This window comes from Streptomyces himalayensis subsp. himalayensis, assembly GCF_013778455.1.
In the GTDB taxonomy this organism is placed as follows: domain Bacteria; phylum Actinomycetota; class Actinomycetes; order Streptomycetales; family Streptomycetaceae; genus Streptomyces; species Streptomyces himalayensis.
Genome location: NZ_JACEHE010000017.1, coordinates 57,197 through 114,867 on the forward strand (window position 1 = coordinate 57,197; position 57,671 = coordinate 114,867).

A 57,671-nucleotide genomic window follows, 5' to 3' on the forward strand; every position below is an offset into this window, starting at 1 on the left:
GGCTCGCCGCGGGCGTCGTCTGCTCGTACGCGGTCGCCTGGAAGTTCCGCTTCGACTACGACGACTCGCTGGACGTGGTCGGAGTGCACTTCGTCGGCGGAGTCGTCGGCACGCTGCTCATCGGCCTGTTCGCGACGGCCTCGATGACGGGCGGCAAGGAGGGCCTCTTCTACGGCGGCGGTCTCGGGCAGCTCGGCAGGCAGGCCGTGGCCGTGGTGGTCGTGGCGGCGTACACGTTCCTCGTGACGTACGGGATCGGCAAGGCCATCGACAAGGTGATGGGCTTCCGCGCCTCGGCGGAGGACGAGTTGACGGGTCTGGACCAGACAGTGCATGCGGAGAGCGCCTACGATCACGGCGTTCTGGGCCACGCTGCCCCGCAGACCGCGGCCCTGGCGGGCTCGGCGCACGTGCCGACGCCTCTTTCGAAGGACAGGAGCCCCTCCGCATGAAGCTCATCACCGCGATCGTCAAGCCGTACCGCCTCGACGAGGTGAAGACCGCGCTCCAGGAGCTCGGCGTACACGGCCTGACCGTCACGGAGGCCAGCGGCTACGGCCGCCAGCGCGGCCACACCGAGGTCTACCGGGGCGCCGAGTACCAGGTAGACCTCGTCCCCAAGGTCCGCATCGAGGTGGTCGTGGAGGACGCGGACGCGGACCCGGTCATCGACGCCGTACTCCGAGCAGCCCGCACCGGCAAGATCGGCGACGGCAAGGTCTGGGCGGTACCGGTGGACACAGTGGTCCGGGTCCGAACGGGGGAACGGGGCCCGGACGCGCTGTAGCGAAACCGCTGTGGGCAGCGGTTCCGCCCCCGCTTTGGGCGCAAGTGCCTACCCGCTGTGGGCAATCGTTCCGCACGGCTGGGGGCACCTCCCAGCGGTAGCTGGGGGAGGGTGGGCACAGCCCACGACGCACGGCGCCCTGGCGCAGTGGCTGTACCGGGTTTCCGGGAGTGCCCGGGGTACCGGAGGTGCCGGAGGCACCAGGGCGGCGGAGCCGCCGACCGGTGCCTCAGCCGGCGCTGACAGTGGCCCGGACCGTCCCGTCGGTCCCGGCCACCAGCACCGGCGTCCCGGCCCCGCCAAGATCGCGGACGGCCGCGAGGTCGGCATCCGAGGCGGACTCCGCCTCGGTAACGACCGCCGCGGCCTCCAACGACTTCGCCCCGGACGCCACGGCCATGGCGACAGCCGTCTGCAGCGCACTCAGCTGCAGCGATTCAAGCGAAACGGTCCCGGCGACATACGTACGCCCGGTCTCGTCACGCACGGCCGCCCCCTCGGGCACACCGTTGCGAGCCCGTGCGGAACGGGCCAGGGTGACGATCTTGCGGTCCTCGGGGTCAAGCGCAGTGCTCTCGGTCATGTGGCGAGCATACGAAGCGCTCCGCGGGCGCGGGCCAACGGGCCACCGGACGTGGGCACCATAGGGGTGCCTGCGCCGCTACGGCCGGTCCAGCCGGAGGCGTTCCGCCCGCGGCAGACCCGCGACCACCAGGTCGTAGGAGTCCTCGATGAGGTCACGGACCAGACGGTCGGGCAGGGCCCCGACCGTCACCGTGTTCCAGTGGCGCTTGTTCATGTGCCAGCCCGGCACGATCCGCCCGGGATGATCGGCGCGCAGCCGCAGCGCGTCCTCCGGGTCGCACTTGAGGTTGACGGTCAGCGGCCGGCCGCTCAGGTCGCTCAGCGCGAACATCTTGCCGCACACCTTGAAGACGGAAGTGTCCGGATTGAACGGAAACTCCTCGACCGCCGCGTTGAAGGCAAGGCAGAAGGCGCGCAGCTCGTCCGGGCTCACGCTGGGGGCACCTCCCGGGCCCTTGAGTCGCTGGGGGAGTCGTCCTCCTCGGGGGCGGCCGGATTCACCGGCTCCACGAGGACCGTCACGATCTTGTTCCGGCGGCCCGCGGCGGCCTCGGCCGTGAGCCGCAGCTCGCGGCCGTCGGGCAGCTCGACGAGCGCGGAGGCGCCGGCGATGGGGACGCGCCCGAGCGCCTTGGCGAGCAGTCCGCCGACGGTCTCGACGTCCTCGTCGTCGTAGGACTCCAGGTCGTACAGCTCGCCGAGGTCGCCGATGTCGAGCCGGGCCGTGACCCGGTACCGGCTCTCGCCGAGCTCCTCGACGGGCGGCAGCTCGCGGTCGTACTCGTCGGTGATCTCGCCGACGATCTCCTCGAGGATGTCCTCGATGGTGACGATGCCGGCCGTGCCGCCGTACTCGTCGATGACGACGGCGACGTGGTTGCGCTCCTGCTGCATCTCGCGCAGCAGGTCGCCGGCGTTCTTGGTGTCGGGCACGAACGTCGCGGGCCGCATCGCGGTCGACACCAGCTCCGACTCGGCGTCGCGGCTGATGTGCGTCTTGCGGGCCAGGTCCTTCAGATACACGATGCCGACGATGTCGTCCTCGCTCTCCCCGGTCACCGGGATGCGCGAGAAGCCGGAACGCAGCGCCAGCGTCAGGGCCTGCCGGATCGTCTTGAAGCGCTCGATGACGACGAGGTCCGTGCGCGGCACCATGACCTCGCGTACGAGGGTGTCGCCCAGCTCGAAGACGGAGTGCACCATGCGGCGCTCGTCGTCCTCGATCAGCGACTCCTGCTCGGCGAGGTCGACCAGCGCGCGCAGCTCTGCCTCGGAGGCGAACGGGCCGCGGCGGAAGCCCTTGCCGGGCGTGAGCGCGTTGCCGATGAGGATCAGCAGATACGGGATGGGGCCCATGATGCGGGCCAGCGGGACCAGTACGTACGCCGCCGCGGTCGCGGTGTTCAGCGGGTGCTGGCGGCCGATGGTGCGCGGCGAGACGCCGACGGCGACATACGAGACGAGCACCATCACCGCGATGGCGAGGGTGAGCGCCTCCCAGGTCTCGTCGAACTGCGTCAGGCACGCGTACGTGACGATGGCGGCCGCCGCCATCTCGCAGGCCACGCGCACGAGCAGCGCGACGTTGAGATAGCGGGTGGGGTCGGACGCGACCTGGGCGAGCTTGGCGGCGCCGCGCCGTCCGCTGCGGACCGCCTCCGCCGCGCGGAAGCTGGAGACGCGCGCGATGCCCGCCTCCGCGCAGGCGGCGAGCCAGGCGACGACGACCAGCAGGACCGCGCCGATGATCAGTTGACCGCTCACGGCACTATGAGACGGTCGGGGCCGGGGACGGGCCGGTCAGGCCCTTCTCCGCCCGCCAGCCGTCGACGATCGCCGCCTGCAGGCCGAACATCTCGGCCTTCTCGTCGGGCTGCTCGTGGTCGTAACCGAGCAGATGTAGCACTCCGTGGACGGTGAGCAGCTGGAGCTCCTCGTCCATGGAGTGCTGCGTCTCGGCCTCCTCGCCCTGCTTGGCGGCGACCTCGGGGCAGAGCACGATGTCGCCGAGCAGGCCCTGCGGGGGCTCCTCGTCGTCCTTCGACGGCGGGCGCAGCTCGTCCATCGGGAAGGACATGACATCCGTCGGCCCCGGCAGGTCCATCCACTGGATGTGCAGCTGCTCCATGGCGTCGGCGTCCACGACGATCACCGAGAGCTCGGAGAGCGGGTGGATGCGCATCCGCGTGAGGGCGTAGCGGGCGATGTCGAGGATCGCCTGCTCGTCGACCTCGGTGCCGGACTCGTTGTTGACGTCGATCGACATGGTCGTGCTGGTCTCCTGCTGGTGGATGTCACCGACCCCGTCACTGCCCCCGGGAGGCGCGGCCCTGGTGGGGGCCGTGGGGGCCATGGGGACCGTGGTCGGTGCCGTTGAGGCGGTCGTACTTCTCGTAGGCGTCGACGATACGGCCCACCAGCTTGTGCCGTACGACGTCCGTCGAGGTGAGCATGGAGAAGTGGACGTCATCGACGCCCTCTAGGATCTCCCGGACCTGCCGCAGACCGCTCTTGGTGCCGCCGGGCAGGTCGATCTGCGTCACGTCACCCGTGATCACGATCTTCGAGTCGAAGCCGAGGCGGGTGAGGAACATCTTCATCTGCTCGGGGTTCGTGTTCTGCGCCTCGTCGAGGATGATGAACGCGTCGTTGAGCGTTCGGCCTCGCATGTACGCCAGCGGCGCGACCTCGATCGTGCCCGCGGCCATCAGCCTGGGGATCGAGTCCGGGTCGAGCATGTCGTGCAGCGCGTCGTACAACGGGCGCAGATACGGGTCGATCTTCTCGTAGAGCGTGCCGGGCAGGAAGCCCAGGCGCTCGCCGGCCTCGACGGCCGGGCGGGTCAGGATGATCCGGTTGACCTGCTTGGACTGCAGGGCCTGGACCGCCTTTGCCATGGCGAGATAGGTCTTGCCCGTACCGGCGGGGCCGATGCCGAAGACGACCGTGTGCTTGTCGATCGCGTCGACGTACCGCTTCTGGTTGAGCGTCTTGGGGCGGATCGTGCGGCCGCGCGAGGACAGGATGTTCTGCGTGAGGACCTCGGAAGGGGTCTCCTGGCCGCCGCTCTCGCTGTTGTCGCTCGCGCGGAGCATGGCGATCGAGCGTTCCACTGCGTCCTCCGTCATCGGCTGTCCGGTGCGGAGCACCAGCATCATTTCGTCGAACAGGCGCTGGATGAGGGCGACCTCGTGGGCGTCGCCGACGGCGCTGATCTCATTGCCCCGGACATGGATGTCGGTCTCCGGGAAGGCCTTCTCGATCACGCGCAGGAGGGAATCTCCGGAACCCAGCACGGTGACCATCGGGTGCTTGGCCGGGACGGTGAAGTGCGCTCGTGCCTGCCCCTGCGCGGGGGTGTGAGCTGTGGGTGTCTGAGTCATGGGCCGGCTCTGAATGCCTGCTCATCCTCCTCAATGCGGGACGCCTGCCTGCCGCTTCGGCAGCCTGTGCACTGCCCAGGGTACGACGGTCCACGGACATGGCCGTAGAACTTTTCGTACCGCTCCAGGTACCGCTGGGGGCAGTCGCGCCGCGCCGCTGTGGGCGAGCGTTCCGCAGGGCTGTCCCAGCGGTAGCTGGGGGCGGTGCACAGCCCACGACGCACAGTGCCGCTACCAATACGGCAACGAACGACTACCGGCCCGCGCGAAAGCCAATCGTCGGCACGGCCCGCCGCAAGGGCCAGGGCCGGGCAACATCAGGAAGCAACGCCTCCAGAAAGGCGTACCGCCGCAACGCCGCAGGATCCTGATCGTCATACGCCCCCACCCGCCGCCACCACGCAGCGATCTCTGCCCACCCGGGCGCCGAAAGCGACCCCCCGAACTCCTGCACGGAGAGCGCCGCGGTCAGCCCCGCGAAGGCGATCCGGTCGGCCAGCGGCCACCCGGCCAGCGTCCCGGTGACGAACCCGGCGACGAAGACGTCCCCGGCCCCTGTCGGGTCGAGCGCCTCGACCTCGATCGCGGGCACCTCGGCGGTCTCACCCGTGCGCCGGTCCACGGCGTACGCACCCTCGGCACCGAGGGTCACCACGGCGAGCGGAACGTACTCGGTGAGGGCGTGGGCGGCGGCGCGCGGGCAGTCGGTACGGGTGTACCGCATGGCCTCCTCGGCGTTCGGCAGGAACGCCTCGCAGTGCTCCAGGTCCGCCAGCCCGGCCAGGTCCCAGCGGCCGGTGTCGTCCCAGCCGACGTCTGCGAAGATCAGGGTCCCTTCGCTCGCGACGTCGGCGATCCACGGTGCGCGTCTGCCGGGCGTGAGCGAGGCGATGGCGGCACGCGCGCGTGGCGGGCATTCCGGAGCGGGCTCCTCCGGTGGCGGCTCGTGCCCGTGGGACACCATGGCGCGTTCGCCTTCGTACGCCATGGAGACCGTCACCGGCGAGTGCCAGCCCGCCACCCTGCGTGACGCCGAGAGGTCGATGCCCTCGCCCTGGTCCAGGGCGTCCCAGCAGTACTCGCCGTAGTGGTCGTCGCCGAAGGCCGCGGCCAGCGAGGTGCGCAGCCCGAGCCGGGCGAGCGCGGTCGCCATGTTGGCCACGCCGCCCGGGCTGGAGCCCATCCCCCGCGCCCAGGACTCGGTTCCGCGCTCGGGTGCGGAGTCGAGTCCGGTGAAGACGATGTCGAGGAAGACGGTGCCGGTGAGATAGACGTCCCAGGGCGGGTCGTCGGTGGTACGCAGCCCGGCAAGCGGGTCCACATGGGCTCCGTGGTACGCCCCTTGCGGCTCTCCGTCGTACGCGCTCACGACACGCTCCCTGAATGGTGCTGGTGAGCCAAGTGTGCCGGAACCCGGGGCCGACGACCCGTACCCGTCATGCAGCCGTCACGAGACCCGCATCCGGCACCTGGCACACGGCACCCGCCACCCGGCACCGGAGGTGCGCTGGTGCGCTACCAGCGCGGCATGGCCGGCTCCGTCCACTCCGGGTCGGCGACACGCATCGCCGCCGCGTCGTCGCGGTCGCGCATCGTGCCGTCGTCGTCGAGCCACCGCTGGTGCAGGAACGCCAGCTTCTCCCTGTCGAGTTCGACGCCGAGGCCGGGGGTGTCGGTGACCTTCACGGTGCCGCCCTCGAAGGTGATGCGCTCGGTGAGTACGTCCTCGGACTGCCAGGGGTAGTGGGAGTCGCAGGCGTGGTGGAGGCCCAGGACGGTCGACGCGACATGGGTCATCGCCGCGAGGCTGATCCCGAGATGGGTGTTGGAGTGCATGGAGACGCCGACGCCGAAGCTGCGGCAGATGGCGGCCAGTTCACGGGTGTTGCGCAGCCCGCCCCAGTAGTGGTGGTCGGAGAGCACCACCTGCACGGCGTCGCGCGTGAACGCCTCCTTGATCTCCGCGAAGGTGGTCACGCACATGTTGGTGGCGAGCGGGACGGATGTCCGCGAGGAGACCTCGGCCATGGCGTCGGTGCCGAGGGCCGGGTCCTCCAGGTATTCGAGCACGTCGCCGAGTGCGGCGGCGACCTTCAGCGAGGTCTCCACGGACCAGGCGCCGTTGGGGTCGAGCCGCAGCGGGTGGCCGGGGAAGGCCTCGGCGAGCGCGCGGATCGCGGCGATCTCCTCGTCCGGCGGGAAGACACCGCCCTTGAGCTTGAAGGACGTGAAGCCGTAGCGCTCGGTGAACCTGCGGGCCTGCTCGACGATCCCGGCGGGGTCGACGGCCTCGCCCCAGTCGTCCTTCTCGCTCGTCACGCCCGCGGGGTGGTCGGCCCACTTGTAGAAGAGGTAGGCGCTGTACTCGACGGCGTCGCGCACCTTGCCGCCGAGCAGCGCGTGCACGGGCAGGCCGAGGGCCTTGCCGAGCGCGTCGAGGCAGGCCACCTCGAAGCCGGACACGACGGACAGCCGCAGCTTGTCGGCGGTCTGGATGCCGCGCAGGCCGCCGACGTCGACGGCCTTCTCGACGCGGGCGGCGTCCACGGCGACCTCGTCGGCGAGGGTGAGCAGCCCGTTGAGGTCCGAGACCTGGCGCCCGACGAGCCGGTCGGCGTAGGGCCGGGCCAGCTCCAGGTACTTGGCGTCGCCGTACGTCTCGCCGACGCCTGTGATCCCGTCGGCGGTCACGACCTCCACGATCAGGCGGGGCGTGTAGGGCTGGTGGACACCCTGGGTGTTCAGCAGCGGCGGGTCCGCGACGAGGACCGGCGTGAGCAGCACCTCGCTGATGGTCAGATCACGGTTCGCGGAGGGGTTCACTGGACGGGCTGGAGGGGTCACAGGGCGGCTCCTACGAGGTCGAATGCGGTGGCGAGGCCATCTCCATATGTAGATGACGATCGCACATGAGAATGGAGCCCACCAGTCGGATCAGCGATCCGTAGTGATCCTTTGGCAGCCTGTCACGTGCACGCCCGGCGCCCAGGCGACGTCGGGCACCCTCCTCGGTCAGGTCATACGGCCTGACCGACCAGCGTCCGGAGGGACGTGCCACGAGGGCTGACGGCACCTGCCGCTCAGCACCAGGGCACGAAGGCGATTGGCTCGCACCCTGCGCAACACTCAGGGTCACTAAGCCGATCAAAGACGCTAGATAGGCGAACGGGGCCCGTCAACGGGGTCGAGCGGACGCGGAGTGCAGGGCGCCTGCGACAACGGGCGCAGTCGCCTGACGGCCCCGACCACGCCTGCGCCCGTCCTCGTCCGGCCGCCCGCCACTACGATCGACGCATGTCGGAAGGAGTCCGCCGGCCAGCCGGCTCAGTCGCCGGACCGGAAGCGCGCACCGGGGCCGGGACAGACGCCGGACCGGAAGCAGGCACCGGGGCCGGGACAGACGCCCGACCGGAAGCACGCACCGGGGCCGGGACAGACGCCCGACCGGAAGCACGCACCGGGGCCGGGACAGACGCCCGACCGGAAGCACGCACCGGGGCCGGGACAGACGCCCGACCGGAAGCACGCACCGGGGCCGGGACAGGCGCCGGACCGGATGCGCGGACGGGAACCGGGCCGGGAACCGGGCCGGGAGCCGGGCCGCGAGCCCCTTCCCGGGTCGGCTCGCGCGGCTCGGATGCCGCGTCGGCGTCCGAAACCGCCCGCGGCGTCCGCGAGGTGAAGTCCGCCGCTCGCACGGTGGAGTTGCTGGAACTGCTGGCCGCGCGCGGAGACCGGCCGGCGCGGCTGCAGGAGCTCGCCGACGAGCTCCGCGTACCGCGCAGCTCGATGTACGCCCTGCTGCAGACGCTGATCAGCCGCGGCTGGGTCCGTACGGACATCACCGGCTCCCTCTACGGCATCGGCATCCACGCCCTGTTCACCGGCACGACCTACCTGGACTCCGACCCGCGCGTGCGCCTCGTGCGTCCCTACCTCGACGAGGCGTCCGACGCGTTGGGCGAGACCATCCACATGGGCCGGCTCGACGGGGCGGACGTGGCGTATCTGGCCACCCGCGAGTCGCACGAGTACCTGCGCACGATCAGCCGGGTGGGCCGACGGCTGCCCGCGCACATGGGCGCGCTCGGCAAGGCGCTGCTCGCCGAACGCCCGGACACCGAACTGCCCGACGGCCCCTACGAACGCGCCACCCCGAACACCCGTACCGACCGCGCCTCACTCGCCGCCGACCTGGCCGCGACCCGCGAACGCGGCTACTCCACCGACCGCGAGGAGGGCGTCCTCGGCATCGTCGGCTTCGGCTTCGCACTGCGCTACGACGCGCCCGCACCCGCCCAGGACGCGATCTCCTGCTCCGTACCGCTGGCACGGCTCACGGACGAGCACGAGCGGCAGATCATCGCCGTGATGCAGGAGATCCGCGCCAAGATCGAGGCGACGGCACCCTCGGCGAACGGCGCGCCGGACTGGCGCTGAGCCGGACCCTGGCCCAGCACCCACAAGTCCCCGATCACGACACCCGGCCACAAGGCCAACGGCGACGCGGAGCGCCACTGCTACCCGGGTCTTTGATTCCGCAAACCCACTGTGCTGCAGATCACGCCGCCCCGGCTTCTGCGCAGCTCTACGTGCTTGATACAAATTGGCGCGCGTTCCTGTCCGTCGACAGCCGCTCCACCCCTCTCCACCCCCCGTCTGTCGTTTTCGCATGCCCTGGGAACGCCCGTGTCGCCGCGCCACAACTCCTGGCCGTCCGCTGCCTCCTGGCCGCTCGTAGCCCTCTTCACGGCGGGCTACCTCGCCGCTTATCTCCTGCCCACCGTGGTGGGCCGGCTCGGCGCCGGCCTCGCACTCGGCCCCGCTCAGGCCGGGGCCGTCGGCAGCGCCCTGCTGCTGTGCTCGGCCTCCGCGGGATTCGTCCTCGCCTCCCGTGTGGAGCTCCTCGGGCCGCGACGCGTGTCCCGGGCCGGGCTGCTGCTGGCGGCCACCGGTTACGGCTGCGCCGCGCTGTCCTCGTCCGTACCGCTCGTCGTGGCAGGCGCGGCGGCGGGCGGCTTCGGATCCGGTACGGCGACGACGGTCGCCGCGGCGGGGATCGCGGGCCGACGCGACCCACACCGGACCTCGACGCTCGGGCTGCTCGGCGTGTCGGCGCTGGCCGGTGCGCTGTATCTGACGATCCCTCACCTCGGTGGCGGGCACGGCCTGCCGTTCGCCGCACTCGCGCTCACGGCGCTGCTGGTGTGGCCCGCGACGGGCCGGCTGGCCGGGCCGAGCGTCGCGGCCGGGCACACGGCGGCACCAGGCGCCCCTCTCCCCCACCGCCGTTCGGGCCTCGTCCTCGCGGGCGCCATGCTGTGCTGGTCGCTGGCCCAGAACGCGCTGTGGGGCGTCAGCAGCCGTATCGGCACCAGCCAGGCGGGGCTCGGCGAGGTCACCGTGGGCGCGGTCTTCGCGGCGGCACTGGGCGCCGCGCTCCTCGGCGTCATCGGTGCGGGGGCGCTGGGCGCGCGGCTGGGGCGTGCGCTGCCGATCGGCGCGGGCACCGTACTCATCGCGTGCTGCATCGCGGTCAGCGCATCCGCCGACGACCTGGCATCCTTCGCGACCGGCGAGATCGCCTGGAACACCGTCTACCCGGTGGTCCTGTCGTACCTCATCGGCCTCGCCGCATCGCTCGACCAGCGCGGCCGTTGGGCCGTCCTGGTGGGGTCGGCCTCCTCCCTGGGAACGGCCTGCGGCCCGCTGGCCGGCAGCCTGCTGTCGGCGTGGGCCGGCTACCCGGCGATGGGCGCCCTCCTGGGTGCCGGGCTACTGGTCCTTGCGGCACCGCTGACGGCGGTCGCCCTGCACACCGGCGGCCGCCCGCTCGTACCCGGTGCCATCCGCCGCCGGGGCGGCGCCCCCGCGGCGGTACTCGCCGCCAAGACCGGCACCCCGACGGGCCCGCTTCCCCAGATCGGCACTCCGGAGCAGCCGGTCGTGGAGATCACGGTACGGAGCTGGCGACGGCCCCTGGCCCAACGAGCCTTCGGACCCGCGGGCCCAGAGACACCCACGCGCGCGGAGGCCTCGACGGCAGCCCGCTGAACGGCCTGCGCCGGCGGCGGGGGCCTGCCCCCGGCGGCGGGGGCGGCGGGGGCCTGCCCACGGCGGCGGGGTTCGCCTCGCCATCGCCGGAGGCGGAGCAGTGGCCCGCCGCGGAGAGGCGCAGCAGCCCGCAGCGGGGCCTGTCCCCCGCAGCGGCGCCTGCCCCTGGCAGCGGGGGCAGGCCACCGCCGGGAGCGGAGCGGTAGCCCCGCTGCGGAGAGGCGCAGCACTCCGCAGCAAAGCGACACGCGCCCACCGCGGAGCAGGGCGGCACCGCCGCGAAGCGGCGTGACGGGGCCGCGGAGCGGCCAGAACCAGGGCCCGCAGGGCCAAAGGGGCGGGCGGGCGGGAAACCGCCGCGGAGCGGCGAAGAAACAGGCCGCGGAGCGGGCATGATCCAGGGGCCGCGGAGCGGCGAAGAACCTGTCGCGGAGCGGCAGGCACAGCCCCGCCGCGGAGCGGCACAGCCCCCGCCGCGGAGCGGCGCAAAGCCCCCCAGCGGCGCAAAGCCCCCCAAACGGCGTCACCCGGCGCCGAACTCGTACGCCTCCACCTCCGCCAGATACCGCCCCCGCCGCTCCTCGTCATGCTCGAGGAACGCCGCCTCGAAGGAGTTCCGCGCAAGCGTCCGCATCTGCTCCAGCTCAAGGCCGAGCGCATCGCGAACCGCGTGGAAGTTGTCGCCGACGTAGCCGCCGAAGTACGCGGGATCGTCGGAGTTGACGGTGCACAGGAGCCCGGCGGCCAGCATCCGCGCCAGCGGGTGCTGCTCGAGGACGTCCACGGCGCGCAGCCGTACGTTCGACAGCGGGCACAGCGTGAGCGGCACGCGCTCCCGCACCAGCCGCTCCACCAGCTCCGGGTCCTCCATGGCCCGCAGCCCGTGGTCCACGCGCTCGACGCCGAGTACGTCGAGGGCCTCCCAGATGTACGCGGGCGGTCCCTCCTCCCCCGCGTGCGCGACCCGCCGCAGCCCGAGCGCGGCAGCCGCCTCGTACACCTCGCGGAACTTCACCGGCGGGTGCCCCACCTCAGCCGAGTCGAGCCCCACGCCCACGATCCGGTTCAGGTACGGCTTCGCGGCCTCGAGGGTCTCCATCGCGGACTCGGAGGACTGGTCGCGCAGGAAGCACATGATCAGCTGGGTGGAGACGCCGTGCCGCTCCTCGGACCGGTCCAGTGCCCGCGCCAGGCCCTGGATCACCGTGCCGATGCCGACACCGCGCGCGATGTGCGCCTGGGGATCGAAGAAGATCTCCGCGTGCCGCACGCCCTGCGCGGCGGCCCGCTCGAGATACGCGTCCGCGAGTTCCTCGAAGTCCTGCTCGGTACGGAGCACGGCCATCAGCTCGTAGTACAGGTCGAGGAACGACTGCAGGTCACTGAACTGGTACGCCTTGCGCAGCTCTTCGGTGTCCGCATACGGCAGCTCCACACCGTTGCGCGCGGCGAGCGCGAAGGCGAGCTCGGGTTCGAGCGTGCCTTCGATGTGGAGGTGGAGTTCGGCTTTGGGGAGGGGCACGGGCGCGCCTTACGTCGAGTCGTGGGGTGCGTGCCATGTGACGGCACGAGATCTTCATCGTACGAGGAGCGCCACACAGCGGAGAAAACAGGCCAGACTCGGACGAGCCGCACGGCCGGGACGAGCGAAATGCAGGAGTACGCGCGCACACTCACCCGGTGCCCGCGCCCGCACCGCGCTTCGGCAGCGGCACCCGCATCAGATCCGCCGCCACCGTCAGCTCCCCGTCGAACCCGGCGACGCGCGCCTCGCGCTCGAACTCCTCCCCGGGCCCGGCTCCCGAAGCGCCGCCGCGCTCGTTGTAGCGCTGGCTGAAGTGCGTCAGTACGAGATGCCGTACGCCCGCATCCCTGGCGACCCGTCCCGCCTGAACAGCGGTCAAGTGACCGTGCTCCACAGCCAGCTGCTCGTCCTCGTGGAGGAACGTCGACTCGATGACGAGCATGTCGCAGCCCTCGGCGAGGGCGTGCACGTTCTCGCACAGCCGGGTGTCCATGACGAACGCGAACCGCTGGCCGCGCCGCACCTCACTGACGTCCTCGAGGGTCACGCCGTTCAGGACGCCCTCGCGCTGGATGCGGCCCACGTCCGGCCCCTTGATGCCGTGCGCGGCGAGCCGCTCGGGCAGCATGCGGCGGCCGTCCGGTTCGACGAGCCGGTAGCCGTAGGACTCGACGGGGTGGGAGAGCTTCCGTGCCTCGAGCGTGTACGAGGGCGTGACGGCGACGACCCCGTCGGCGGCGACCGGCGCCTCGGTCAGGCCCACCGTCTCGCGGTACGCCGTCGCGTACCGCAGCCGGTCGAAGAACCGCTTCCCCGACCGCGGGTAGTGCGCGGTGATCTCGTGCGGCACCCGGTCGAGGTTGATCCGCTGGATCACCCCGGCGAGACCGAGCGAGTGGTCGCCGTGGAAGTGCGTGACGCACAACCGGTTCAGGTCGTGGGCGGCGACCCCTGCGCGCAGCATCTGCCGCTGGGTGCCCTCGCCCGGGTCGAAGAGGATGCCCTCGCCGTCCCAGCGCAGCAGATAGCCGTTGTGGTTGCGGTGCCGCGTAGGGACCTGGCTGGCGGTGCCGAGCACCACCAATTCACGTACGGACACAGGCTGTTACCCGGGGGGCCACTGGAGGCCGCGGCCGCCCAGCACGTGCAGGTGCGCGTGGAAGACGGTCTGGCCCGCGCCGGTACCGGTGTTGAAGACGACCCGGTAGCCCCTGTCCTCGACCTTGTCCCCGGCGGCGACCTCGCGGGACTCACGCAGTATGTCGGCGATGATCGTCGGCTCGGCGGCGGCGAGCGTGGCGGCGTCCGGGTAGTGCACCTTGGGGATGATCAGCACGTGGGTCGGTGCCTGGGGATTGATGTCGCGGAAGGCGACGGTGGTCTCGGTCTCCCGTACGACGGTTGCCGGGACCTCGCCTGCGACGATCTTGCAGAACAGGCAGTCGGCCTGCGGTTCGCCCGCCATGTGCGGCCTCCTCACGACGCTGATCATTACGACGGCATCGTATCCATCACGTACACCGCCCGGGCCTCCCCCGCCGTGACCGGCGCCGCCGCCGGCTCAGTCCAGCGGCGGCAACCCCGGCGCCACCTTCGCCGGGTTCTCCGCCAGCGCCGCCAGTGCGATCCGTATCGCCTCGTCGAGCTGCGGATCCCGCCCCGCCGCATGGTCCTGCGGCGCCTGGACCACCTCGACGTCCGGATCGACGCCGTGGTTCTCGACGCCCCACCCGTACCCCTCAAGCCAGAAGGCGTACTTGGGCTGGGTGACGAGCGTGCCGTCGACGAGCCGGTAGCGGCTGTCGATGCCGATGACGCCGCCCCAGGTGCGTACGCCGACGACGGGCCCGATGCCCAGCGCCTTGATCGCGGCGTTGACGATGTCGCCGTCCGAGCCGGAGAACTCGTTGGCGACGGCGACGACGGGCCCGCGGGGCGCGTCCAGCGGATAGCTGGACGGCTGCATTCCGCGCGGCAGGTCCCAGCCGACGATCCGTCGGGCGAGCTTCTCGATGACGAGCTGCGAGGTGTGGCCGCCGCGGTTCTCGCGGACGTCCACCACCAGGCCGTCGCGGGCGACCTCGACGCGCAGGTCACGATGGATCTGCGCCCAGCCGGGCGCCTGCATGTCGGGAACGTGCAGATAGCCGAGCCGTCCGCCGGACTTCTCATGGACGTACGCCCGCCGGTCGGCGACCCATGCGTGGTACCGCAGCGGCTCCTCGTCGTCGATCGGTACGACCACCGGATGGCGCAGGTCTCCCCCGCCGGCCGGTGAGATCGTCAGTTCGACGGGCTTGCCCGCCGTACCGACGAGCAGCGGCCCCGGCCCGGTCACCGGGTCGACGGGCTGCCCGCCGACCGCGACGATCGCGTCCCCGGCGCGCACCGCGACGCCGGGCGCTGCGAGTGGCGAGTGCGCGTCGGGGTCGGACGTCTCCGACGGCAGGACGCGGTCGATGCGCCACGTGCCGTCGTCGTGCCGGGAGATGTCGGCGCCGAGCAGCCCCTGCCGGGTGCCGGAGCCGCCCCAGCCGCCGCGCGGTGTGACGTACGCGTGGGAGGTACCGAGCTCGCCCTGGACCTCCCACAGCAGGTCGACGAGGTCGTCGTGGGTGGCGACGCGCTCCAGGACGGGCCGGTAGCGGTCGAGGACGCCGTCCCAGTCGACGCCGCCGAGGTCGGGCCGCCAGAAGTTGTCCCGCATGAGCCGGCCGGTCTCGTCGAACATCTGACGCCATTCGGCGGCGGGGTCGACGGTCCCCCGGATGCGTGACAGATCCACGGTGATGTTGGTGTCGCTGTCCTCGTCGTTCGAGGCGCGCCGGTCGCTCGGCACCACCTTGAGCCGTTCCCCGGTCCACAGCAGAACGCGCTTGCCGTCGCCGCTGACCGCGAAGTGGTCGGCGTCCGACGCCAGTTCCTCGATGCGCTGCTGTACGAGGTCGTAGCGCTCCAGCTCCGTCTTCGGGTCCGGGTCGGAGGGCGTGGCGCGGGAGGCGCCGAGCACGCCCTGCACCGGGTGGCGCAGCCACAGCACACCGTCCTTGGCGGCGCGCAGCGTCGTGTAACGGGCGGCCTCGACGGGGAACGGCACGATGCGGTCGGCGAGTCCGTCGAGGTCGATACGGGTGACGGCGGCGCCCTCGCTGTCGGGCGTCTCGTCCTTGTCGGGTGCGTCGAAGGGCCTGCCGTGCCGCTGCGGTCCGAAGGGCGACGGCGTCGTGGCGGCCAGGGTGATCAGATGCGGCCGCGAGCCGCCCACGAACGCCAGGTCGAAGACGTGCTCGTCGTAGACCGGGTCGAAGGACCGTGCCGACAGGAACGCCAGGTGCTTGCCGTCCAGGGTGAACGCGGGCGAGTAGTCGCGGAACCGCAGCGGGGTCGCCTCGGTGACCGACAGGTCGGCGGTGTTGGCGAGTTTCAGCTGGCGCAGCGGTTCGGGGCCCGCGTGGGACCAGGCGAGCCATGCCGAGTCGGGCGAGAAGACCAGCCCGCTCGCGTCGCCGTGTTCGCTGCGGTCGACCTCCCGTACCTCCCCGCTCTCCCGCTCGACGAGCAGCACCCGCCCGTCGTGCGAGGCGACGGCGGCCCGGCTGCCGTCCGGTGCCATGGCGAGCGCCAGGACGCGTCCGAGCTGCCCGGCAGCGAGCCGCCGCGGTGTCGCGCCGGGTGCCAGGCCGGTGGCCGGGGCGAACTCCAGCGCGTCGTCGCCTTCGGCGTCGGTCACCCACACCACGTGCTCCTCGCCGTCCACCCGGAAGGTGCGGGGCAGCCGGGCCCGTACGCCGTGTGTGGCGGCGAGCGCGCGGGCGGGGCCCTCGCGGTGGGTGATCCAGTGGACGGCGCCACGGACGGAGACGGCGCTGCCGCGCGCGGTGTGGTCGGGCGCGGCGGCACCGAACCAGCGGGCGGCGCTGACAGGGTGCGACTGGAGATCGGCGCGCTGCCCGCCGAGGCGCAGATCGAGGCGGCGGGGTTCGGCGCCGTCGAGGTCGTCGAGGAGCCACAGTTCGCCGGCGGAGGCGTAGACGACACGGGTGCCGTCGGTCGACGCGTGCCGTGCGTAGAAGCCCGTCTCGGTGTCCACCGGAGTGTGCCGCCGCAGGTCGGAGCCGTCGGCGAGGGACGAGTAGACCGCGCCCACACCTTCGTGGTCGGAGAGGAACGCGACCCTCCCCCGAGTTCTCGGCTCCGCTCGAACAGGGGGGACCCCCACCCCGACCCACATCGGGTACTCGATGTTCCCGTCGAGCCCCTCATGCAGCCGGACGAACTCCCCTGCGCCCTCGCGGTCGATCCACAGCTTGCCCGCGGTGCCGCCCCGGTAGCGCTTCCACCAGGCAGCCTCGCGGCCCATCGGCGCGGACAGCAGGACGACTTGGGAGTCCGGGCCGTACGCGACGGCGCCCACGGGCCCGTACGGGAGGGTGGCCGCAGGACCGCCGTCGAGCGGCACGGCCCGCGCCCAGCTGCGGCGCAGCGAGGCCTGGCCGTGCGTGGTGAGCGCGAGCACGTGCCCGTCCGGGGTCCAGCCGCGGACGGTCGTGCGCTGGCTGCCCCAGTACGTCAGCCTCCGGGACGGTCCACCGTCGACGGGCGCGACATGCACCTCGGGCGCCCCGTCGCGGGTGGAGGTCCAGGCAACGGTGGTGCCGTCCGGGGAGATCCGGGGGTGGTTCACGGGGACGTTGTCGGCGCTGACCCGCCAGGCGCGGCCGCCGTCGAGGGGCGCGACCCAGACGTCGTCCTCAGCGGTGAAGGCGACCAACTCGCCGTGAAGATGCGGGAAGCGAAGGTACGCAGGCTGTGTCACCCGATCACAGTAAGCAGCAACCGCCGCCTCGGACAGCCTTTTCGATCAGTTCGGGGACCAGTTCGGGCCCCGGACCTGCGCGGTCACCTGCCCTGTCGCGCGGGCCACGCCCGGGGCACCGCGCCGCCCGGGGCCGTCAGCCGCGCATCAGCAGCCACTCCTGGAGCTCCACGAGATTGCCCTCGGGGTCCTTGAGGTGGGCGACGCGCATACGGTCCGTCATGGCTGCGGGTCCGTGCTCCAGGATCGCTCCGCGGCCGACGAGTTCGGCGCAGTACGCGTCGAGGTTGTCGACGCGCAGGACCACCAGGGAGCGGTGCCCGTTCACGGAGTCGGCCAGTTCCCCGAGGACCTCGGCCATCATGGCGCGGTCCTGCAGCGCGATGCCCGCCGAGCCGACGGCCGGGCTGAACTTCTCGTACGGGCCGTTCTCCGCCCCCGACTGGGGCTTCAGCCCGAGCACATCGGCGTAGAAGCGGTAGCAGGCCGCGAAGTCCGAGACGAGCAGCCTCACCTGTGCGAGTTCCAACGCGGCCTCCTTCGTGGGGCGGGACGCCCGGACGCTTCAGGACCAGCGGCCGGTGCGGCCGAGCAGCAGCGCGACGGCCGCCGTCCCCGCGGTCGACGTACGCAGCACGGTACGCCCCAGCCGGTACGTCCGGGCGCCTGCCGCCGCGAAGACCTGCAGCTCTTCGGGTGACACTCCCCCTTCGGGCCCCACGACGAGCACGATCTCGCCCGTGGTGGGGAGTCCGGTGGTGGCCAGCGGCTCGCTGTCGTAGTCCCGTTCCTCGTGCAGGACGGCCGCGAGGTCGGCTTCGGCCAGAAGTGCCGCCACCTGTTTGGTCGTCATCGCGTCCGCCACCTCGGGGAAGCGCACGCGGCGCGACTGCTTGCCCGCCTCGCGCGCCGTCGCCCGCCACTTGCCGAGCGCCTTGAGACCCCGGTCGCCCTTCCACTGGGTGATGCAGCGGGATGCCGACCACGGCACGATCGCGTCGACGCCCGTCTCGGTCATGGTCTCCACGGCGAGTTCGCCCCGGTCGCCCTTGGGGAGGGCCTGCACGACGGTGATACGGGGCGTGGGCGGCGGCTCCTCCTGGACGGCCGTCAGGTCCGTCACGACGAGCCGGTCCTTGCCCTCGGCCGCCTTCACGACGCCTTCCGTCCAGCGCCCGCGCCCGTCGCTGAGGACGACGTCCTCTCCCGGCCGCAGCCGCTTCACGGAGACGGCGTGCCGCCCCTCGGGCCCGTCCAGGACGTACTCGGGGCCGACCGGGACCTCGTCCACCACGAACACCGGCGCGGTCATGAGCCGGCCTCCGCCGACAACGCCGCCTTCGCCGCAGCCAGTTCGGCGGCCAGCACCTCGACGAGCTGCCCGGCCGGAAGATCCCGCGCCAGCCGGTGCCCCTGTCCCGCCCACAGTGCCATGCCCTGCGGGTCACCTGCCGCCGCGGCCGCCTTGCGCAGGCCGGAGGTGAGGTGGTGGATCTGGGGGTAGGCGGCCGGGGCGTACGGGCCGTGCTCCCGCATGAAGCGGTTGACGAGACCGCGGGCCGGGCGCCCGGAGAAGGCGCGCGTCAGTTCTGTGCGGGTGAAGAGAGGGTTGGTCATCGCGTCCTTGTGCAGGGCGTTGGCGCCCGACTCGGGCGTGACGAGGAACGCCGTGCCCAGCTGCGCCGCCTGGGCGCCCGCCGCGAGCGCCCCGGCGATCTGTACGCCGCGCATCATCCCGCCGGCCGCCACGATCGGCAGCTCGACGCTCTCGCGCACCTGTGTGATCAGCGACAGCAGCCCGATGCCCGCGGCGTCGTTCTCGGGGTTGTCGCGGTGCGTGCCCTGGTGGCCACCCGCCTCGACACCCTGTACGACCACGGCGTCCGCGCCGGCCCGCTGCACGGCCTGGGCCTCCTCGACCGTGGTGGCGGTGACCATGGTGAGCGTGCCCGCGCGCGAGAACGACTCGAGCACCTCGGGCGTCGGACAGCCGAAGTGGAAGGAGACCAGCGGCACCGGGTCGTCGAGGAGGATCGCCAGCTTGGCGTCGTAGCCGTCGTCGCGGCCGCTGTCGGGATCACCGAGCTCGGTGCCGTACCAGGCGGCCTCACCGGCGAGCTGGCAACGGTAGACATCGACGGCCGCCGAGTCCGCATAGTCCGGTTGCGGCATGAAGAGATTGACGCCGAACGGCCGGCCCGTCAGCGAGCGCAGCTGTTTGATCTCCTGGTACATCCCGTCGGCGGTTTTGTACCCGGCCGCGAGAAAACCGAGCCCACCGGCCTCCGAGACGGCAGCGGCGAGCTGCGGCCGCGACACGCCACCCGCCATGGGGGCCTGCACGATCGGAACGGGAAGGAGACCGCTCAGTACGCTGACCATGCCCGCATGGTGCCACGTCGCCCAGACAAGACCGAATCCACCCTTCCGCATAACGCCGACACGCTGGTAGCGCAGTGGGCAGCCGCGCCGCTAGCGCTGTGGGCAGTCGTTCCGCAGGGCTGGGGGAGGGTGGGCACAGCCCACGACGCAGGGCACCGCAAAAGTACGGCGCCCCCGCGCAACGGGAAATCCCAGAGCGCGGGGGCACCCGAAAAGGCGTCACCGCCCGTTGAACGCATCCTTGAGCCGAGAGAACAAACCCTGCTGCCCCGGCTGGAACTGCCCCAGGGGCCGCTCCTCTCCCCGAAGCTGCGCCAGCTCCCGAAGCAACCGCTCCTGATCGGGATCGAGCTTCGACGGCGTCTGCACCTCGACGTGCACGACGAGATCGCCGCGGCCCCCGCCCCGCAGATGCGTGATGCCGCGCCCGTGCAGCGGAATCGACTGCCCGGACTGCGTACCGGGCCGGATGTCGACCTCCTCCAGCCCGTCCAGCGTCTCCAGCGGCACCTTCGTGCCGAGCGCGGCGGCCGTCATCGGGATCGTGACCGTGCAGTGCAGATCGTCGCCGCGCCGCTGGAAGACCGCGTGCGGCAGCTCGTGGATCTCGACGTACAGATCACCGGCCGGCCCGCCGCCGGGCCCGACCTCGCCCTCACCGGCGAGCTGGATCCGCGTGCCGTTGTCGACACCGGCGGGGATCTTCACGGTCAGGGTCCGCCGCGACCGCACACGCCCGTCGCCCGCGCACTCGGGGCAGGGGGTGGGCACGACCGTGCCGAAGCCCTGGCACTGCGGGCACGGCCGCGAGGTCATGACCTGGCCGAGGAAGGACCGCGTGACCTGAGACACCTCACCGCGGCCGCGGCACATGTCACACGTCTGCGCCGAGGTCCCCGGCGCGGCACCCTCGCCGTTGCAGGTGTTGCACACCACGGCCGTGTCGACCTGGATGTCCTTGGTGGTGCCGAACGCCGCCTCGTCCAGCTCGACCTCGAGCCGGATCATCGCGTCCTGGCCGCGCCGCGTACGCGACCGCGGGCCCCGCTGGGACGCCGTACCGAAGAAGGCGTCCATGATGTCCGAGAAGTTGCCGAAGCCACCGGCCCCGAAGCCGCCCGCGCCCGCGCCGCCGCTCGCCGAGAGCGGGTCGCCGCCGAGGTCGTAGACCTGCTTCTTCTGCGGGTCCGACAACACCTCGTAGGCGGCGTTGATCTCCTTGAAGCGCTCCTGCGTCTTCGGGTCCGGGTTGACGTCCGGGTGCAGCTCGCGGGCGAGCCTCCGGAAGGCCTTCTTGATCTCGTCCTGGGAGGCGTCGCGGCGCACGCCGAGTACGGCGTAGTAGTCCGTGGCCACTTACGACTCCGCCAGGATCTGTCCGACGTAACGTGCCACTGCGCGTACTGCTCCCATCGTTCCCGGGTAGTCCATGCGGGTCGGGCCGACCACGCCGAGCTTGGCGACTGCCTCGCCGCCCGAACCGTAGCCCACCGACACCACAGACGTGGAGTTGAGCCCCTCATGGGCGATCTCGTGACCGATCCGTACGGTCATGCCCGGATCCTTGGCCTCGCCGAGCAGCTTGAGGAGCACGACCTGCTCCTCCAGCGCCTCGAGCACCGGCCGGATCGTAAGGGGGAAGTCATGTGCGAAGCGGGTGAGATTGGCGGTTCCGCCGATCATCAGCCGCTCCTCGGTCTCCTCGACCAGGGTCTCGAGCAATGTCGAGAGCACGGTCGAGACGGTGCCGCGGTCCTCGTTCTCGAAGGCCTCCGGCAGATCCTGCACCAACTGCGGGACGTCGGTGAAGCGCCGGCCGACGACCCGGCTGTTGAGCCGCGCCCGCAGATCGGCGAGCGAGGTCTCACCGAAGGGGGCGGGGCAGTCGACCATGCGCTGCTCGACACGGCCGGTGTCCGTGATCAGTACGAGCATCAGCCGGGCCGGAGCCATGGACAGCAGCTCCACATGGCGCACCGTCGACCGTGTGAGCGACGGATACTGCACCACCGCGACCTGCCGGGTCAGCTGCGCGAGCAGCCGCACCGTGCGTGCCACGACGTCGTCGAGGTCGACGGCGCCGTCGAGGAAGTTCTGGATGGCCCGGCGCTCGGGCGGGGTCATCGGCTTGACGCCCGCGAGCTTGTCGACGAAGAGGCGGTACCCCTTGTCCGTGGGGATGCGCCCGGCACTGGTGTGCGGCTGGGCGATATAGCCCTCCTCCTCCAGCACCGCCATGTCGTTGCGCACTGTCGCCGGGGAGACGCCGAGGCTGTGCCGCTCGGTGAGCGCCTTGGAGCCGACCGGCTCCTCGGTGCCGACATAGTCCTGGACGATGGCGCGCAGCACTTCCAGCCTGCGTTCACTGAGCATCCGCGCACACCTCCAGTCCAGCTTGTGTCGTCCCGCGTCGTCCCTGCGGCCTCTCGCCTGGCACTCACTGTGCGCGAGTGCCAGCCTTCCCGGGCCAAGTGTACGGCCGGTAGGTATGGCCCCGGCAAGGGCGGTCACACGTCAGCGCCGCCGATATGTGCGGTCTGGGCTGCGGTGTCGTGCCGCGCCGGGCCGCGGGCACTAGCGTCGCCGGTAGGAAACGGACTGCGGATGTGACTGCCCGGTCATGGGGATCATGGCGGACGTGACATGGGGGACGTGATGAACGTGACGTGGGGACATGAGGGACGTGGCCTGGGGCAGATGATGGACGTGGCGTGGGGGACCTGATGGACGTGGCGTGGGGAACACAGGGCTGGGAGAAGTTGTCGCCCCGGGTGGGCCGGCGCCGGCTGCCGGTGTGGGACTGCACGGTCGGCCTGGTCGTGGGCGAGGGGGCGGCGCTCATGGTCGACGCCGGGTCGAGCCTGCGGGAGGGCGCCGAGTTGCGCCGGGAGGCGCAGCAGCTCCTGGGCGGCGATGACCGGCGCGTGACGCATCTCGCGCTGACGCACCCGCACTTCGACCATGTGCTGGGCGCGGCGGCGTTCGCGGGCGTCGAGGTGTACGGCCCGGTGGGGCTCGACTGGGTCTTCGCGGCGGGCCGGAAGGATCTGCTGGCCGACGCGGTACGGCACGGGCTCGACCCGGCGGACGCGGCGGAGGCCGCGGATCTTCTCGTCGCGCCGCGTCACCGGGTGAGCGGCGAGTGGACGCTCGACCTGGGCGGCGGCCACCAGGTGCTGCTGGCGAATGTGGGCCCGGGCCACACAGGGCACGACATGGCGGTCCTCGTCCCCGCCACCGCCACGACCCCCGAGATCGTCTTCTGCGGAGACCTCGTCGAGGAGTCCGGCGAGCCCCAGGCGGGTCCGGACGCGGTGCCGTCCCACTGGCCCGCCGCCCTGGACCGGCTGCTCAGCCTGGGCGGCGAGGACGCGGTTTACGTACCCGGCCATGGAGCAGCGGTGAATGCGGCGTTTGTCCGGGCGCAACGCGATCAGCTGGCGGCCCGGTTCGGCGTGTCGTAGTCACGACCCGCGCCTTCTCCCTATCGTCATTCGAATGCGCCAGTACACTCCGGACCTCACCCCACCCTGGAAGAAGCCGAAGGCGGCACCGGAAGTCCCGGCGGAACCGGGACTGGTCGTCGAGGAGCCGGGGACCGGCTTCTGCGGCGCGGTGATCCGCTGCGAGGCGGGCACGGTCACGCTGGAGGACCGCTTCGGCAAGCACCGGGTGTTCCCGCTGGAGCCCCGCGGGTTCCTGCTGGAGGGCAAGGTGGTGACCCTCGTCCGCCCCTCCGGAGCGACGCCGGTGCGTCCCACTCGTACGGCCTCCGGTTCGGTCGCGGTGCCGGGCGCGCGGGCCCGGGTGGCGCGTGCCGGGCGGATCTACGTCGAGGGCCGCCACGACGCCGAACTGGTCGAGAAGGTGTGGGGCGACGACCTGCGCATCGAGGGCGTGGTCGTCGAGTACCTGGAGGGCGTCGACGACCTCCCGTCGATCGTCGCGGACTTCTCCCCCGGCCCGGACGCCCGCCTTGGCGTCCTCGTGGACCACCTGGTCCCGGGCTCGAAGGAGTCCCGCATCGCCGAGTCGGTGACGAGCGAGTACGCGCTGGTGGTCGGCCACCCGTTCATCGACATCTGGGAGGCGGTGAAGCCGTCGGCGGTCGGCATCCGCGCATGGCCGACGGTGCCGCGGGGCCAGGACTGGAAGACGGGGGTCTGCAGGGCACTGGGCTGGCCGGAGAACACGGGCGCGGCATGGCAGCACATCCTGTCCAGGGTCCACTCGTACAAGGACCTGGAACCTGCGTTGCTGGGCAAGGTGGAGGAGTTGATCGACTTCGTGACGTCGTAGCTACGCAGCTGCGGGCAATCGTGCCTCCCCCAGGCCCTTAAGGCAATGGGGGAGGGTGGGCGCAGCGGCACCCAGCGAGCGCCGGTAAGCGACCCCCGCCCCTGCCCAGCCCAGCTCCGGGCGCCTCAGTCCACCAGGTCCCGCACCACCGCATCCGCAAGCAACCGCCCCCGCAGCGTGAGAACGGCAAGCCCGTCCCCGTACGGACCGCTCTGGAGAAGCCCCTCGGACAGCGCCCGCCTGGACGCGGCGAGACCGTCCGGGCGGAGGAGGGACAACGGGCACCCCTCCCGAAGCCGCAGCTCCAGCAGAATCCGCTCCACACGCCGGTCCTCATCGGAGAGGACCTCGCGCCCGGCCCCCGGCGACCGTCCCGCCGCCAGGGCCCCCGCATACGCCCCCGGATGCTTGACGTTCCACCACCGCACCCCGCCCACATGGCTGTGCGCCCCGGGCCCGGCGCCCCACCAGTCGGCGCCGCGCCAGTACAGCTCGTTGTGGAGGCACCGCCCGGCCTCCGAGGTGGCCCAGTTGGAGACCTCGTACCACTCGAAGCCGGCCCCGGACAGTGCCTCCTCCGCGATCAGATAGCGGTCCGCGTGCACGTCGTCGTCGGTCATCGGGATCTCGCCACGGCGGATCCGGCGGGCGAGCTGGGTGCCCTCCTCGACGATCAGCGCGTACGCCGAGACGTGGTCCGGACCGGCGCCGATGGCCGCGTCGAGGGAGGCGCGCCAGTCGTCGTCCGACTCCCCCGGCGTGCCGTAGATCAGGTCGAGGTTGACGTGCTCGAAGCCCGCCGCGCGCGCCTCGGCGACGCAGGCCTCGGGCCGCCCGGGGGTGTGCGTGCGGTCCAGGATCTTCAGGACGTGCTGCCGGGCGCTCTGCATGCCGAAGGAGATCCGGTTGAAGCCGCCCTCGCGCAGGGCCGCCAGGTACGCCGGGTCGACGGACTCCGGGTTCGCCTCCGTGGTGATCTCCGCGTCGTCCGCGAGCCCGAACTCGTCACGGATCGCCGCCAGCATGCGTACGAGATCGTCCGCGGCCAGCAGGGTCGGCGTACCGCCCCCGACGAAGACCGTCCGCACCTGCCGCGGGTCGTCGCCCAGCACCTTGCGGGCGAGGCGGATCTCGTCGGTCAGGGTCGCCGCGTAGTTGTCGCGGGACGCGAGCACGCCGCCGGTGCCGCGCAGCTCGGTCGCGGTGTACGTGTTGAAGTCGCAGTAGCCGCAGCGGGTCGCGCAGTACGGGACGTGCAGATAGAACCCGAGGGGGCGGTCGGCGGCGCCGGCAAGGGCGTGCGCGGGCAGCGCGCCGTCCTCGGGCACGGGCTCGCCGTCGGGGAGTGCGGAAGGCATGCGTTCCATTGTCCCGTACCGGAGGAATACGCCGGACCGTACCGACAAGCGGACCACCGCCAAGGCTGCTCACTGCGCCTGGAGCACCAGCAGCGCAAGATCGTCCTCCGGAGGCCCGTCCGCGAACTCGTGGACCAGCCGCCGGATCCGCTCGGCCACGAGGGGCGCGCTCAGCCCGGCGCAGTCGGACAGCGCGACCGCGAGCCCGTCGCCGTCGTCGAACTGGCGCCGCCCGGAGCGACGCTCCGTCACCCCGTCCGTGACGCACAGCAGCGTGTCGCCGGCACGCAGCTCGAAGGTCTCACTCTGGTACGTCACGTCCTCGACCACCCCCAGCAGCACCTGGGGCCCGGCCGCGGCCCGTACGTCACCGTCGGGCCGCAACAGCAGCGGCAGCGGGTGCCCGGCGGAGGCGAGGGTGCAGCGCATCCCTTCGCCGGTGGGGACCAGCTCGCCGTAGAGGACGGAGAGGAAGCGGGGCATGGAGCCCTCGGGCGGCACCTCCGGGCCGCCCACGGCGGCGATGGCGCGCGCGGCCGCGTCCGCCGCCTCCGTGGCGTCGTCGAGCAGCAGCTGGTTGAGGCGGTCGAGGACCTCGGAGACCTGGTAGCCCTCGCGGGCCAGCAGCCGCAGCCACGGCCGGGCGAGACCGATGACGACGGCGGCCTCGGGCCCCTTGCCCTGGACGTCGCCGAGCGCGAAGCACCAGCGTCCGTCGCCGGCGGGGAACACGTCGTAGAAGTCGCCGCCCGGACCGCCCTTGTCCCGCGGCTCGTAGACGAGGGCGGACTCGACGCCCGGGATCTTCGCGACCGCCGTGGGCAGCAGTCCGCGCTGGAGGACGCGGCTGATGGTGGCCTGGCGGGCGTACTGCCGGGCCGCGCCGATGGCGAGCGAGACGCGGCGGCTGAAGTCCTCGACGAGCCCGGTGATCTCGTCGGGGAAACGAGCGAGACCGGCCCTGCCGATGACCAGAGTGCCGAGCGGCCGTCCGCCCGCGATCAGCCGGTACGCGAGGGCCGTGCCTGTCACCTCGGACGAGCCGTCCGACGCGCCGTCCGACGAGCCGGGCCACGGCACCGGGACGGCCCCGGAACGCAGCGTCTCGCGGAGGATCGGCGGCTCTTTCTCCAGGATGCGGCGGAGCTCCTCGATGCGGTTCTCGCTGACGTGCCAGACGCGGGCGAGCCGCGGCCAGGCGGACGGTCCCGCCCCGGCGCCGCCGTGCCGGCCGCCTGTTCTGCCGTCCGTGCCCCAGCCCGCCCTGCCGTCCTCGTCGTTCAGCCATACGGCGCACCAGTCGGCGAACCGCGGCACCAGGAGCTGTCCGGCGAGGGCCGCGACGAGGTCCTCGTCGAGCTGCCCGGCCAGCAGGTCGGACGCCTCGGCCAGAAAAGAGAGGGCGCCGCGGTTGACCCAGTCGTGATCCCGGGGGATGCGCCCGTGCGACGGGGACGGGACGTCGGCCTCGCTGAGCCCGCGCTGCAGGATGCTCTCACCTGCGTACGCCTCGAGCTGCAGGATGCTCTCACCTGCGTACGCCTCGATCTCCTGCGCGGCCGGCATGCCGGTGATCGGCAGCCGCGCCCAGACGGTCTTGGTGCCGGGGCGGTAGGTGACCCCCCAGGACGTGCAGAGCGCGGAGACGAGCTGCAGTCCGCGGCCGAACTCGGGGATGCCCTGCGCCATCGGGAGGTCGTCACCGCGCACCGCGCGTGCGGGGTGGTGGTCGGAGACCTCGATGAGGAGGGAACCGGTGGCCTCGGCGTCGGCGGGGTGGTCGGCGGTGCCGGTGGTGCGACGGTCCGGGGAGTACGCACCAGACTCGGTGGTCCGCTCGTCCGGTGCGTACTCGGCACCTTCCGAGGCGTGACCGTCCGGCGGGTAGGCATCGGGCTCCGCGCCCAGGCTGTGGCTGTACGTGCCGTACGCGACGGCCTCCGCGAACCGGCTGTCCGGGGCGTACGCGGGGGCCTCCGCTGCCTGGCCGTCCCGCGTGTACACGCCGGGTTCGGCGGCCTGGCGATCCAGGACATACCCGTCGGGCTCAGCCTGGCCGTCCAGCGTGTACGCGTACGGCTCAGCGGCCGCGACCCGGCCGCCCGAGGCATACGCGGCAAGCTCGGCGACCCGGCCGGCCGTGACGTACGAGCCGGGAGGCTCGGGCTGCTCGGGCGGTTCCAGTCGGCACAGCAGCTCCACGTCGGTGCCCGCGTGCACGACGGCGTTGGTGACGAGCTCGCTCACGAGGACCAACGCGTCGTCGATGAGACGTTCGGCGACGGACGCCGCGAGAACGGAGTGCGGGGCCCACTCATCCGCGGCCACGGCCTCGGCGGCAACGACATCCCCAGCGATGGGGTCGGCGGGCGCGCAGCCCGCCGGCACAGCATCCGTAGCCACGGCAGCACCCGTCGCGGCGGTATCCGTAGCCACGGCGGCATCCGTCGCGGCGGCATCCGTAGCCACGGCGGCACCCGTCGCGGCGGCATCGGCGGACCCGCAGCCCCCCGGCACGCCCGCCACCGGCACGCCCTCCGCCGCCCCGGCATTCGTCGCCCCCGCCCACTCCTCCAGCACCGCACGCACGAAGCGGCGTGCGGCGGCCGGTGCGAGCGGGTTGCCGGGCAGTGACGTACGCGCGACCGGCAGCGGTCCAGGCCGGTGCTCCGGTGACTCGGCGGCACGGAACGCGGTCTTCCGTTGCCTTGGGATGGGCCCCACTGTGCGGCTCCTGAGCAGTTCGGCGAATAGGCCTCAGGCGACTCGGACAGAGTGACAGACTGACCACGCCCATAAGCACCGAGTTACCGAAGTGGCCGGTCATGAGTGAGAACAGTGCTTTGCGCATGCTCGAAAAGAGACAGATTCCGCCCTCGGATCTGCGTTCTCTGCTCGCCGCCATGACGGCTCTGCGCAACGGTGACTTGCGTGTGCGGGCCACCGAGGGAGCCGACGGGTCACGGCTGAACTGACCGCCGTCTTCAGCCAGATCGCCGACCGAGAGCAGCATTCTCCTGGAAGGCAGGCCGCGCCGGCCGGGTGCTCGCGGGACGCCGGGAGCGTACCCAAGCCCGTGAACGTGGACCGGCTGCTGACGGTCGTCTGCGCCCTCCTCGATCCCGAGGGCGGCGGGCCCGACGGGGCAGAGGGCGACGGCACCGTGGGCGAGGGCGCCGAGGGCGGCGGCCCGAGGGCGAGGGCGCCGAGGGCGGCGGCCCGAGGGCGAGGGCGCCGAGGGGCACGACGTCACGGGCCGTATCGCCGAGGTCCCCGACGCCGAGGCACGCCGCCATGCGTGATGAATCCGTTGTTCCGGGACGGCCGGGCGCTCAGAGCGATTCTCTGAGCCCGCCGTCCCGCCGCCGACCGAGTGAGGCACCTGGCTATGCCGAAGAACCATGTCCGCCACATGGAGACCCCGGTGAGGGAGATGCGCGGCGAGACCGGCTAGCCGACGGCAATGCGGTGGGCGGACCGCAGCGCGTCCCGCCCACCGCACGCGTCACGCCTCGCGCGCCCCCGCGTACATCTCCTCGATGAGGTGCTGGTACTCCCGCTCGACCACGGGCCGCTTCAGCTTCAGGCTGGGCGTCAGCTCCCCGTGCTCGACGTCCAGGTCGCGCGGCAGCAGCTTGAACTTCTTGATGGTCTGCCAGCGCTGCAGGCCCTCGTTCATCTTCTGGACGTAGCCGTCGATGAGCTCGACCGTCTCCGGCGCGGCGACCACCTCGGCGTACGACTTGCCGCCCAGGCCGTTCTCCGCGGCCCAGCCGAGGATCGCGGCCTCGTCGAGCGCGATCAGCGCACTGCAGAAGTTACGGTCGGCGCCGAGCACCACGATGTTGGAGGTGTACGGGCACACCGCCTTGAACTGGCCCTCGATCTCTGTCGGCGCGATGTACTTGCCGCCGGACGTCTTGAAGAGGTCCTTCTTGCGGTCGGTGATCTTCAGGTACCCGTCCGGGGACAGCTCACCGATGTCGCCGGTGTGGAACCAGCCGTCCGGCTCGAGGACCTCGGCGGTCTTCTCCGGCAGCCCGTGGTAGCCCTCCATGATGCCCGGGCCGCGCAGCAGGATCTCGCCGTCCTCAGCGATGCGCACCTCGCAGCCGGGCAGCGGCTTGCCGACCGTGCCGGTGCGGTACGCCTCACCGGGGTTCACGAAGGACGCGGCGCTGGACTCGGTCAGGCCGTAGCCCTCCAGGATGTGGATGCCCGCGCCGGAGAAGAAGTAGCCGATCTCGGGCGCCAGCGCGACCGAGCCGGAGACACAGGCGCGCAGTCGGCCGCCGAACGCCTCCCGCAGCTTGGAGTAGACGAGCGCGTCGGCGATCTTGTGCTTGGCGGACAGCCCGAAGGGCGCCGACGCGGTGCCGGTACGGCGGAAGTTGTCCTGGGTGACCTTGGCGTACTCGCGGGCGACCTCGGACGCCCACTGGAAGATCTTGTACTTGGCCGGGCCGCCCGCACGGGCCTTGGCGGCGACGCCGTTGTAGACCTTCTCGAAGATGCGCGGCACAGCGGCCATGTACGTCGGCTGCACGACCGGCAGATTCTCGATGATCTTGTCGATCCGGCCGTCGACGGCGGTGACATGGCCGACCTCGATCTGGCCGCTGGTCAGCACCTTGCCGAAGACGTGTGCGAGCGGCAGCCAGAGGTACTGCACGTCGTCGGCCGCCACCAGGCCGGTCGCAGCGATGGCCTTGGCCATGTACGACCAGTTGTCCTGCGGCAGCCGCACGCCCTTGGGGCGGCCGGTGGTGCCCGAGGTGTAGATCAGGGTCGCAAGCTGGTCGGCGGTGATCGCCGAGACCTTCTTCTTGATCAGGTCCGGGTTCTTCTCCAGATACGCGGCGCCGCGCACCTCCAGCTCGGCGAGCGTGAGAACCCAGCCCTCGGGCTCGTCGGCGGCGGCCTCGACGCCCTTCGGGTCGATCACCACGACATGAGTGAGGCCCGGCAGCTCGGCACGCTTCTCACGCGCCTTGGCGAGCTGCGCCGCATCCTCGGCGATCAGAACCCGGCTGTCCGAGTCGGACAGGATGAACGCGGACTCCTCGGCATTGGTCTGCGGATAGACGGTCGTCGTCGCCGCGCCCGCGCAGAGGATGCCGAGGTCGGAGAGGATCCACTCGACCCGGGTCGAGGAGGCGAGGGCCACCCGCTCCTCGGGCTGCACGCCCAGCTCGATCAGCCCGGCCGCGATGGCGTAGACCCGCTCGGCCGCCTGCGCCCAGCTCAGCGACTTCCACTCGTCCGGCCCCTCGCCGGAGGACGACGGCACCGGATAGCGATAGGCCTCAGCGTCCGGTGTGGCCGCCACGCGCTCCAAGAAGAGAGTCGCCACGGACGGCGGTCGGTTCTCGATCAGGGTCTGTGTGTCGCTCACGACATCCTCCGGGCCCGCGACAGTGCGTTCCACTGACTCACAGTGCCTGCGACTGACTAGTGCGGCTGGTGTTGTTTAACTCACGAGTAACCATCGAGCAGTGATCAGGGTAAAGGTGAGATGCCCTGCACGTAAGAGGCCGCGGCCTGTCACTTCCTACAGAGACGGGGCGTTTCCCGCAGGCACGGTGCGCGGCGGGAGCCGCGCACCGGCGCACATGCGACACAGGGCACATACAGCACAGCGCACATACGGCACACATATGGAAGGGCCCGCCGCGCCGTGGTGGCGCGCCGGGCCCTCCCCCAGTGCATTGAGGGCCTGGGACGTACCCCCACTCGTCCTGTCCTGATTCCCTTGCCATGGGCCGGAGCTGCTTCCCGCCCTCGGCGCCCGGCCTACTTCTTGCTCTTGGACTGGCCGCCGTCGTCGCTGGACAGCACCGCGATGAAGGCCTCCTGCGGCACCTCCACGGAGCCGACCATCTTCATCCGCTTCTTGCCTTCCTTCTGCTTCTCCAGCAGCTTCCGCTTACGGGAGATGTCACCGCCGTAGCACTTGGCGAGGACGTCCTTGCGGATGGCGCGGATGGTCTCGCGGGCGATGACCCGGGAGCCGATGGCCGCCTGGATGGGCACCTCGAAGGCCTGCCGCGGGATGAGCTCCCGGAGTTTGGCGACCAGCCGCACGCCGTACGCGTAGGCCGCGTCCTTGTGCGTGATCGCGGAGAACGCGTCGACCTTGTCGCCGTGCAGCAGGATGTCGACCTTGACCAGGCTGGAGGTCTGCTCGCCCGTGGGCTCGTAGTCGAGGGAGGCGTAGCCGCGGGTCTTGGACTTCAGCTGGTCGAAGAAGTCGAAGACGATCTCGGCGAGCGGCAGGGTGTAGCGGATCTCGACGCGGTCCTCGGAGAGGTAGTCCATGCCGAGCATCACGCCGCGCCGGTTCTGGCACAGCTCCATGATCGAGCCGATGAACTCGGACGGCGCAAGGATCGTCGCCCGTACGACCGGCTCGTACACCTCTCCGATCTTGCCCTCGGGGAACTCGCTCGGGTTGGTGACGATGTGCTCGCTGCCGTCCTCCATGATCACGCGGTAGACCACGTTGGGCGCGGTGGCGATCAGGTCGAGCCCGAACTCGCGCTCCAGGCGCTCACGGATCACGTCCAGGTGGAGCAGGCCCAGGAAGCCGACGCGGAAGCCGAAGCCGAGCGCGGCCGACGTCTCCGGCTCGTACACGAGGGCGGCGTCGTTGAGCTGCAGCTTGTCGAGGGCGTCGCGCAGCTCGGGGTAGTCCGAGCCGTCCAGCGGATAGAGGCCGGAGAACACCATCGGCTTGGGGTCCTTGTAGCCGCCGAGAGCTTCGGTGGCCCCCTTGGACTGCTGGGTGATGGTGTCACCCACCTTGGACTGGCGGACGTCCTTCACGCCGGTGATCAGATAGCCCACCTCGCCGACGCCGAGGCCGTCGGCCGGCAGCATCTCGGGCGAGTTCGTCCCGATCTCGAGGAGCTCGTGGGTCGCGCCCGTGGACATCATCCGGATCCGCTCACGCTTGTTGAGCTGCCCGTCGACGACTCGTACATACGTCACGACGCCGCGGTAGGAGTCGTACACCGAGTCGAAGATCATCGCGCGCGCGGGGGCGTCGGCGACACCGACCGGGGCCGGGATCTCGGCGACGACCTTGTCAAGGAGCGCCTCCACACCCAGGCCGGTCTTGGCCGAGACCTTCAGCACGTCCTCGGGCTCGCAGCCGACCAGGTTGGCGAGCTCCTCGGAGAACTTCTCCGGCTGCGCGGCCGGCAGGTCGATCTTGTTGAGGACCGGGATGATCGTGAGGTCGTTCTCCATCGCCAGATACAGGTTGGCGAGGGTCTGCGCCTCGATGCCCTGGGCCGCGTCGACCAGCAGGACCGTGCCCTCACAGGCCGCGAGGGACCGGGACACCTCATACGTGAAGTCGACGTGCCCGGGGGTGTCGATCATGTTGAGGATGTGGGTTCGGCCCTGGCCGTCGCCCGTGGTGGGCGCCCAGGGCAGCCGTACAGCCTGGGACTTGATCGTGATGCCGCGCTCGCGCTCGATATCCATACGGTCGAGGTACTGAGCGCGCATCTGCCGCTGCTCGACCACACCGGTCAGCTGGAGCATCCGGTCGGCGAGAGTGGACTTGCCGTGGTCGATGTGCGCGATGATGCAGAAATTGCGGATCAGAGCCGGGTCTGTACGGCTCGGCTCGGGCACATGGTCAGTGATCGCGGGCACGCAGGGTCCTGTCTCTTGAGGCGCCTGTCGCCTCGGGTCGGATCAAGTCGGATCAATACGCAGGTTCCATGGTCCCACGGGCCGGGGGGTGCGACTGGTTTGGGCCGCCAGGGGAGCCGCTGGTAACCTGGGCAGCTGTGTCTCATGCCCTCTCAGCGCGAGGCACGAAGCAAGACTAGGAAGAGAAATCACCGGTACGGGACCTGCACGGCCCCGTGCCTGAACCTGAGAAGGCTCATTCGTGGCGAACATCAAGTCCCAGATCAAGCGGATCAAGACCAACGAGAAGGCCCGGCTGCGCAACAAGGCCGTCAAGTCCTCCCTGAAGACCGCGATCCGCAAGGCCCGCGAGGCCGCTGCCGCGGGTGACGTCGAGAAGGCCACCGAGTACACGCGCGAGGCTTCGCGCAAGCTCGACAAGGCTGTATCGAAGGGCGTCATCCACAAGAACCAGGCCGCCAACAAGAAGTCGGCGCTGGCTTCCAAGGTCGCTTCCCTCAAGGGCTGAGTCGGCTGGGCCCTCGTGGCCCATCCCCTGACTTGACCGCCGGAAGGACCCAGAGCGGGCCCTCTCTCATCCGCTCCCGACCGGCACCCGGCACCGCACGCGGCCTGCGTTCGCCACGCGGGTGCGGCGCCACAGTTGCTTGACTCGAAGGCCCCGGCCTCCGCCCCTCCCCCGGGCGGTGGCCGGGGCCTTCGGCGTACGGCCACGGCACACACCCGCCGACGTGGGGTGCGCCCAACCGCACCTTGCCAAATGAGGGCGGGACCCACACAGAAGGACCCACACAGAAGGGTGGAGACCGACGGGCGTAGTCCGCCCGAGGCAGCCACCGCCTCCCAGGGCCGCGCCGCGCGGAGCGCTTGGACCGACCGGCAATTGGAGGGTGGGAGAAGGAGCGGGGTCTGGTGCGTGCAGCTGCAAGGCGGAGGAGGGAGTGATGGCGGAGCCATCGCGACCCACGACAACGCGGCTGGGGGCACCTCCCACGCCCTCAAGGCAGTGGGGGAGTGCGTGCCAGACCCCGCGACGCCGCCCTCCAATTGCCGGTCGGTCTTAGCCCCGCCGGGCCCTCGCGGCCCGAGCGATCGTGACGACCGCCTTCTCCAGGGCGTACTCGGGATCGTCACCCCCGCCCTTGACGCCGGCGTCCGCCTCCGCAACCGCCCGAAGGGCAGCCGCAACCCCGTCCGGCGTCCACCCCCGCATCTGCTGCCGCACCCGATCGATCTTCCACGGCGGCATGCCCAGCTCTCGCGCGAGATCCGCCGGGCGGCCGCCGCGCGCGGACGACAGCTTTCCGATGGCCCGCACTCCCTGCGCCAGCGCACTCGTGATCATGACGGGCGCTACCCCGGTGGCGAGCGACCAGCGCAGTGCCTCGAGCGCCTCGGCCGCCCGCCCCTCCACCGCACGGTCGGCCACCGTGAAGCTGGAGGCCTCGGCCCGGCCCGTGTAGTAACGCCCGACCACGGCTTCGTCGATCGCGCCCTCGACATCCGCGACCAGCTGCGACACGGCGGAGGCAAGCTCCCGCAGATCACTGCCTATCGCGTCGACCAGCGCCTGGCACGCCTCGGGCGTCGCCGAGCGCCCCACTGTCCGGAACTCGCTCCGCACGAACGACAGCCGGTCCGCGGGCTTGGTCATCTTGGGGCAGGCGACCTCCCGCGCGCCCGCCTTGCGCGCGGCGTCCAGCAGACCCTTCCCCTTGGCGCCACCCGCATGCAGCAGCACCAGCGTGATCTCCTCGGCCGGGGCAGCGAGATACGCCTTCACGTCCTTGACCGTGTCGGCCGACAGGTCCTGCGCATTGCGCACGACCACGACCTTGCGCTCGGCGAAGAGCGAGGGGCTCGTCAGCTCGGCGAGCGTGCCGGGCACCAGCTGATCCGGGGTGAGGTCACGCACGTCCGTGTCGGCGTCGGCGGCCCGGGCCGCCGCCACGACCTGCTGCACGGCACGGTCGAGCAGCAGATCCTCCTGCCCCACGGCAAGCGTGACGGGCGCGAGCGGATCTGCCTGACCGGCGGTTTCAGTCTTCCTTGCCATCGCGCCCAAGCATCCCACGCCCCACTGACAACGGGCTCCGGTCATGTGCCGCCCGGAACCGCGCCGGCAGTCCGGGAGGCCACGAGACGAAAGACCGCATTCGCGGAAGGCCGCACCCGGACTACGGCCTCCCGGGACGCCATGTCACGGCTCCTCGCGCCAGCCGTCCCACTCGGCCGCGAACTCGTCCAGCGCCGCGGGCGCGAGCCGGTCCTCCGGGTCCTCGACGACCAAGAGCCACTGCGCGTCCTCGGCGTCGTCCTCGCCGGCGAGAGAGTCCCTGACGAGCTGCGGCTCCTCATCCACGCCGAACCGTTCGCCGAGCGCCTCGGCGGCCTCCTCCGCGGCATCCCGGTCGGGCAGCACCAGCACATGTCTCACATCACTCACGCACACAGTTTCCGGTACCGCCGAGGGTCCGATCCGTCGGGCCCTTGCCTTCAGACCTTGGGAACGACCTGCACGTCCAAGTCGATCTTGATGCTGGGTCCCACCACCGCGATGCCGCGCGCGAGCATCGTCTGCCAGCTGATCGTGAAGTCGTCGCGGTGCAGCTCGGTGGTGGCGCGGCAGGCAGCGCGCGTCTCGCCCTCCATACCGGTGCCGACGCCGAGGTACTCGGTGTCGAGCGTGACCGTGCGGGTCACGCCGTGCAGCGTGAGCGCACCGGTGATCGCCCACCGGCTGCCGCCCCTGTGTACGAACCGGTCGCTGTAGAACTCGAGCACCGGGAACCGGTCCACATCGAGGAAGTCCGCGGACCGCAGGTGGTCGTCGCGCATCTTGACATTGGTGTCGATGGAGGAGGCATCGATGACCACATGCATCGCCGAGTGCTCGACGCGCTCGGCGATGCGTATGACGCCCGCGAACGTGTTGAACCGGCCGTGGATGCGAGCGAGCCCGATGTGCCGCGCCGTGAAGCCGATCGAGGAGTGCGTCGGCTCGATCTCCCAGTCCCCGGGCTGCGGCAGCGCCGGAAGCTGGGCGACGTGCAGCGTGACATCGCCGAGCGACGCGTGCGCGCTCTCACCCACCGAGGCGTTCGTGTGGTACGGCGTGAAGCCCTCCGCCAAGACCGCCAGGCGGTAGTCGCCGGCGGGTACGGTCGCGACGAAGGAGCCGAAGGGGTCAGTGCTGCCGCTGACCACCGTGCGCCCCATCTCGTCGTTGAGGGCGAACTCGGCGTTCCGCACCGGCTCGTTCACCGGGTCGAGCACCCGGCAACTGACCAGGCCGGCCGAGTGCGGCACCGGCACCGCGGAGAATGGACCCGAGCGCAGAGCCCGACTTGTGTGATTTCCCCGCCGACGGCCGAACATGCGCAACATCCCCCTGTGCGACGTGCCTCACTATTTTCGATGATGCATTCGACCACCGATGTGGCATTCGAGGCAACTCACGCTCACATTGCGGGAATGCTGCGGAAGTAATGCGAGCTGGCACGAGTAATCCGAATTCGTCAGTGGAGATGGCGTTCGTCAGGTGAAATGAGGTTTCTGTGGGTAACACCCACGACGACACCTCAACCACGGCCACGACGAGCCTCAGTCCTCTCTGCCAAGCCCTTGTCCCGGCGGCGCGCGGGCGGCCTCACGGCCTGTCGTCGGCCCTGCGTCAGCGGCCGCCCACAGCAGTCCCTCTTCCGCCGCGCCCATGACGGCCAAGGCCCCGTCCCTGTCCGTACGGAGCACCGTGGCGCCCCCGCTCTGCAGCGCCGCGACGGTGCTGGGCGAGGGGTGCCCGTACGGGTTGTCCTCGCCGCATGAGATCAGAGCCAGACGGGGAGCGGCGCGGCGCAGCAGCTCGGGATCCTGGTAGGCCGAACCGTGATGGGCCACCTTCAGCACATCAACGCGTGCCAGTCGCGCCCCCGCTGGGGTCCGCAGCAGCTCCCGCTGCGCGGGCGGTTCGAGATCTCCGAGGAACAGCATGGTCAGCCCGGCGGTGCGTACGAGCAGCGTGACGCTGGCGTCGTTCGGCCCCTCCGGCACGGGCGCCGGGCGCGGTGGTGGCCACAGCACCTGCCATTCGAGGGGCCCTGCGCGCCGCAGCTCCCCCGCCACGGCCCGGGTCACCTGGATGCGCCGTGCGGCCGCTTGTCTGCGGACGAACTCGGCTTGGTCGAGCGGCTCCTGAAAACCGGTCGTCTCGATCGCCCCGACCGACCGCCCACGCAACACCCCAGGCAGTCCCGCCACATGGTCGGCATGGAAGTGGGTCAGCAGTACCAGCGGGATACGAGTGATACCGAGCGAGCGCAGACAGCGGTCGGCCAGCACCGGGTCGGGCCCCGCATCGACGACCACTGCGCTGCCGCCCCCTGTAGAGAGCACGGCGGCGTCGCCCTGGCCCACGTCGCACATCACCAGGCGCCAGCCGGGCGGCGGCCATCCGGTGATCACCCTGGTCAGTGACGGCGGTTGCATCACCACGATCAGGAGCAGCAGGGCGCATGCCGTGCTCCACCAGGGGTGCCGCACCATACGCCGGCCCACCAGCACAACCACGCCCGTGGCGAGGGCGAGCAGAAACCCCCCGCTCCAGCCGCCCGGCCAGTCCACCCCGTTGCCGGGCAGTGCCGCCCCGGTACGGGCGATCGTCGCGATCCACCCCGTGGGCCAACTCGCGCACCAGGCCAGTGCCTTGGCGAGAGGCATCGCCACAGGTGCCGTCGCCAGCGCGGCGAAACCCAGCACCGTGGCCGGTGCCACCGCGAACTCAGCCAGCAGATTGCAGGGCACCGCCACCAGACTCACCCGCGCAGCCAGCACTGCCACGACGGGCGCGCAGACGGCTTGGGCGGCGGCCGCGGCGGCCAATGCCTCGGCCAGCCGCGGCGGCACACCGCGGCTCCTGAGTGCCGCGCTCCACCGGGGCGCGATGGTGAGCAGGGCGCCGGTGGCCAGTACGGAGAGCAGGAAGCCGTAACTGCGCGACAGCCACGGGTCGTACAGCACGAGCAGCAGCACCGCCGCGGCCAGCGCGGGGATCAGGGAACGGCGGCGTCCGGTGCCGATCGCCAGCAGTGCGATGCCTCCGCAGGCAGCTGCCCGCAGCACGCTCGGGTCGGGTCTGCACACGATGACGAAACCGAGGGCCAGGGTCCCGCCGAGGAGCGCGGTCGCCCGCAGGGGAATCCCGAGGCGCGGGGCGAGACCTCCCCGCTCCGCCCTGTGGGCCCTCCCGGGCGGTCCGATGAGCAGGGCCAGCAGGATCGTGAAATTGGCCCCGCTGACGGCGAGCAGATGCGTCAGATCAGTCGCCCTGAACGCGTCATGCAGGACTGCCGGTACGCGAGAGGTGTCGCCCACCACGAGCCCGGGCAGCAGCGCCCGCGCGTCCGGCGGCAGCCCGTCCGTGGCCTCGCGCAGCCCGGCGCGCAGCTCTCCCGCGAAGCGTTGCAGCCCGGACGGTGCTCCCACCACGTGGGGGGCTGCACCTCGGCTCACCCGCAGGACCGCAGCGATCTGTCCGCTGTCGGCCAGCGGCGGGGCGAGCCGCGCCTGCACACGCAGCCGTGTCGAGGGAAGCAGCGCCTGCCAGGGGGAGCCCGTTCCAGAGCCCGGAGCCGGCCCGTCGGGTTCCCGTGAGGTGGGCGGGATCGCATCGGCGATCAGGAGGACCGGTGTGCGGGTCGAGGTTTCCGTTCCGCCCGCCGTCGTGACACGGAGCACCCGGGCGTCGATGACCACACTGGTCGGTGCCACATGATCCCCTGTGACGCGCGGTCGCGTGAGGCGTGGATCCGAGCTCACCTCCAGCTCCGCCGTCACCTCGGCGTATCGCGCCGCCAGCGCAGGGACGGGACCGCGGCGTACGTCCGCCCCGTGCAGAACCGCCGAGGCGGTTGATGCGCCCGCGCAGAGAAGAACAGCGGCCACGGACAGGCGTCCCCACGCGTGCCCTGATCCAGCGAGGTGCGCCTGCCTCCTCGCTCTCCCCATCGCCCCTGGCAGCACCAACATCCCGGCCGCTGCCACGCAGAGCGCCACTGCAAATGCCGCCCAGCTCGGCGGTGCACCCAGCGCGAGGGCTGCCGCAGCCCAGGCTGCGAGCGCGGGCGGCACCAGGCGGAGATCGGCAGGCCCTTCCTGACGCGGGTGTGCCGCACCGAGCCGGTTCCCGGACGCGGCGTGCACAGCCGCCCGCGGCGGCGGGAGTGCCGTGCCCGGCCGGGTGTCAGTCATCGGGGGCCGCACCCCTGGGGAGGCCGGGGAGTCACCTCTCCTCGCCTCCACCGCCTCCACCGCCTCCGCCGCCTCCGCCGCCTCCGCCGAGGGGACCCGCGCCCTCGACCCCGGCGAGGGCACGGGTCCTCGCGTGCCGGGTGCGCGAACCTCCCGCCGCCTCATGGCCGGACGAGATTCTGCAGATCGGCGAAGCGTCGGTCGCCGATGCCGTTGACCTCGCGGAGCTCGTCGACCGAGCGGAAACCACCGTGTTGTGTGCGGTAGTCGATGATGTGCTGTGCCAGCACGGGACCGACGCCCGGAAGGGTGTCCAGCTGTTCCGCCGTGGCCGTGTTGAGGCTGACGGGCCCGGCGGCGGCCGCGCCGGAGCCGGCCCCTGCTGCACCCGGCACGGCAGGCCCTCCTCCGGCGGCGCCCGGGGGCCCGCCGACGACGACCTGCTCGCCGTCCATGAGAAGACGCGCCCGGTTGAGCCCGCTGATGTCCGTGCCGGGGCGGACACCGCCTGCCGCGCGCAGCGCATCCGCCACCCTGGAGCCGGCGGGAAGTCGATGGATTCCGGGCTTGCCCACCTTCCCACTGACGTCGACGACGATCTGTCCGCCGCCTCCGGCCGGGAGGGCACCTGCCGCTGTCCCTGCCACCACCCCGGCGGAGGCGTCCGGCGCCGCTTCCTCCCCAGCGGCTGCCGGAGACTCTGCGCGCACGACGTCAGGCGCGCGCACCGGCTGGGTCCGCCCCGTCCAGAAATGCTGAACCGCGAAGACCGCCGCGGCGATGAGAACCACCGCGAGTGCAGTCACGCTGCGCCGCTCGAGCCCGCACCTCAACTGCAGCCACAGCGGAAGCCGTTCCCGTACGGCCAGTGCCGCCCGCCCACGCCACGACGGCTCCATCCGTTCCGCGGGCCCCGTGGCCGCAGACTCCGCAGCCGACCCGGCCTCCGCGGGCTCCGCCGCACGCGGTTCGGTCGCCACGGTGCCCTCCGCCGTGCCCGTACGACCCGCCTCACGGCTCGGGACGGCGGTCGGCCGAGTGCCCGTATCGCCGTCCGCCCCGGGCGGCGGACCATGCTCCGACTCCCTCCGCCGCCCTACCTGATCCGCATCCGCGAACAGTGCCTCCGCCCGCAAGCGCAACGCCTCAGCCGAGGCACGTCGGCGGCCGGCGCGCCCCCGCCCGTACCCGTACCCATAGCCGTAGCCGTAGCCGTAGCCGCGGTCGTGCCCGTAGCCATAACCGTGACCGTGCCGTCGGCCAAGACGTCGACGCGCCCGGACGTCGGAGGCGGGCCCGCGCCCCGGCCCGCTCGTGACGACAGCGGCCCTGTGACTGGAAGGTGATCGAAGTCCCATGGACGCGAAGCTATGCCGCGCAAAAGCAACCCGCTGATCTTGCTCAAATCCGGTGGATTACCCAGCAGTTGTGGATAACTCCGTCACCCACAAGGGGGTGCGCCCACGCCGACCAAGCCCGCGCCCACGCCGACCAAGCCCACGCCCAAGCCCAAGCCCACGGCCTCACGCTCACCGAGGCGAGACAACAACCCCCAGCAACCCGGGCCCCGTATGGGCCCCGATCACCGCGCCCACCTCGCTCACATGGAGGTCGGCCACCCCGGACACCCGCTGCCGCAGCCTCTCGGCGAGCGCCGATGCCCGTTCCGGCGCGGCGAGATGGTGGACGGCGATGTCGACGCGGCCCGTTCCGGCACGCTCGGCCACGACCTCCTCGAGGCGGGCGATCGCCTTGGACGCGGTCCGCACCTTCTCCAGGAGCTCGATGCGGCCGCCGTCGAGCTTCAGCAGCGGCTTCACCGCGAGAGCCGATCCGAGGAGCGCCTGTGCGGCGCCGATCCGGCCGCCGCGGCGCAGATAGTCGAGGGTGTCGACGTAGAAGTACGCGTACGTGCCCTTGGCCCGTTTCTCGGCGGCCGCGACCGCCTCTTCGACGGTACCTCCCGCCTCCGCGGCCTCGGCCGCCGACAGGGCGCAGAAGCCGAGCGCCATGGCCACCATGCCGGTGTCCACGACACGGACGGGCACGGCCGCCCGTCCCGCAGCGAGCACGGCGGCGTCGTACGTTCCCGACAACTCAGACGACAGATGCAACGAGACGATCCCCGTGGCGCCGGCCTCGGCGACCTTGCGATATGTCTCGGCGAAGGCCTCCGGACTGGGCCGGGAGGTGGTCACGGGCCGCCGCTCCTGCAGCGCCTGGGCCAGGGAACGTGCCGAGATCTCGGTGCCCTCGTCGAGCGCCTGGTCGCCCAGGACCACCGTCACGGGTACCGACGTGATGCCGTGGCGCTCCATCGTCGGCTTCGGCAGGTAGGCCGTGGAATCCGTGACGATGGCGACATGGCGGGACATGAGCTGGAGATTACCTGTCGGGGCGCCCGGGCGGCAGCCCGGCCCCACCGGCCTTCCACCGGATCACCCACCGGCACGCTGCCGGATCGCCCTCCGGACTCATGCCTTCTGCCCGATCGCCACGACGGCAATCGCGTCGGGGCTGGTCTCTCAAGTCGTGTTCTCCGGGCGGGCCTTCTTCTGCCACGAGTAGGTGACCCCCGGGCCCGGCGGTGTGATCGCGGGCCGGGTCGGCTCCTGGTCTGCCTGTGCCGTGGCGTCCCGCCAGGCCTGTTCGGAGGCAGCCTCCTCGGGCCGTGGGGCCTCCGGCCACGATGCGGCGGTACGCGACGCCGACCCCGGCGATGAGCCCGCATGCCGCGGCTGCTCCGGCTCCGTCGTCCAATGCCGCAGGGCGCCCGCCTCCACGTCGATCTGTGCGCTCAACGACTCCAGGTCGTCGTCCGCGAAGCGGCGCGCGCGGTCACGCGCCGCCCAGCGCAGCGCGTCCGCCGACTTCGTGATCTGCTCCATGCGCTCCCGCAGCGCGGGCAGCTGCTCGGCGAGGCGCGCCCTGTCCGGCTCGCTCTCCAGGCGCTTGAGCTCGCCGTCCAGCTCGTGGCCATGGACGCTCAGGCGCTCGAAGAGGCCCAGGGACTCCTTCAGCGAGGCGTCCTCGGCCACGGCCGCGTGCAGCGCATCCTGGGTGGCCCGCATCGACGTGCGCAGATGCAGCCGGAGCTGGGCCAGCTCACCCACCGCGCCCGGCTGTGCGAGCGTCCTCGCGCGCAGCGTCGTGTCCTCCACCGTGCGTCGGGCCTGGGTGATGGTGCGGTCCACTCCGCGCTTCGCAGCACCGACTACCTTCACCGTTGCGTACCCCGCCACGGCCAGGAACAGCACGAAGATCAGCGCCACGACTGCGATCACGGCTTCCATGACGCTCCTCCCAGGGCCTTTTCCCGTTCTCCCAAGGTAAACGGAGGAGGCAGGCCGGGGGTTCCTGTGGAACCCCCAACCTGCCCGTAGGGGACTACCCCGACCCCTTCACGCGAGGTCGATGTCGACCTTCACGCGGTGAGGATGCAGACCCACCCCGATCCGCGGCCAGCGGCCCGCGCCTGCGCAGGTGCACAGGTCTACGCAGGTCTACGCAGGTCTACGCAGGAACGATGTTCACCAGCTTCGGCGCCCGCACGATCACCTTGCGGATGCCCGCGTCGCCCAGCGCCGCCGCGACCTTCTCGTCACCCAGCGCCACCTTCTCCAACTCCTCGTCGGAGATCGACGGAGAGACCTCCAGGCGGGCCTTGACCTTGCCCTTGATCTGCACAACGCAGGTCACGGTCTCGTCCACGACGTACGCCGGGTCGGCGACCGGGAAGTCGCGGTGGACGACCGAGTCGGTGTGGCCCAGCCTGCGCCACAGCTCCTCCGCGATGTGCGGGGCCAGCGGCGCGACCAGCAGCACCAGACGCTCGGCGACCGAGCGCGGCACCGGCCCTCCCGCCTTGGTCAGGTGGTTGTTCAGCTCGGTGACCTTGGCGATGGCGGTGTTGAAGCGCATGCCCTCCAGGTCCTGGCGCACACCGTCGATCGCCTTGTGCAGGGCGCGCAGCGTGTCCTCGTCGATGTCGGACTCCGCGACGTCGACGACGGTGACCTCTCCAGTCGTCTCGTCGACGACGTTGCGCCACAGCCGCTGCAGCAGCCGGAACTGGCCCACCACCGCGCGCGTGTCCCACGGCCGCGACACGTCCAGCGGGCCCATCGCCATCTCGTACAGGCGCAGCGTGTCGGCCCCGTACTCGGCGGCGATCTCGTCCGGAGTGACCGCGTTCTTCAGGGACTTGCCCATCTTGCCCAGCAGCCGGGAGACCTTCTCCCCCTGGTAGTAGTACGCGCCGCCGCGCTCCTCCACCTCGGCGGCGGGCACCGCGATACCGCGGCTGTCGCGGTAGACGTAGGCCTGGATCATGCCCTGGTTGAACAGCTTGTGGAACGGCTCGGCCGACGAGACGTGCCCCAGGTCGTACAGCACCTTGGACCAGAAGCGCGCGTACAGCAGGTGCAGCACGGCGTGCTCGGCGCCGCCCACGTACAGGTCGACGCCGCCGTGCGGCCGGCCCTCGCGCGGACCCATCCAGTACTGCTCGATCTGTGGGTCGACCAGCTTCTCGCTGTTGTGCGGGTCCAGGTAGCGCAGCTCGTACCAGCACGAACCGGCCCAGTTGGGCATGGTGTTGGTCTCGCGGCGGTACTTCTTCGGGCCGTCGCCCAGGTCCAGCGTGACGTTGACCCAGTCCTCGTTGCGGGACAGCGGGGTCTCGGGCTGGGTGTCGGCGTCGTCCGGGTCGAAGGTGCGCGGCGAGTAGTCGTCGACCTCCGGCAGCTCCAGCGGCAGCATCGACTCGGGCAGGGCGTGCGCGATGCCGTCCTCGTCGTAGACGATCGGGAACGGCTCGCCCCAGTAGCGCTGGCGGCTGAACAGCCAGTCCCGCAGCCGGAAGTTGACGGTGCCCTGGCCGATGCCCTTGCGCTCCATCCACTCGGTGATGCGCGCCTTGGCGTCGACGACGCCCAGGCCGTCCAGCGAGATGTCGTCGTTGGAGGAGTTGATGATCTTCGCGTCGTACGACGCGAAGGCGTCCTCCCACGTCGACGTGTCGGTGCCGCGGCCGTCGGTCGGCTCGACGATGCAGTGGATCGGCAGCTCGAAGGCGCGCGCGAACTCGAAGTCGCGCTGGTCGCCGGCCGGGACGGCCATGATCGCGCCGGTGCCGTAGCCCATCAGGACGTAGTCGGCGATGAAGACGGGGACCTGCTCGCCGTTGACCGGATTGGTCGCGTACGCGCCGATGAAGACGCCGGTCTTGTCCTTCGCCTCGGCCTGCCGCTCGACGTCCGACTTCGAGGCGGCCTGCGCGCGGTACGCGGCGACGGCCTCGGCAGGGGTCGCGTGGCCGCCGGTCCACACCTCGTGGGTGCCCTCGGGCCAGGCGCCCGGGGTGAACTTCTCGACCAGCGGGTGCTCGGGGGCCAGCACCATGTAGGTCGCGCCGAACAGGGTGTCCGGGCGCGTGGTGAAGACCGTGATGCGCTCGCCGTCGATCGGGAAGTCGACGCGGGCGCCCTCGGACCGACCGATCCAGTTGCGCTGCTGCAGCTTGATGGCCTCGGGCCAGTCCAGCGCATCCAGGTCGTCCAGCAGCCTGTCGGCGTAGGCCGTGATGCGCATGTTCCACTGGCGGAGCTTGGCCTTGAAGACGGGGTAGTTGCCGCGCTCGGAGCGCCCGTCGGCGGTGACCTCCTCGTTGGCCAGCACGGTGCCCAGACCCGGGCACCAGTTGACGGGCGCGTCGGAGGCGTACGCCAGGCGGAATTCGCTCAGGACGTCGGCGCGCTCGGCGGCGGTCAGCTCGTTCCACGCGCGCGTGGTGCCCGGAACGGCACGCTCACCGCTCTCGAACTGGGCGACCAGTTGCTCGATGGGGCGGGCCTTCTTCGCCTCCTCGTCGTACCAGGAGTTGAAGATCTGCAGGAAGATCCACTGGGTCCACTTGTAGTAGTCCGGGTCGATCGTGGCGAACGACCGGCGCTTGTCGTGGCCCAGGCCCAGGCGGCGCAGCTGCGCCGTCATGTTCTCGATGTTGGCCTCGGTGGACACGCGCGGGTGCGTGCCCGTCTGCACGGCGTACTGCTCGGCGGGCAGGCCGAAGGCATCGAAGCCCAGGGTGTGCAGGACGTTGTGGCCCGTCATGCGCTGGAAGCGGGCGAAGACGTCCGTGGCGATGTACCCCAGGGGGTGGCCGACGTGCAGGCCCGCACCGGAGGGGTACGGGAACATGTCCATGATGAACTTCTTGGGCCTGGCCGCCAGGGCGGGGTCGCCCGCCAGGTCACCCGTGGGGTTGGGGGCCTCGTACGTCCCGTCGGCCTCCCAGAAGTCCTGCCAGCGTGCCTCGATCTCGGCTGCCATGGCGGCCGTGTAGCGGTGCGGCGCGGCCACCTCGGCGGTGGCCCCTCCCGCGCTTTCGGCAGCGGGGGAGGAATTCGTCTCGCTCATGATCCTCAAAGCTCCATCGATCGTCTCTGCCAGCGGTCCGGAAGCCGTTCGCGACCGGTTCGGAAATGAAAAAGCCCCTCGCACAGGAGGGGACGCCGCGCCGATTCCGACGGGTCTTTTCATCCGTCGGCACTGATCAGCGCGGCCCGCTAAGCAGAAGGCGTACGGCACGCATGGCGTCAGGGTACCGCAGCCCTCGCGCGCCCCGCGACGAGCTTCCGCCGGGGGCGGAACCGTCGGCCACGCGCGCGTGGCGTGGCTCACATCGTTGAGGGGTCGGGGGTCGGTCCGCGTACTGGTATCGGGCCAGCACAGCAGAAATCCCGGGTTGCCCTTTTATAACAACGCAATAACTCAAACCACGTACCCAACGGTTTGCTGACACCTAGCATGCGGCTGTGGGAACGCTTTGCCGAACCATTCGGAGTCGCCGCCCATGAACCCTCGTCGCAAGATCCGTTCTCTTCCGCTTCCGAGCCCCACGGCCCGGGGCGCGGTGGCGGCGATGACGCTGCTGCTCATACCCGTGCTCGTGTTCATCGGAGGTGATGGCTTCCGCGACTTCCTCAACTTCGCCGCGGGCGTACTGTCTCTCGTCGCCCTCACCAGCTCCGTGATCTGGGGCCTGGTCGCCACGGACCGGCTGTTCCTCAACTCCCGTCAGCGCCTGCTCGCCCAGGCCGTGCACCGCGCGACCGCGGTCGCCGCGCTGGGTTTTCTGCTCCTGCACATCACCGTCAAGCTGGCTCTGGACCACACCACGCTGCTGGCAGCCCTGATCCCGTTCGGACTCGGCTTCACCGGTACGCAGGGCCTCATCGGCTTCGGTTCCCTCGCCGCCCTGCTCATGGTGACGACAGGGCTGACAGGAGCTCTGCGGAGCGCCTTCGCATCCCCCGTCCAGGTGGCCGCCCGCTGGCGTGCGGTCCACATGCTGGCCTATCCGGCCTGGTGCTCGGCGCTGGTCCACGGGCTGTACGCGGGCCGTCCCGCCGCCCCCTGGGTCACGGTGATGTACTGCCTGGCCCTGGCCGCGGTCATGGGCGCCATCGCGCTGCGCGCCGCGCCCCTCCCGGTCAAGCGGCAGGTCGCCGCCCGGATCCTCGCGGTGCTCCAGCCGGACGACAGGGGGGCCGACGAGGCGCGGATACGCCGGGACACCGCGGACTCCCCGCTGCCCGGCACTGTTCTGCCCGGCAGCTCGCTGAGCGACATGACGACGGGCGGTCCGACGCCGCGAGGCTCGGGCCTGGGAGGGGCGCCCTTCGGCGACTCCGCACTCGGTGGCACGACCACACTGCCTCGCCCCGAGCCCGCCTTTCCCTTCCCCTCGGATCTGCGCGGCATGACACCCCCCTCCCCACCGCTCTACGAAGCCCCGCCGCGCCCGTCGCCGACCCCGCGCTCCCCCGGCGCCGGCGCCGGGATCTCGGCCGCCTACCGGGCGGTGTCGTCGATCCCGCGCGCGCGGGACGGCCTGGAGCGCGACGCCACCGAGCGCATGGACCTGCCCCTGGACCTCCGCCCGACCGAGGCCCTTCCACGCTTCGACGACACCGGACCGACGCCGACGCCGGGTCGCTGGCCCACTCCGTCCCCGCCCCCACCCGGCGAGGCTCCCCCGTCGACCTACGGCTCATCGGACGCCTACGGCCCGTCCGGCACCTACAGCCCGTCCGACACCCAGTACGGCACGAACCTCTCGTACGGAAGGAGCCACGACGCGTACGAGAGACCCTCCAGCGGGGCCTACGACCCCGCGTACGACACTCCTCACAACGGCACCCCGTACGCGGGCGCCGCCGATCCCGCGTACGACAGCGGCCCCGCCACCGAGCCCCTCCCCGGCACCTTCCAGGCGCCGAGCTCCGGCGAGCCCTGGAACGCCCCCACGGGAGGCACGACGTGAACGCCGCTCTGCCCGACGTCCCCGAGGTCCGTGTCGTCGGGCTCCCCCAGCTCACCTCCGGGTTCGACCTCGTCGAACGCCTGGACCTCGCCATGCACTTGAAGGTGCACGGCCCCCTCGAGCCGATGGGCGGCGAACAGCTCGCCTCGCTCGCGGAGCAGATCTCCCTGAAGGGCCGCGGCGGAGCGGGCTTCCCCTTCGCCAGGAAGCTGCGGGCGGTCGCGGAGTCGGCGATCCGCCGCGGCGTACGTCCCGTGGTGGTCGTGAACGGCAGCGAGGACGAGCCCGCCTGCCGCAAGGACACGGTGCTGATCAACCGCGCACCGCATCTGATCCTGGACGGCGCCCTTCTGGTCGCCGAGGCCTTGGGGGCCCGCACGCTCGTCGTCGGCGTGACCCGCAACTCCACCGAGGCGTCGATGCAGGCCGCTCTCACGGAACGCGGCCTGACCAACCGGCGGGGGGCGCCCCTCCGCGCGCGCGTGCAGCGCAATCCGGTGCGCATGGTGACAGGCGAGTCCTCGGCGCTCATCCGCTCGGCGGACGGCGGCCCGCCGTTGCCTCCCGGCCGCAAGGTGCGCGCTTCCGACAGCGGCGTCGGCGGCGCGCCCACGCTGCTGTCCAACGCCGAGACGTTCGCGCAGCTGGCGATCGCCGCGCGGATCGGCGCCGACCGCTACCGCAACACCGGCCTCCACGACGAGCCGGGCACGGTGATGCTGACCATCTCCGGCGCGGTCGCCCGCCCCATGGTCGTGGAGGTCCCCACAGGCGTTCCTCTCCGGTACGTGCTGCAGCTGGCCGGCGCGCCTCCGCTGCCCCAGGGCGTGCTCACCGGCGGCTACCACGGCAAATGGCTGGACGGTGCCGCCGTGCATGACGCGGTCGTCTCGCGTGCGTCGCTGGACGCTCTCGGGGGTGCGCTGGGCGCGGGCGCCATCCTGCCGATCGGCCCCGAAACCTGCCCGCTCGGCGAGTCGCTGCGGGTGGCGAACTGGCTCGCCGCGGAGAGCGCCGGACAGTGCGGCCCCTGCTACCTCGGCCTGCCCGCGGCGGCCCGGGGGCTCGCGGACATCCTGAACGGCGGCGGCCCGGCGGCCCTGGAGGCCCTGCGCCAGGTCACCAAGGCCGTGAAGGGGCGCGGTGCGTGCAAGCACCCCGACGGCTCGGCAGCCTTCCTCGACTCCACCATCTCGGCGTTCACGGACGATCTCGCGGCACATGTCCTGGGCGGCGGCTGCGGCAGACCGGTCGCGGGTGTCCTGCCGCTCCAGGAGGAGGGAGCCGCGGGCGGAGGCGCCGGAAGCACAGCCGGTGACGCGCCGACCGGGCAGCGGCTCGCGGTCGACTGGACGCTGTGCCAGGGCCACGGCCTGTGCGCGGACATCGTCCCCGAACTCATCCAACTGGGTCCTGACGGCTTCCCGTCCGTCGCGGAGGCGTCGGTGCCGCAGTACTCGGCGGCACGCGCCATGCGGGCCGTGCGCCGCTGTCCCGCACTCGCGCTGCGGATCGAGGAGGAGCAGCCGCCTGCTCCGAGGCGCTCGAACCTGCCGGTACTGCCCCCGGGGGGGAGCCGACGGGCGCTCGGCAGCGGACGCGGCTGACGCGGGTCAAAGGCCCACAACGAAAGGTGCGTCACCCGATCCGGTGGCGCGCCTCTCATCTCCTCGGGCACTCGCGCCAGTTGCCCCCGCTTCCGGCTGGCGCTCCCGACGGACACAACCGCCCGCGCACTCTTCGGACAGCAACCTCGACCACCCCAAAGAGGGGGTGCGGGTGGCAAAGCCCCCGCAACGCGCGGCGAAGCCGCGCAAAAAACGACGAGGGCGACCCGATCCGCGCTTTCCGCGGACACAGGTCGCCCTCGCACTCGTGGAGCTAAGGAGAATTGAACTCCTGACCTCCTGCATGCCATGCAGGCGCTCTACCAACTGAGCTATAGCCCCTTGTGGCCACGCGGCTGAGCCGCGTATCGACCGCGCCGCCCGGTTCCCCCGGCGGCTCCGCCAACATTACACGGTCCTCCCGGTGCATCACCAAATCGTTTCCGGGATGTACCAATAAGGCCGGTACTGTCGGCCTTCGTGACCGTGATCGCGTTTCCCCGCACCCACCTCCGCGTGCCCGTGGCCGTCGGCGCCTGCCTGCTGTCCCTCACGGCCTTCTGCGTCGCGCAGCGCGTCGCCGACGTCTCGATGATCGATCTGATGGTCTACCGGGCCGAGGGCGAGGCGGTACGCGCGGGCGAGGACCTCTACGCGCTGCGCGCCACCGACGCCCGCCTGCCCACCACCTACCCGCCGTTCGCAGCTCTGCTGTTCACGACGCTGACGCTTCTGGACACGGCGAGCATGCGGATGCTCGCAACGGCCGGGAACCTCGGTCTTCTCGTCACGTTCGTATGGCTCACTCTGCGGCTCGTCGGGCACGCGCGCGTGGCGGTCGCCTGGTGGACTGCGGCGCTCGCGGTCTGGTGCGAGCCGGTGTGGACGACGCTGCGGTACGGGCAGGTCAACCTGCTGCTGGCCGTACTGGTGCTGTGGGACCTGTCGCGGAGGGACAACCGCCGCTGGGCCGGTGCGGGCATCGGCGTCGCAGCGGCGATCAAACTCACACCCGCGCTGTTCATCGTCTTTCTGCTGCTGACGGGCGTCGTGGCGGCGGCACGGCATGGCACCGGGCGGGCCTGGCTGCGGCACGCGTGCATGGCGGCCGCCTCGTTCGCCGGGGCGACGCTGCTGGCGGCCGTCGTCCTGCCGTACGACTCACGCCGTTTCTGGACGCGGATGGTCTTCGAGACGGGCCGGGTAGGACTCACCGAGGACACCGCCAACCAGTCGCTGCGCGGCGTCCTTGCGCGGCTTCTGCACACCGGCGATCCCGGCGGCTGGTGGCCGGCGGCCGCCGCGGCCGCCGCGGCGGCGGGTCTGGCGGTCGCCGTGGCCGCCGCGCTGCGCGGCGAACGGGCCTGGGCCGCGACCGCCTGTGCCGCCACTGGTCTGCTGATCAGCCCCATCTCGTGGTCGCACCACTGGGTGTGGTGCGTGCCGATGGTGGTACTGCTCGGCAGCGAGGCGGCAGCCCGGGGTCACGGCAGCCGGGCATACCGGGCTGCGGCCGCCGTCCTGGGGCTGGTCTTCTGTTCGTACGCCCTGTGGTGGGTGCCGCACGGACCGGGGAGGCCCGAACTGCACCAGGGTGGCTGGCAGTCGGCGCTGTCCGCGCTCTACGCGGCAGGCGCCTGCGCCTTTCTGGCCCTCACCGCGCTGAAGGTCACCAGGTGGCGGAGCTGAAGGTCACGCGGTGGCGAACGAGTAGAACCGTTTGAGGGTGCAGTGCTCGTCGAGAAGCCGTCCGTAGATCGGCTCGCCCTCGAGCTCGCGGTACGTCTCGATCGGGTCGCCCTTTATGATCAGCGCCCGTGCGCATTCCTCGCACCAGTACTGGTAGTCGGGGTTGACCGGTTCCATGTCGCGGACGATCGGCGTGCCGCTGCCACACCAGTCGCACTTCCGCCTGTGTGCACCCATCTATCAGCTCCAGCTGTGGCCGCAGGCCGTGCACACGAAGGAGACTCCGCCGTTGTCGCCGAGGACCTGGGCGACGTGGCCTGAGCCGCAGGAAGGGCAGTTGAGGAGTGTTGCGTCGTCCCCCATGTCCGCTACACCGAGGAGGCCGTAGTCCTCCTCGAGGATGCTCGCAGGCATCGCGCTCTCCCTCCCGTCGGGCCACGCTCGGCGAAGGACGCAGCCCCCTTCCGGCCGTCCGATTCTGCCACGGCCGGAGCAATACGGTCAGCGACGCCTTCGTACCAGTCCGGACACGTTGCCGAGTAGGCCCGCCGTGGCCAGCGCGAACGCGCCCGGGGGAGCGCGTCCGACGATGTATACGCCCCCCGGCACCAAGTAACTCACCCGATGAGGAAAAAGATCCCGCACCGTGATCGGTACGGGATCCACGACCCTCGACCCTCGCCGTACGGCAACCCCGACCGCCCCCAGGGGGGTGCGGGTGGCAAAGCCCCCGCAACGCGCGGCGAAGCCGCGCAAAAAACGACGAGGGCGACCAGGTCCGCGCTTTCCGCGGACACAGGTCGCCCTCGTACTCGTGGAGCTAAGGAGAATTGAACTCCTGACCTCCTGCATGCCATGCAGGCGCTCTACCAACTGAGCTATAGCCCCTCGTGGTCACGCGGCTGAGCCGCATGGTGTTTCGCCCCGCTCGGCGGGGCGAACAAGAAGAACTTTAGCCTGCGACCTGCCGGAAAGTGAAATCCGGGTCCCGGCAGACACCGGGACCGGACGGCATCAGTCGTCGTCGCCCAGCACCGGTTCCGGCAGCGTGCCGGCGTTGTGCTCGAGCAGCCGCCAGCCGCGGGCGCCCTCGCCCAGCACGGACCAGCAGCAGTTGGAGAGGCCGCCGAGCCCCTCCCAGTGGTGGGCCTCCAGGCCGAGCAGCCGCCCGATGGTCGTACGGATCGTGCCGCCGTGGCTGACCACCACCAGCGTGCCGTCCTGCGGCAGCTTCTCGGCGTGACGCAGCACGACCGGGGCGGCGCGGTCGGCGACCTCGGTCTCCAGTTCGCCGCCGCCGCGGCGCACCGGCTCGCCGCGCTTCCACGCGGCGTACTGCTCGCCGAACCGCGCGATGATCTCGTTGTGGGTCAGACCCTGCCAGGCACCCGCGTAGGTCTCCCGCAGGCCCTCGTCCTGCGTCACCTCGAGCCCGGTGATCGCGGCCAGCTCGCGGGCCGTGTGGACCGCCCTGGTGAGGTCGGAGGCGACGATCGCGTGCGGCTTCAGCGAGGCCAGCAGCCGTGCGGCCCGGCGGGCCTGGCCGACGCCCGTCTCGGTCAGAGCGACGTCCGTGGTGCCCTGGAAGCGGCGCTCCAGGTTCCAGGAGGTCTGGCCGTGCCGCCAGAGGATGACCCGGCGGCCACGGCCGGAGTTCTGCGAAGGCTCGGGCTCAGGGCCCTGTGCGGCGGCCGCCACGCCGGCACTGTCGGATGCGGGCACACCGGCGCGCTCGGAAGCGGGCGCGCCGGCGCCCTGGGAGGTGCTGCTCAACGCAGCTCACCGCCCAGCTGGCGCAGCTCGGCGGCCTCCTCTGCGGCCAGCTGCTTGGCGTGCGCCTGGGCCTTCCCACGGGTGGCCTGCGCGTCGGCGGGCAGGGCGATCTCGGGGCAGTCCTTCCAGAGCCGCTCGAGGGCGTAGAAGACGCGCTCCTCGCTGTGCTGTACGTGCACCACGATGTCGACGTAGTCGAGCAGGATCCAGCGTGCGTCACGGTCGCCCTCGCGGCGAACGGGCTTGGCGCCCAGCTCCTTGTTCAGCCGCTCCTCGATCTCGTCGACGATCGACTTGACCTGGCGGTCGTTGGGCGCGGAGGCCAGGAGGAAGGCGTCCGTGATCGACAGCACGTCGCTGACGTCGTACGCGATGACATCGTGCGCGAGCTTGTCGGCGGCCGCCTGGGCGGCGGTGGTGATGAGCTCGAGAGAGCGGTCCGTAGCGGTCACTACAAGGCTTTCCGTCGGCGGTCGGGAGGTCGTGCGGGGGCTGCGGTACCGCGCGGGGGCTCGCGGCCGGTCAGAGCGCCGGCCGCCGCCTCGCACAGGGCAGCACCTCAAGGGTCTCACGGACCGCGGACACCACCCCAAACGATTACCCGATCACCGCTGGAGCCGCTGGCCCCGCGGGTCGGCCCGGCCTCCGCTCGTCAGCCCGTTCCGCAGGTCAGCCGGCCTCCGCTCGTCAGCCCGCCCCGCCGGTCGCGCCAGTCCCGCTGGTCGCGCTCGACGACTCGGCCTTGTAGTTCTGGCCGAGCACCACCGACACATCGGCGTTCGAGGCGGTCTTGCCCTTCTTCACGGCGCTCGTCGGCAGGCCCAGCGTCTTCGCGACCTCGACGGCGTCATCCTTCTGGTCCGCGTCCGCATAGACGACCTGCGACAACGCCTGGGCGACGGAGCCGGTGCCGCTGTCGACGAAGGTGTAGCCGCCGTTGAGCAGGACGACCCGGGCCTTTTCCTTGGCGTCCTTGCTGCCCGTGGCGTTCTTGACGCCGACCCGGACGGCCGCGCCCTCCTCGGGGCTCTTCACGGTGCCGCCGAGCACATCCTTGACCACGCTGTCGGTGGCCTGCTCGCTCAGCGTGCCGTCCTGCTGCACGGGCAGCAGCGCGGTCCTGTAGTCGCCCCCCTTGGCGAGATCCGAGAGCTTGGCGAGGAAGGCGCCCAGGTCCTTGTCGTTCAGCGAGGGATCGAGGATCTGGGCGAGCGACTGCACGGTGGTCGTGGCGGCCTGGGTGTCGGACGACATCTTGCGCAGTACGCCGAGCATGACCTGCCCGAAGCGCTGCAGCTGCGCGGTCTCGGGCTCTCCGGACGCCCGGTAGGTGGCGTACGCGACGGCCATCGGGCCGCTCAGCGTCTGGTCCTCGCCCTTCTTCACGAGGGGCGAGGCGCCCTTCTTGCCCTTCTCGTCCGGATCCGGCACGTCGGCGTTGGTGTCGATGTCAATGTTGCCGACCAGCTCGACGAGGTTGTTGAGGTAGGGGGTGTCGAGCCGCCAGGTGCCCTCGATCTCCGTGCCGAGCAGGGTGTCGAGGGACTCGCGCGTACCGTCCGAGCCGTCGTCGTCGACCGACTTCGCCAGCGTGCTGGTGGTGCCGTCGTCGTCCGTCAGCGCGAGGGAGTTGGGCAGCAGGACGGTGGTGCCCTGCTTGGTCGTGGTGTTGTCGACGAGCAGCGCCGTGGAGGTGCCGCCCTTCTTGGTGTTGTGGAGGTGGACGACGATCACGTCGCGGTTCTGGGCTCCCGCCGCGGCCGTGCCGCCCCCCTTCGTCTCGGCGGACATGCCGGGCAGCTTGCCCGCGTACCAGAGGTAGCCCACTCCACCGACGGCGACCAGCGCGAGCACGACGACCAGGGCGACCATGCGGTTGCGTCCGCGGCGCCGTGCCTCCTCGCGCCGCTCTGTGCGGCTCTCGGTGAACTTCAGCCAGTCGATGACGTCTTCGGAGTTCTCGTCCGGCTCCTCCACGAAGGAGAACTGCCCGGTGTGGTACTCGCGGTCCTCACGCGGCCCGGACTCCGGCGTCGGCCGGCCCTGCTGCGGGATGTAGGCGGTCTGCTCGGCGGTACGCGCGGCTCCCCGCGGCTCCACACGCGGCTGCGGACCGGTGCCGGAGGCCCGCCCGTACGGGTCGTACGCGGCGGCAGAGGGGCCCGCGTTGCCGGGACCGGCGGACCCGTACGGATCGTAGGAGCCGTACGGGGAAACGGGCGGCTGCTGGCCGGTCGACGCCGGGTCGTAGGGCGGGACGGGCGGCTGCTGGCCGGTCGACGCCGCGTCGTACGACGGGGTGGGCGGCTGCTGGCCTGTGGCGTACGGGTCGTAGCCGTAGCCCTGCGGCTGCCCTGAACCGTACGAACCGTAGCCCTGCGGGGGAACCTGTGGTGGTTGCGGGGGCACCTGCCGGTAGACCGGCTGCCCGAACTCGTCGTAGCCCACGAGCTCGTACTGGTCGCCGTGGCCCCCGCCCGCCGCGTACCCGTCGTATCGGTCGTTCACCGGTGCCCCTCTCGGCTCACTCGCCGCGGTACAGCTTGCGCTTGTCGATGTAGCGCACGACGCCGTCCGGCACCAAATACCAGACCGGGTCGCCCTTGGCGACTCGCGCACGGCAATCTGTGGACGAGATGGCCAGCGCCGGAACCTCCACCAGGGAGACCCCGCCGTCCGGCAGGCCCGGATCGGCCAGCGGATGGCCGGGGCGCGTGACGCCGATGAAGTGCGCAAGGGAGAAGAGTTCGTCCGTGTCCCGCCAGGTCAGGATCTGGCCGAGCGCGTCGGCGCCGGTGATGAAGAACAGATCCGTGTCGGGGTTGAGCGCGCGGAGCTCTCGCAGGGTGTCGGTCGTGTAGGTCGGCCCGCCGCGGTCGATGTCGATGCGGCTGACCGAGAACTGCGGGTTCTCGGCGGTCGCGATGACCGTCATGAGATAGCGGTCCTCGGCCGGGGAGACCTTCCGGTCGGTCTTCTGCCAGGGCTGCCCGGTCGGTACGAACACCACCTCGTCGAGGTGGAACTGGGCGGCGACCTCGCTGGCCGCCACCAGGTGGCCGTGGTGGATCGGGTCAAACGTTCCGCCCATGACGCCGAGGCGACGCTTGGCCGTACTCGCCGGACCGGTACCGGTAGGCATGTCCTGCTCTCCCATGCGTGCAGACCCTACCGGCCCGGTCGGCCGGCTCCGGCCGCGAGGGTCACAGCCCGGGGCCCGGGGATCAGCGGTCCCGGTTGAAGCGCGTGGTGATCCACAGCAGCAGGAGCAGGACGAAGAACGCACCGCCGCCGGTGAGGTACGGGTTGAGGCTTTCGTGGTTGCCGCCGTGCTCGCCCTCGGCAGCGAGGGGGACCAGCTGGGCGGCGGTGCTGTAGAGGCTCATCGTCGGCAGGACCTATCCGGAGGTGGGATCGGAAATGACTTCGCGCCCATCGTAAGCGCCGGTCTCGTTCGCGATCACGCCGACTCAGGTGTTGCCGGGGGCAGGGCGCCCGGCCCTCGTGCCCCATGGGCCTGGGACGGCACGCCGACCACCTCGCCGAGCGCCGCGGATCAGTCGTTGTCGCCGCGCCCGCCGTCGCCGCCGCCGTCCCTGCGGTAACCCCGCAGCAGGAACCAGGCGAGCAGCACGGAGCCCACGATCGCGACGACCAGCACGGTGCGTAGCAGATTGCCTGCGCCCTCCTGTTCCTGCTGTGCGGCCGCGTTCGCAGCCTCGGTGAGCCAGGCGGCTGCGGGGATGTGCTCCATGACGGGCGACTCCTTCGGTCTGCTGCCCAGCCACGGTAACTCCGCCTACTGTGGACACCATCTCGGGGGCAGCCGTACGCCGCGGCGGACGGTCGGCGGACACACATCGAGGACATGGGGGACGGCATGACCGACGACAGCCACGACAACGTGCCCGGCAGGCAGCGGAGGCGCTTCCCGGGAATCTCGTCCCGGGCGTACGAGCATCCCGCGGACCGTTCGGCGCTGGTGGCCCTGCGCAGGCTCAGCGGATTCGACACCGTCTTCAAGGCGCTCAGCGGACTGCTGCCCGAGCGCAGCCTCCGGCTGCTGTTCCTGTCCGACTCGGTGCGGGTGTCCGACGCCCAGTTCGCGCACCTCAACGACATGCTGCGGGACGCCTGTTACATCCTGGACCTGGAGAAGGTCCCGCCGATGTACGTCAACCAGGACCCGCAGCCGAACGCGATGTGCATCGGCCTGGACGAGCCGATCATCGTGGTCACCACCGGCCTCGTCGAGCTGCTCGACGAGGAGGAGATGCGCGCGGTCGTCGGCCACGAGGTGGGCCACGCACTCTCCGGCCACTCGGTGTACCGCACGATCCTGCTGTTCCTGACCAGCCTGGCGGTCCGGGTCGCGTGGATCCCGCTGGGCAACTTCGCGATCATGGCGATCGTGACGGCGCTGCGCGAGTGGTTCCGCAAGTCGGAGCTCTCCGCCGACCGCGCAGGGCTGCTGGTGGGCCAGGACCTGCAGGCCTCGATGCGCGGCCTGATGAAGATCGCGGGCGGCAACCATCTGCACGAGATGAACGTGGACGCGTTCCTCGCCCAGGCCGAGGAGTACGAGGCGGGCGGCGACCTGCGCGACTCCGTACTCAAGATCCTGAACGTGCTCCCCCGCTCGCACCCGTTCACCACGGTGCGCGCGGCCGAGCTGAAGAAGTGGGCCGAGACCCGCGACTACCAGCGGATCATGGAAGGTCACTACCCGCGGCGCAGCGAGGACAAGGACACCTCGGTCTCGGAGTCCTTCCGCGAGTCGGCGGCGGGCTACGCCAGCGAGGTACGCGAGTCCAAGGATCCGCTGATGAAGCTGGTCACGGACATCGCGGGCGGTGCGGGCGACCTCGGCGGAAAGCTGCGGGACACGTTCCGCGGGGCCGGGGGCCGGGGCAGCAACGGCGACCGCGCGGAATGACCGCACGTACCGCAGCCAGACGGACGGGGGCCGGGGCGTCGGGGACGCGTCACAGCGAAGGCTGGGCGCCCGGCGCCAGCGTCCCGCACAGCGAGGCCGCGTTGTCGGTCGCGAACGGGTCGGTACCGGCCGCGGGGCCGCCCTCCTTCGCCGTCTGGCCGGCGAGCAGCGGCTGCAGCAGGCTCGCCGAGTCCGCCGAGCAGGACAGCGGGCCGGCCTGGACGTACGAGACGACCA

Annotated in this window: 49 protein-coding genes, 2 tRNA genes and 1 pseudogene (2 of these 52 running past the window's edge); 13 read left to right on the forward strand and 39 right to left on the reverse strand. The window is 71.3% G+C overall.

Going from position 1 to position 57,671, the window contains the following annotated elements; translation table 11 throughout:
• Together H1D24_RS25930 and H1D24_RS25935 are read left to right on the forward strand one after the other, a co-directional pair.
• Window positions 1–452 carry the 3' end of an ammonium transporter gene (locus tag H1D24_RS25930; protein WP_181660106.1) on the forward strand. It extends 889 nt beyond the left edge of the window, so the window shows 452 of its 1,341 coding nt (coding positions 890–1,341); its start codon lies beyond the left edge, outside the window; its stop codon occupies window positions 450–452.
• On the forward strand, window positions 449–787 hold the full coding sequence (locus tag H1D24_RS25935; protein ID WP_181660107.1) for a P-II family nitrogen regulator: 339 nt from the start codon (window positions 449–451) through the stop codon (window positions 785–787). Before H1D24_RS25930 ends, H1D24_RS25935 begins: the two co-directional genes overlap by 4 nt.
• 229 nt (window positions 788–1,016) lie before the next feature.
• On the opposite strand, the gene H1D24_RS25940 is transcribed toward H1D24_RS25935, so the two are convergent.
• The 7 genes from H1D24_RS25940 to H1D24_RS25970 form a co-directional block, all read right to left on the reverse strand.
• Window positions 1,017–1,370: a cytidine deaminase-like protein gene (locus H1D24_RS25940; RefSeq protein ID WP_181660108.1), complete on the reverse strand. Its 354-nt coding sequence runs from the start codon at window positions 1,368–1,370 to the stop codon at window positions 1,017–1,019.
• 78 nt (window positions 1,371–1,448) lie between these two features.
• Window positions 1,449–1,805 (reverse strand): MmcQ/YjbR family DNA-binding protein, encoded by a 357-nt coding sequence (locus H1D24_RS25945; RefSeq protein WP_181660109.1) that lies wholly within the window; start codon window positions 1,803–1,805, stop codon window positions 1,449–1,451.
• Window positions 1,802–3,136: a hemolysin family protein gene (locus H1D24_RS25950; RefSeq protein ID WP_181660110.1), complete on the reverse strand. Its 1,335-nt coding sequence runs from the start codon at window positions 3,134–3,136 to the stop codon at window positions 1,802–1,804. The genes H1D24_RS25945 and H1D24_RS25950 overlap by 4 nt, the downstream gene beginning before the upstream one ends.
• A 4-nt stretch (window positions 3,137–3,140) precedes the next feature.
• Window positions 3,141–3,638 (reverse strand): rRNA maturation RNase YbeY, encoded by a 498-nt coding sequence (ybeY, locus tag H1D24_RS25955; RefSeq protein WP_181660111.1) that lies wholly within the window; start codon window positions 3,636–3,638, stop codon window positions 3,141–3,143.
• 40 nt (window positions 3,639–3,678) lie between these two features.
• Complete coding sequence (locus H1D24_RS25960; protein ID WP_181660112.1) at window positions 3,679–4,755, reverse strand: PhoH family protein; 1,077 nt, start codon at window positions 4,753–4,755, stop codon at window positions 3,679–3,681.
• Between the two features lie 253 nt (window positions 4,756–5,008).
• Window positions 5,009–6,124, reverse strand: a complete 1,116-nt coding sequence (locus H1D24_RS25965; RefSeq protein WP_181660113.1) for a carbohydrate kinase family protein — start codon at window positions 6,122–6,124, stop codon at window positions 5,009–5,011.
• 146 nt (window positions 6,125–6,270) lie between these two features.
• Window positions 6,271–7,578 carry a glucarate dehydratase family protein gene (locus H1D24_RS25970; RefSeq protein WP_181660224.1) on the reverse strand — a complete coding sequence of 436 codons (1,308 nt, stop codon included), beginning with the start codon at window positions 7,576–7,578 and terminating at the stop codon, window positions 6,271–6,273.
• An 855-nt stretch (window positions 7,579–8,433) separates the two neighbouring features.
• Between H1D24_RS25970 and H1D24_RS25975 the strand changes: the two genes are divergently transcribed.
• Both H1D24_RS25975 and H1D24_RS25980 read left to right on the forward strand, forming a co-directional pair.
• On the forward strand, window positions 8,434–9,195 hold the full coding sequence (locus H1D24_RS25975; RefSeq protein WP_181660114.1) for an IclR family transcriptional regulator: 762 nt from the start codon (window positions 8,434–8,436) through the stop codon (window positions 9,193–9,195).
• A 249-nt stretch (window positions 9,196–9,444) separates the two neighbouring features.
• Window positions 9,445–10,809 (forward strand): MFS transporter, encoded by a 1,365-nt coding sequence (locus H1D24_RS25980; RefSeq protein WP_181660115.1) that lies wholly within the window; start codon window positions 9,445–9,447, stop codon window positions 10,807–10,809.
• A gap of 523 nt (window positions 10,810–11,332) precedes the next feature.
• Here the strand turns inward: H1D24_RS25980 and H1D24_RS25985 are convergent.
• The 9 genes from H1D24_RS25985 to hrcA form a co-directional block, all read right to left on the reverse strand.
• On the reverse strand, window positions 11,333–12,331 hold the full coding sequence (locus H1D24_RS25985; protein ID WP_181660116.1) for an adenosine deaminase: 999 nt from the start codon (window positions 12,329–12,331) through the stop codon (window positions 11,333–11,335).
• Between the two features lie 151 nt (window positions 12,332–12,482).
• The gene (locus H1D24_RS25990; RefSeq protein ID WP_181660117.1) at window positions 12,483–13,433 is read right to left on the reverse strand and encodes a ribonuclease Z; all 951 of its coding nucleotides are present in this window, start codon (window positions 13,431–13,433) and stop codon (window positions 12,483–12,485) included.
• 6 nt (window positions 13,434–13,439) lie between these two features.
• A complete protein-coding gene (locus H1D24_RS25995) occupies window positions 13,440–13,799 on the reverse strand; it encodes a histidine triad nucleotide-binding protein (protein ID WP_181660118.1) in 360 nt (119 codons plus the stop codon).
• A 96-nt stretch (window positions 13,800–13,895) separates the two neighbouring features.
• Window positions 13,896–17,150 (reverse strand): S41 family peptidase, encoded by a 3,255-nt coding sequence (locus H1D24_RS26000; RefSeq protein ID WP_181660119.1) that lies wholly within the window; start codon window positions 17,148–17,150, stop codon window positions 13,896–13,898.
• Window positions 17,151–17,286: 136 nt separating this feature from the next.
• Window positions 17,287–17,679: a VOC family protein gene (locus H1D24_RS26005; protein WP_181660120.1), complete on the reverse strand. Its 393-nt coding sequence runs from the start codon at window positions 17,677–17,679 to the stop codon at window positions 17,287–17,289.
• Window positions 17,680–17,715: 36 nt separating this feature from the next.
• Entirely contained in the window at window positions 17,716–18,462 is a 747-nt protein-coding gene (locus H1D24_RS26010; RefSeq protein ID WP_181660121.1) for a 16S rRNA (uracil(1498)-N(3))-methyltransferase, read from the reverse strand.
• The gene (locus H1D24_RS26015; RefSeq protein WP_181660122.1) at window positions 18,459–19,532 is read right to left on the reverse strand and encodes a nitronate monooxygenase; all 1,074 of its coding nucleotides are present in this window, start codon (window positions 19,530–19,532) and stop codon (window positions 18,459–18,461) included. The genes H1D24_RS26010 and H1D24_RS26015 overlap by 4 nt, the downstream gene beginning before the upstream one ends.
• A gap of 219 nt (window positions 19,533–19,751) precedes the next feature.
• A complete protein-coding gene (gene dnaJ, locus H1D24_RS26020; RefSeq protein ID WP_181660123.1) occupies window positions 19,752–20,888 on the reverse strand; it encodes a molecular chaperone DnaJ in 1,137 nt (378 codons plus the stop codon).
• Window positions 20,889–21,905, reverse strand: a complete 1,017-nt coding sequence (hrcA, locus tag H1D24_RS26025) for a heat-inducible transcriptional repressor HrcA (RefSeq protein WP_181660124.1) — start codon at window positions 21,903–21,905, stop codon at window positions 20,889–20,891.
• A gap of 350 nt (window positions 21,906–22,255) precedes the next feature.
• On the opposite strand from hrcA, the gene H1D24_RS26030 reads away from it, so the two are divergent.
• Window positions 22,256–22,996 (forward strand): MBL fold metallo-hydrolase, encoded by a 741-nt coding sequence (locus tag H1D24_RS26030; protein ID WP_181660225.1) that lies wholly within the window; start codon window positions 22,256–22,258, stop codon window positions 22,994–22,996.
• Window positions 22,997–23,030: 34 nt separating this feature from the next.
• Entirely contained in the window at window positions 23,031–23,831 is an 801-nt protein-coding gene (locus H1D24_RS26035) for a DUF3097 domain-containing protein (protein WP_181660125.1), read from the forward strand.
• Between the two features lie 125 nt (window positions 23,832–23,956).
• Here H1D24_RS26035 and hemW read toward each other — a convergent pair whose 3' ends face one another.
• Entirely contained in the window at window positions 23,957–25,189 is a 1,233-nt protein-coding gene (hemW, locus tag H1D24_RS26040; protein WP_181660126.1) for a radical SAM family heme chaperone HemW, read from the reverse strand.
• A gap of 69 nt (window positions 25,190–25,258) precedes the next feature.
• Complete coding sequence (locus H1D24_RS26045) at window positions 25,259–27,904, reverse strand: SpoIIE family protein phosphatase (protein WP_445194927.1); 2,646 nt, start codon at window positions 27,902–27,904, stop codon at window positions 25,259–25,261.
• 134 nt (window positions 27,905–28,038) lie between these two features.
• On the opposite strand from H1D24_RS26045, the gene H1D24_RS42625 reads away from it, so the two are divergent.
• Complete coding sequence (locus H1D24_RS42625) at window positions 28,039–28,164, forward strand: hypothetical protein (RefSeq protein ID WP_258564313.1); 126 nt, start codon at window positions 28,039–28,041, stop codon at window positions 28,162–28,164.
• A gap of 89 nt (window positions 28,165–28,253) precedes the next feature.
• Window positions 28,254–28,538: pseudogene (locus H1D24_RS44140) on the forward strand (hypothetical protein); the annotation flags it as partial.
• Window positions 28,539–28,694: 156 nt separating this feature from the next.
• On the opposite strand, the gene H1D24_RS26050 reads toward H1D24_RS44140, so the two are convergent.
• Entirely contained in the window at window positions 28,695–30,584 is a 1,890-nt protein-coding gene (locus tag H1D24_RS26050) for an AMP-dependent synthetase/ligase (RefSeq protein ID WP_181660127.1), read from the reverse strand.
• Between the two features lie 398 nt (window positions 30,585–30,982).
• Window positions 30,983–32,854 carry a translation elongation factor 4 gene (gene lepA, locus H1D24_RS26055; RefSeq protein WP_181660128.1) on the reverse strand — a complete coding sequence of 624 codons (1,872 nt, stop codon included), beginning with the start codon at window positions 32,852–32,854 and terminating at the stop codon, window positions 30,983–30,985.
• Window positions 32,855–33,095: 241 nt separating this feature from the next.
• Here lepA and rpsT point away from each other — a divergent pair, with 241 nt between their 5' ends.
• The gene (gene rpsT / locus H1D24_RS26060; RefSeq protein WP_181660129.1) at window positions 33,096–33,362 is read left to right on the forward strand and encodes a 30S ribosomal protein S20; all 267 of its coding nucleotides are present in this window, start codon (window positions 33,096–33,098) and stop codon (window positions 33,360–33,362) included.
• Between the two features lie 552 nt (window positions 33,363–33,914).
• On the opposite strand, the gene holA is transcribed toward rpsT, so the two are convergent.
• The 8 genes from holA to leuS all read right to left on the reverse strand — a co-directional run bounded on the left by holA (window position 33,915) and on the right by leuS (window position 45,520).
• Window positions 33,915–34,910: a DNA polymerase III subunit delta gene (gene holA / locus H1D24_RS26065; protein ID WP_181660130.1), complete on the reverse strand. Its 996-nt coding sequence runs from the start codon at window positions 34,908–34,910 to the stop codon at window positions 33,915–33,917.
• 144 nt (window positions 34,911–35,054) lie between these two features.
• Window positions 35,055–35,300: a hypothetical protein gene (locus tag H1D24_RS26070; protein WP_181660131.1), complete on the reverse strand. Its 246-nt coding sequence runs from the start codon at window positions 35,298–35,300 to the stop codon at window positions 35,055–35,057.
• A gap of 50 nt (window positions 35,301–35,350) precedes the next feature.
• Entirely contained in the window at window positions 35,351–36,232 is an 882-nt protein-coding gene (locus tag H1D24_RS26075; RefSeq protein WP_181660132.1) for a YceI family protein, read from the reverse strand.
• A 225-nt stretch (window positions 36,233–36,457) separates the two neighbouring features.
• Window positions 36,458–39,100 carry a ComEC/Rec2 family competence protein gene (locus tag H1D24_RS26080; protein WP_181660133.1) on the reverse strand — a complete coding sequence of 881 codons (2,643 nt, stop codon included), beginning with the start codon at window positions 39,098–39,100 and terminating at the stop codon, window positions 36,458–36,460.
• A 161-nt stretch (window positions 39,101–39,261) separates the two neighbouring features.
• Window positions 39,262–40,458 carry a ComEA family DNA-binding protein gene (locus H1D24_RS26085; protein WP_181660134.1) on the reverse strand — a complete coding sequence of 399 codons (1,197 nt, stop codon included), beginning with the start codon at window positions 40,456–40,458 and terminating at the stop codon, window positions 39,262–39,264.
• 171 nt (window positions 40,459–40,629) lie between these two features.
• Window positions 40,630–41,475, reverse strand: coding sequence for a DegV family protein (locus tag H1D24_RS26090; protein ID WP_181660135.1), 846 nt, complete (start codon window positions 41,473–41,475; stop codon window positions 40,630–40,632).
• A 150-nt stretch (window positions 41,476–41,625) separates the two neighbouring features.
• Window positions 41,626–42,393 carry a hypothetical protein gene (locus tag H1D24_RS26095; RefSeq protein WP_181660136.1) on the reverse strand — a complete coding sequence of 256 codons (768 nt, stop codon included), beginning with the start codon at window positions 42,391–42,393 and terminating at the stop codon, window positions 41,626–41,628.
• Window positions 42,394–42,613: 220 nt separating this feature from the next.
• Window positions 42,614–45,520 (reverse strand): leucine--tRNA ligase, encoded by a 2,907-nt coding sequence (gene leuS, locus H1D24_RS26100; RefSeq protein WP_181660137.1) that lies wholly within the window; start codon window positions 45,518–45,520, stop codon window positions 42,614–42,616.
• A gap of 436 nt (window positions 45,521–45,956) precedes the next feature.
• Between leuS and H1D24_RS26105 the strand changes: the two genes are divergently transcribed.
• Both H1D24_RS26105 and H1D24_RS26110 read left to right on the forward strand, forming a co-directional pair.
• The gene (locus H1D24_RS26105; protein ID WP_181660138.1) at window positions 45,957–47,429 is read left to right on the forward strand and encodes a ferric reductase-like transmembrane domain-containing protein; all 1,473 of its coding nucleotides are present in this window, start codon (window positions 45,957–45,959) and stop codon (window positions 47,427–47,429) included.
• Window positions 47,426–49,036: an NADH-quinone oxidoreductase subunit NuoF family protein gene (locus tag H1D24_RS26110; RefSeq protein ID WP_181660139.1), complete on the forward strand. Its 1,611-nt coding sequence runs from the start codon at window positions 47,426–47,428 to the stop codon at window positions 49,034–49,036. Before H1D24_RS26105 ends, H1D24_RS26110 begins: the two co-directional genes overlap by 4 nt.
• 269 nt (window positions 49,037–49,305) lie before the next feature.
• On the opposite strand, the gene H1D24_RS26115 is transcribed toward H1D24_RS26110, so the two are convergent.
• A tRNA-Ala gene (locus H1D24_RS26115) sits at window positions 49,306–49,378 on the reverse strand.
• A gap of 138 nt (window positions 49,379–49,516) precedes the next feature.
• On the opposite strand from H1D24_RS26115, the gene H1D24_RS26120 reads away from it, so the two are divergent.
• Entirely contained in the window at window positions 49,517–50,725 is a 1,209-nt protein-coding gene (locus tag H1D24_RS26120; RefSeq protein WP_309484445.1) for a glycosyltransferase 87 family protein, read from the forward strand.
• 3 nt (window positions 50,726–50,728) lie between these two features.
• Here H1D24_RS26120 and H1D24_RS26125 read toward each other — a convergent pair whose 3' ends face one another.
• The 9 genes from H1D24_RS26125 to H1D24_RS26165 all read right to left on the reverse strand — a co-directional run bounded on the left by H1D24_RS26125 (window position 50,729) and on the right by H1D24_RS26165 (window position 56,252).
• A complete protein-coding gene (locus H1D24_RS26125; RefSeq protein WP_016643127.1) occupies window positions 50,729–50,962 on the reverse strand; it encodes a hypothetical protein in 234 nt (77 codons plus the stop codon).
• Between the two features lie 3 nt (window positions 50,963–50,965).
• Window positions 50,966–51,139 carry a hypothetical protein gene (locus H1D24_RS26130; protein WP_181660140.1) on the reverse strand — a complete coding sequence of 58 codons (174 nt, stop codon included), beginning with the start codon at window positions 51,137–51,139 and terminating at the stop codon, window positions 50,966–50,968.
• Between the two features lie 401 nt (window positions 51,140–51,540).
• Window positions 51,541–51,613: transfer RNA gene (locus tag H1D24_RS26135), tRNA-Ala, on the reverse strand.
• Window positions 51,614–51,739: 126 nt separating this feature from the next.
• Window positions 51,740–52,423: a histidine phosphatase family protein gene (locus tag H1D24_RS26140; RefSeq protein ID WP_181660227.1), complete on the reverse strand. Its 684-nt coding sequence runs from the start codon at window positions 52,421–52,423 to the stop codon at window positions 51,740–51,742.
• A gap of 71 nt (window positions 52,424–52,494) precedes the next feature.
• Window positions 52,495–52,950: a ribosome silencing factor gene (gene rsfS / locus H1D24_RS26145; protein WP_181660141.1), complete on the reverse strand. Its 456-nt coding sequence runs from the start codon at window positions 52,948–52,950 to the stop codon at window positions 52,495–52,497.
• A gap of 235 nt (window positions 52,951–53,185) precedes the next feature.
• Window positions 53,186–55,006, reverse strand: coding sequence for an LCP family glycopolymer transferase (locus H1D24_RS26150; RefSeq protein ID WP_181660142.1), 1,821 nt, complete (start codon window positions 55,004–55,006; stop codon window positions 53,186–53,188).
• A gap of 16 nt (window positions 55,007–55,022) precedes the next feature.
• The gene (nadD, locus tag H1D24_RS26155; protein ID WP_181660143.1) at window positions 55,023–55,655 is read right to left on the reverse strand and encodes a nicotinate-nucleotide adenylyltransferase; all 633 of its coding nucleotides are present in this window, start codon (window positions 55,653–55,655) and stop codon (window positions 55,023–55,025) included.
• Window positions 55,656–55,722: 67 nt separating this feature from the next.
• On the reverse strand, window positions 55,723–55,884 hold the full coding sequence (locus tag H1D24_RS26160) for a hypothetical protein (RefSeq protein WP_181660144.1): 162 nt from the start codon (window positions 55,882–55,884) through the stop codon (window positions 55,723–55,725).
• Between the two features lie 170 nt (window positions 55,885–56,054).
• Complete coding sequence (locus H1D24_RS26165) at window positions 56,055–56,252, reverse strand: hypothetical protein (protein WP_181660145.1); 198 nt, start codon at window positions 56,250–56,252, stop codon at window positions 56,055–56,057.
• 126 nt (window positions 56,253–56,378) lie between these two features.
• On the opposite strand from H1D24_RS26165, the gene H1D24_RS26170 reads away from it, so the two are divergent.
• Window positions 56,379–57,434, forward strand: coding sequence for a M48 family metallopeptidase (locus H1D24_RS26170; protein WP_181660146.1), 1,056 nt, complete (start codon window positions 56,379–56,381; stop codon window positions 57,432–57,434).
• Between the two features lie 49 nt (window positions 57,435–57,483).
• Here the strand turns inward: H1D24_RS26170 and H1D24_RS26175 are convergent, their stop codons facing one another.
• Window positions 57,484–57,671: the final stretch of an SCO2583 family membrane protein gene (locus H1D24_RS26175; protein WP_181660147.1), read on the reverse strand. The gene runs 886 nt beyond the window's last position; the window shows 188 of its 1,074 coding nt (coding positions 887–1,074); its start codon lies beyond the right edge, outside the window — the gene reads right to left on this strand; it ends in the stop codon at window positions 57,484–57,486.

Bases quoted from the DNA above. Each gene is read 5' to 3' on its own strand.
- H1D24_RS26075 (WP_181660132.1), bottom strand. From the start codon at position 36,232: ATGTTCGGCCGTCGGCGGGGAAATCACACAAGTCGGGCTCTGCGCTCG.
- H1D24_RS25995 (WP_181660118.1), bottom strand. From the start codon at position 13,799: ATGGCGGGCGAACCGCAGGCCGACTGCCTGTTCTGCAAGATCGTCGCA.
- H1D24_RS25935 (WP_181660107.1), top strand. From the start codon at position 449: ATGAAGCTCATCACCGCGATCGTCAAGCCGTACCGCCTCGACGAGGTG.
- H1D24_RS26105 (WP_181660138.1), top strand. From the start codon at position 45,957: ATGAACCCTCGTCGCAAGATCCGTTCTCTTCCGCTTCCGAGCCCCACG.
- H1D24_RS26010 (WP_181660121.1), bottom strand. From the start codon at position 18,462: ATGACCGCGCCGGTGTTCGTGGTGGACGAGGTCCCGGTCGGCCCCGAG.
- hrcA (WP_181660124.1), bottom strand. From the start codon at position 21,905: ATGCTCAGTGAACGCAGGCTGGAAGTGCTGCGCGCCATCGTCCAGGAC.
- hemW (WP_181660126.1), bottom strand. From the start codon at position 25,189: ATGCCTTCCGCACTCCCCGACGGCGAGCCCGTGCCCGAGGACGGCGCG.
- H1D24_RS26170 (WP_181660146.1), top strand. From the start codon at position 56,379: ATGACCGACGACAGCCACGACAACGTGCCCGGCAGGCAGCGGAGGCGC.
- H1D24_RS26035 (WP_181660125.1), top strand. From the start codon at position 23,031: ATGCGCCAGTACACTCCGGACCTCACCCCACCCTGGAAGAAGCCGAAG.
- ybeY (WP_181660111.1), bottom strand. From the start codon at position 3,638: ATGTCGATCGACGTCAACAACGAGTCCGGCACCGAGGTCGACGAGCAG.
- nadD (WP_181660143.1), bottom strand. From the start codon at position 55,655: ATGGGAGAGCAGGACATGCCTACCGGTACCGGTCCGGCGAGTACGGCC.
- H1D24_RS26165 (WP_181660145.1), bottom strand. From the start codon at position 56,252: ATGGAGCACATCCCCGCAGCCGCCTGGCTCACCGAGGCTGCGAACGCG.
- H1D24_RS42625 (WP_258564313.1), top strand. From the start codon at position 28,039: ATGCTCGAAAAGAGACAGATTCCGCCCTCGGATCTGCGTTCTCTGCTC.
- holA (WP_181660130.1), bottom strand. From the start codon at position 34,910: ATGGCAAGGAAGACTGAAACCGCCGGTCAGGCAGATCCGCTCGCGCCC.
- H1D24_RS26085 (WP_181660134.1), bottom strand. From the start codon at position 40,458: ATGGGACTTCGATCACCTTCCAGTCACAGGGCCGCTGTCGTCACGAGC.
- H1D24_RS25960 (WP_181660112.1), bottom strand. From the start codon at position 4,755: ATGACTCAGACACCCACAGCTCACACCCCCGCGCAGGGGCAGGCACGA.
- H1D24_RS26095 (WP_181660136.1), bottom strand. From the start codon at position 42,393: ATGGAAGCCGTGATCGCAGTCGTGGCGCTGATCTTCGTGCTGTTCCTG.
- H1D24_RS26080 (WP_181660133.1), bottom strand. From the start codon at position 39,100: ATGACTGACACCCGGCCGGGCACGGCACTCCCGCCGCCGCGGGCGGCT.
- H1D24_RS26015 (WP_181660122.1), bottom strand. From the start codon at position 19,532: ATGGTCAGCGTACTGAGCGGTCTCCTTCCCGTTCCGATCGTGCAGGCC.
- H1D24_RS26090 (WP_181660135.1), bottom strand. From the start codon at position 41,475: ATGTCCCGCCATGTCGCCATCGTCACGGATTCCACGGCCTACCTGCCG.
- H1D24_RS26160 (WP_181660144.1), bottom strand. From the start codon at position 55,884: ATGAGCCTCTACAGCACCGCCGCCCAGCTGGTCCCCCTCGCTGCCGAG.
- H1D24_RS26125 (WP_016643127.1), bottom strand. From the start codon at position 50,962: ATGGGTGCACACAGGCGGAAGTGCGACTGGTGTGGCAGCGGCACGCCG.
- H1D24_RS25940 (WP_181660108.1), bottom strand. From the start codon at position 1,370: ATGACCGAGAGCACTGCGCTTGACCCCGAGGACCGCAAGATCGTCACC.
- H1D24_RS26130 (WP_181660140.1), bottom strand. From the start codon at position 51,139: ATGCCTGCGAGCATCCTCGAGGAGGACTACGGCCTCCTCGGTGTAGCG.
- leuS (WP_181660137.1), bottom strand. From the start codon at position 45,520: ATGAGCGAGACGAATTCCTCCCCCGCTGCCGAAAGCGCGGGAGGGGCC.
- H1D24_RS26030 (WP_181660225.1), top strand. From the start codon at position 22,256: ATGGACGTGGCGTGGGGAACACAGGGCTGGGAGAAGTTGTCGCCCCGG.